55 protein-coding genes (1 of these 55 running past the window's edge) are annotated in these 57,473 nt (G+C 52.5%); 30 read left to right on the top strand and 25 right to left on the bottom strand.

Annotated features, from left to right (window positions below; genetic code table 11):
• The 5 genes from ftsN to rraA all read left to right on the top strand — a co-directional run.
• Nucleotides 1-783: the 3' portion of a cell division protein FtsN gene (gene ftsN, locus ACIPDS_RS20645; protein WP_166517113.1), read on the top strand. 180 nt of this gene lie to the left of the window's left edge; the window shows 783 of its 963 coding nt (coding positions 181-963); its start codon lies beyond the left edge, outside the window; the stop codon is at nucleotides 781-783.
• Between the two features lie 100 nt (nucleotides 784-883).
• Nucleotides 884-1,414 (top strand): ATP-dependent protease subunit HslV, encoded by a 531-nt coding sequence (gene hslV, locus ACIPDS_RS20640; RefSeq protein WP_166517112.1) that lies wholly within the window; start codon nucleotides 884-886, stop codon nucleotides 1,412-1,414.
• Between the two features lie 9 nt (nucleotides 1,415-1,423).
• Nucleotides 1,424-2,755 (top strand): HslU--HslV peptidase ATPase subunit, encoded by a 1,332-nt coding sequence (gene hslU, locus ACIPDS_RS20635; protein WP_166517111.1) that lies wholly within the window; start codon nucleotides 1,424-1,426, stop codon nucleotides 2,753-2,755.
• A 192-nt stretch (nucleotides 2,756-2,947) separates the two neighbouring features.
• A complete protein-coding gene (menA, locus tag ACIPDS_RS20630) occupies nucleotides 2,948-3,874 on the top strand; it encodes a 1,4-dihydroxy-2-naphthoate polyprenyltransferase (RefSeq protein WP_400739938.1) in 927 nt (308 codons plus the stop codon).
• 92 nt (nucleotides 3,875-3,966) lie between these two features.
• Entirely contained in the window at nucleotides 3,967-4,452 is a 486-nt protein-coding gene (rraA, locus tag ACIPDS_RS20625; RefSeq protein ID WP_062776542.1) for a ribonuclease E activity regulator RraA, read from the top strand.
• Nucleotides 4,453-4,521: 69 nt separating this feature from the next.
• Here rraA and ACIPDS_RS20620 read toward each other — a convergent pair whose 3' ends face one another.
• From ACIPDS_RS20620 to cpxP, 4 genes are all read right to left on the bottom strand, one after another.
• Complete coding sequence (locus ACIPDS_RS20620) at nucleotides 4,522-5,307, bottom strand: DNA/RNA non-specific endonuclease (RefSeq protein ID WP_400739933.1); 786 nt, start codon at nucleotides 5,305-5,307, stop codon at nucleotides 4,522-4,524.
• A 203-nt stretch (nucleotides 5,308-5,510) separates the two neighbouring features.
• Nucleotides 5,511-6,473: a 6-phosphofructokinase gene (gene pfkA / locus ACIPDS_RS20615; RefSeq protein WP_166517107.1), complete on the bottom strand. Its 963-nt coding sequence runs from the start codon at nucleotides 6,471-6,473 to the stop codon at nucleotides 5,511-5,513.
• 197 nt (nucleotides 6,474-6,670) lie between these two features.
• Nucleotides 6,671-7,564, bottom strand: coding sequence for a CDF family cation-efflux transporter FieF (fieF, locus tag ACIPDS_RS20610; RefSeq protein ID WP_166517106.1), 894 nt, complete (start codon nucleotides 7,562-7,564; stop codon nucleotides 6,671-6,673).
• 139 nt (nucleotides 7,565-7,703) lie between these two features.
• Nucleotides 7,704-8,204 (bottom strand): cell-envelope stress modulator CpxP, encoded by a 501-nt coding sequence (gene cpxP, locus ACIPDS_RS20605; protein ID WP_166517105.1) that lies wholly within the window; start codon nucleotides 8,202-8,204, stop codon nucleotides 7,704-7,706.
• Between the two features lie 149 nt (nucleotides 8,205-8,353).
• Here cpxP and cpxR point away from each other — a divergent pair, with 149 nt between their 5' ends.
• Together cpxR and cpxA are read left to right on the top strand one after the other, a co-directional pair.
• The gene (gene cpxR / locus ACIPDS_RS20600; RefSeq protein WP_166517104.1) at nucleotides 8,354-9,052 is read left to right on the top strand and encodes an envelope stress response regulator transcription factor CpxR; all 699 of its coding nucleotides are present in this window, start codon (nucleotides 8,354-8,356) and stop codon (nucleotides 9,050-9,052) included.
• Complete coding sequence (cpxA, locus tag ACIPDS_RS20595; RefSeq protein ID WP_400739926.1) at nucleotides 9,049-10,422, top strand: envelope stress sensor histidine kinase CpxA; 1,374 nt, start codon at nucleotides 9,049-9,051, stop codon at nucleotides 10,420-10,422. The genes cpxR and cpxA overlap by 4 nt, the downstream gene beginning before the upstream one ends.
• 125 nt (nucleotides 10,423-10,547) lie before the next feature.
• On the opposite strand, the gene yiiM is transcribed toward cpxA, so the two are convergent.
• Together yiiM and sodA are read right to left on the bottom strand one after the other, a co-directional pair.
• The gene (gene yiiM / locus ACIPDS_RS20590; RefSeq protein WP_400739923.1) at nucleotides 10,548-11,222 is read right to left on the bottom strand and encodes a 6-hydroxyaminopurine reductase; all 675 of its coding nucleotides are present in this window, start codon (nucleotides 11,220-11,222) and stop codon (nucleotides 10,548-10,550) included.
• A 68-nt stretch (nucleotides 11,223-11,290) separates the two neighbouring features.
• The gene (gene sodA / locus ACIPDS_RS20585; protein WP_400739920.1) at nucleotides 11,291-11,911 is read right to left on the bottom strand and encodes a superoxide dismutase [Mn]; all 621 of its coding nucleotides are present in this window, start codon (nucleotides 11,909-11,911) and stop codon (nucleotides 11,291-11,293) included.
• Between the two features lie 290 nt (nucleotides 11,912-12,201).
• Here sodA and rhaT point away from each other — a divergent pair, with 290 nt between their 5' ends.
• A complete protein-coding gene (rhaT, locus tag ACIPDS_RS20580; RefSeq protein ID WP_400739917.1) occupies nucleotides 12,202-13,236 on the top strand; it encodes an L-rhamnose/proton symporter RhaT in 1,035 nt (344 codons plus the stop codon).
• Nucleotides 13,237-13,241: 5 nt separating this feature from the next.
• Here rhaT and rhaR read toward each other — a convergent pair whose 3' ends face one another.
• Together rhaR and rhaS are read right to left on the bottom strand one after the other, a co-directional pair.
• On the bottom strand, nucleotides 13,242-14,090 hold the full coding sequence (rhaR, locus tag ACIPDS_RS20575) for an HTH-type transcriptional activator RhaR (RefSeq protein ID WP_400739915.1): 849 nt from the start codon (nucleotides 14,088-14,090) through the stop codon (nucleotides 13,242-13,244).
• A gap of 71 nt (nucleotides 14,091-14,161) precedes the next feature.
• Nucleotides 14,162-14,998, bottom strand: a complete 837-nt coding sequence (gene rhaS / locus ACIPDS_RS20570; protein WP_166517092.1) for an HTH-type transcriptional activator RhaS — start codon at nucleotides 14,996-14,998, stop codon at nucleotides 14,162-14,164.
• Between the two features lie 303 nt (nucleotides 14,999-15,301).
• On the opposite strand from rhaS, the gene rhaB reads away from it, so the two are divergent.
• The 5 genes from rhaB to rhaM all read left to right on the top strand — a co-directional run bounded on the left by rhaB (nucleotide 15,302) and on the right by rhaM (nucleotide 20,671).
• Entirely contained in the window at nucleotides 15,302-16,771 is a 1,470-nt protein-coding gene (gene rhaB / locus ACIPDS_RS20565; RefSeq protein WP_400739912.1) for a rhamnulokinase, read from the top strand.
• Nucleotides 16,768-18,027 carry an L-rhamnose isomerase gene (gene rhaA, locus ACIPDS_RS20560; RefSeq protein WP_400739909.1) on the top strand — a complete coding sequence of 420 codons (1,260 nt, stop codon included), beginning with the start codon at nucleotides 16,768-16,770 and terminating at the stop codon, nucleotides 18,025-18,027. Before rhaB ends, rhaA begins: the two co-directional genes overlap by 4 nt.
• Before the next feature lie 164 nt (nucleotides 18,028-18,191).
• Entirely contained in the window at nucleotides 18,192-19,022 is an 831-nt protein-coding gene (rhaD, locus tag ACIPDS_RS20555) for a rhamnulose-1-phosphate aldolase (protein ID WP_400739907.1), read from the top strand.
• A 189-nt stretch (nucleotides 19,023-19,211) separates the two neighbouring features.
• Nucleotides 19,212-20,360: a lactaldehyde reductase gene (gene fucO, locus ACIPDS_RS20550; RefSeq protein WP_400739904.1), complete on the top strand. Its 1,149-nt coding sequence runs from the start codon at nucleotides 19,212-19,214 to the stop codon at nucleotides 20,358-20,360.
• Entirely contained in the window at nucleotides 20,357-20,671 is a 315-nt protein-coding gene (rhaM, locus tag ACIPDS_RS20545; protein WP_400739901.1) for an L-rhamnose mutarotase, read from the top strand. Before fucO ends, rhaM begins: the two co-directional genes overlap by 4 nt.
• Before the next feature lie 96 nt (nucleotides 20,672-20,767).
• Here the strand turns inward: rhaM and ACIPDS_RS20540 are convergent, their stop codons facing one another.
• Nucleotides 20,768-22,162 carry a carbohydrate porin gene (locus ACIPDS_RS20540; protein ID WP_400739898.1) on the bottom strand — a complete coding sequence of 465 codons (1,395 nt, stop codon included), beginning with the start codon at nucleotides 22,160-22,162 and terminating at the stop codon, nucleotides 20,768-20,770.
• A gap of 351 nt (nucleotides 22,163-22,513) precedes the next feature.
• Entirely contained in the window at nucleotides 22,514-23,062 is a 549-nt protein-coding gene (locus ACIPDS_RS20535) for an XRE family transcriptional regulator (RefSeq protein ID WP_166517085.1), read from the bottom strand.
• 102 nt (nucleotides 23,063-23,164) lie between these two features.
• Here ACIPDS_RS20535 and ACIPDS_RS20530 point away from each other — a divergent pair, with 102 nt between their 5' ends.
• Both ACIPDS_RS20530 and ACIPDS_RS20525 read left to right on the top strand, forming a co-directional pair.
• Nucleotides 23,165-23,827 carry an AzlC family ABC transporter permease gene (locus ACIPDS_RS20530; RefSeq protein ID WP_400739895.1) on the top strand — a complete coding sequence of 221 codons (663 nt, stop codon included), beginning with the start codon at nucleotides 23,165-23,167 and terminating at the stop codon, nucleotides 23,825-23,827.
• Complete coding sequence (locus tag ACIPDS_RS20525; protein WP_400739892.1) at nucleotides 23,827-24,150, top strand: AzlD domain-containing protein; 324 nt, start codon at nucleotides 23,827-23,829, stop codon at nucleotides 24,148-24,150. Before ACIPDS_RS20530 ends, ACIPDS_RS20525 begins: the two co-directional genes overlap by 1 nt.
• Nucleotides 24,151-24,237: 87 nt before the next feature.
• Here the strand turns inward: ACIPDS_RS20525 and ACIPDS_RS20520 are convergent, their stop codons facing one another.
• Both ACIPDS_RS20520 and fdhD read right to left on the bottom strand, forming a co-directional pair.
• Complete coding sequence (locus ACIPDS_RS20520; RefSeq protein WP_062776506.1) at nucleotides 24,238-24,450, bottom strand: DUF1471 domain-containing protein; 213 nt, start codon at nucleotides 24,448-24,450, stop codon at nucleotides 24,238-24,240.
• A gap of 128 nt (nucleotides 24,451-24,578) precedes the next feature.
• On the bottom strand, nucleotides 24,579-25,373 hold the full coding sequence (fdhD, locus tag ACIPDS_RS20515; RefSeq protein WP_400740022.1) for a formate dehydrogenase accessory sulfurtransferase FdhD: 795 nt from the start codon (nucleotides 25,371-25,373) through the stop codon (nucleotides 24,579-24,581).
• A gap of 457 nt (nucleotides 25,374-25,830) precedes the next feature.
• Here fdhD and fdnG point away from each other — a divergent pair, with 457 nt between their 5' ends.
• The 4 genes from fdnG to fdhE are packed head-to-tail and all read left to right on the top strand — an operon-like array spanning nucleotide 25,831 to nucleotide 31,354.
• Entirely contained in the window at nucleotides 25,831-28,881 is a 3,051-nt protein-coding gene (gene fdnG / locus ACIPDS_RS20510; protein ID WP_400739888.1) for a formate dehydrogenase-N subunit alpha, read from the top strand.
• 12 nt (nucleotides 28,882-28,893) lie between these two features.
• A complete protein-coding gene (fdxH, locus tag ACIPDS_RS20505) occupies nucleotides 28,894-29,796 on the top strand; it encodes a formate dehydrogenase subunit beta (protein ID WP_166517080.1) in 903 nt (300 codons plus the stop codon).
• Nucleotides 29,793-30,428: a formate dehydrogenase cytochrome b556 subunit gene (gene fdoI / locus ACIPDS_RS20500; protein WP_166517079.1), complete on the top strand. Its 636-nt coding sequence runs from the start codon at nucleotides 29,793-29,795 to the stop codon at nucleotides 30,426-30,428. The genes fdxH and fdoI overlap by 4 nt, the downstream gene beginning before the upstream one ends.
• Nucleotides 30,425-31,354, top strand: coding sequence for a formate dehydrogenase accessory protein FdhE (gene fdhE, locus ACIPDS_RS20495; RefSeq protein ID WP_166517078.1), 930 nt, complete (start codon nucleotides 30,425-30,427; stop codon nucleotides 31,352-31,354). The genes fdoI and fdhE overlap by 4 nt, the downstream gene beginning before the upstream one ends.
• A 38-nt stretch (nucleotides 31,355-31,392) precedes the next feature.
• On the opposite strand, the gene ACIPDS_RS20490 is transcribed toward fdhE, so the two are convergent.
• Nucleotides 31,393-31,683, bottom strand: a complete 291-nt coding sequence (locus tag ACIPDS_RS20490; protein ID WP_400739882.1) for a helix-turn-helix domain-containing protein — start codon at nucleotides 31,681-31,683, stop codon at nucleotides 31,393-31,395.
• The gene (locus tag ACIPDS_RS20485) at nucleotides 31,684-31,995 is read right to left on the bottom strand and encodes a type II toxin-antitoxin system RelE/ParE family toxin (RefSeq protein WP_400739879.1); all 312 of its coding nucleotides are present in this window, start codon (nucleotides 31,993-31,995) and stop codon (nucleotides 31,684-31,686) included. It lies immediately after the preceding gene.
• A gap of 220 nt (nucleotides 31,996-32,215) precedes the next feature.
• On the opposite strand from ACIPDS_RS20485, the gene ACIPDS_RS20480 reads away from it, so the two are divergent.
• Nucleotides 32,216-33,133 (top strand): alpha/beta hydrolase, encoded by a 918-nt coding sequence (locus tag ACIPDS_RS20480; RefSeq protein WP_400739876.1) that lies wholly within the window; start codon nucleotides 32,216-32,218, stop codon nucleotides 33,131-33,133.
• 27 nt (nucleotides 33,134-33,160) lie between these two features.
• Here the strand turns inward: ACIPDS_RS20480 and fabY are convergent, their stop codons facing one another.
• The 4 genes from fabY to yihX are packed head-to-tail and all read right to left on the bottom strand — an operon-like array spanning nucleotide 33,161 to nucleotide 36,040.
• Entirely contained in the window at nucleotides 33,161-34,102 is a 942-nt protein-coding gene (gene fabY / locus ACIPDS_RS20475; RefSeq protein WP_166517076.1) for a fatty acid biosynthesis protein FabY, read from the bottom strand.
• A 44-nt stretch (nucleotides 34,103-34,146) separates the two neighbouring features.
• A complete protein-coding gene (dtd, locus tag ACIPDS_RS20470; RefSeq protein WP_166517075.1) occupies nucleotides 34,147-34,584 on the bottom strand; it encodes a D-aminoacyl-tRNA deacylase in 438 nt (145 codons plus the stop codon).
• A 2-nt stretch (nucleotides 34,585-34,586) separates the two neighbouring features.
• Nucleotides 34,587-35,447 (bottom strand): virulence factor BrkB family protein, encoded by an 861-nt coding sequence (locus tag ACIPDS_RS20465; RefSeq protein WP_400739871.1) that lies wholly within the window; start codon nucleotides 35,445-35,447, stop codon nucleotides 34,587-34,589.
• Entirely contained in the window at nucleotides 35,441-36,040 is a 600-nt protein-coding gene (yihX, locus tag ACIPDS_RS20460) for a glucose-1-phosphatase (protein ID WP_166517073.1), read from the bottom strand. The genes ACIPDS_RS20465 and yihX overlap by 7 nt, the downstream gene beginning before the upstream one ends.
• Before the next feature lie 547 nt (nucleotides 36,041-36,587).
• Here yihX and ACIPDS_RS20455 point away from each other — a divergent pair.
• Complete coding sequence (locus ACIPDS_RS20455) at nucleotides 36,588-39,641, top strand: autotransporter outer membrane beta-barrel domain-containing protein (RefSeq protein WP_400739867.1); 3,054 nt, start codon at nucleotides 36,588-36,590, stop codon at nucleotides 39,639-39,641.
• Nucleotides 39,642-39,768: 127 nt separating this feature from the next.
• Here the strand turns inward: ACIPDS_RS20455 and typA are convergent, their stop codons facing one another.
• Nucleotides 39,769-41,592: a ribosome-dependent GTPase TypA gene (gene typA / locus ACIPDS_RS20450; RefSeq protein ID WP_166517071.1), complete on the bottom strand. Its 1,824-nt coding sequence runs from the start codon at nucleotides 41,590-41,592 to the stop codon at nucleotides 39,769-39,771.
• Nucleotides 41,593-41,971: 379 nt separating this feature from the next.
• Here typA and glnA point away from each other — a divergent pair, with 379 nt between their 5' ends.
• The 4 genes from glnA to ACIPDS_RS20430 all read left to right on the top strand — a co-directional run bounded on the left by glnA (nucleotide 41,972) and on the right by ACIPDS_RS20430 (nucleotide 46,280).
• On the top strand, nucleotides 41,972-43,381 hold the full coding sequence (glnA, locus tag ACIPDS_RS20445; protein WP_166517070.1) for a glutamate--ammonia ligase: 1,410 nt from the start codon (nucleotides 41,972-41,974) through the stop codon (nucleotides 43,379-43,381).
• Between the two features lie 206 nt (nucleotides 43,382-43,587).
• Entirely contained in the window at nucleotides 43,588-44,637 is a 1,050-nt protein-coding gene (gene glnL / locus ACIPDS_RS20440; RefSeq protein WP_400739862.1) for a nitrogen regulation protein NR(II), read from the top strand.
• Between the two features lie 9 nt (nucleotides 44,638-44,646).
• Complete coding sequence (glnG, locus tag ACIPDS_RS20435) at nucleotides 44,647-46,059, top strand: nitrogen regulation protein NR(I) (protein ID WP_062776480.1); 1,413 nt, start codon at nucleotides 44,647-44,649, stop codon at nucleotides 46,057-46,059.
• Nucleotides 46,060-46,172: 113 nt separating this feature from the next.
• Nucleotides 46,173-46,280: a YshB family small membrane protein gene (locus tag ACIPDS_RS20430; protein ID WP_166517068.1), complete on the top strand. Its 108-nt coding sequence runs from the start codon at nucleotides 46,173-46,175 to the stop codon at nucleotides 46,278-46,280.
• Between the two features lie 80 nt (nucleotides 46,281-46,360).
• Here ACIPDS_RS20430 and hemN read toward each other — a convergent pair whose 3' ends face one another.
• Nucleotides 46,361-47,734 (bottom strand): oxygen-independent coproporphyrinogen III oxidase, encoded by a 1,374-nt coding sequence (gene hemN, locus ACIPDS_RS20425; RefSeq protein ID WP_400739859.1) that lies wholly within the window; start codon nucleotides 47,732-47,734, stop codon nucleotides 46,361-46,363.
• Between the two features lie 188 nt (nucleotides 47,735-47,922).
• Entirely contained in the window at nucleotides 47,923-48,441 is a 519-nt protein-coding gene (gene yihI, locus ACIPDS_RS20420; protein WP_400739856.1) for a Der GTPase-activating protein YihI, read from the bottom strand.
• A 588-nt stretch (nucleotides 48,442-49,029) separates the two neighbouring features.
• Between yihI and yihA the strand changes: the two genes are divergently transcribed.
• Complete coding sequence (gene yihA / locus ACIPDS_RS20415) at nucleotides 49,030-49,665, top strand: ribosome biogenesis GTP-binding protein YihA/YsxC (RefSeq protein WP_400739854.1); 636 nt, start codon at nucleotides 49,030-49,032, stop codon at nucleotides 49,663-49,665.
• Nucleotides 49,666-50,037: 372 nt separating this feature from the next.
• On the opposite strand, the gene polA is transcribed toward yihA, so the two are convergent.
• Nucleotides 50,038-52,827, bottom strand: coding sequence for a DNA polymerase I (gene polA, locus ACIPDS_RS20410; protein WP_400739851.1), 2,790 nt, complete (start codon nucleotides 52,825-52,827; stop codon nucleotides 50,038-50,040).
• A 395-nt stretch (nucleotides 52,828-53,222) separates the two neighbouring features.
• Here polA and ACIPDS_RS20405 point away from each other — a divergent pair, with 395 nt between their 5' ends.
• Nucleotides 53,223-54,131, top strand: a complete 909-nt coding sequence (locus ACIPDS_RS20405) for an acyltransferase (RefSeq protein ID WP_400739848.1) — start codon at nucleotides 53,223-53,225, stop codon at nucleotides 54,129-54,131.
• A gap of 14 nt (nucleotides 54,132-54,145) precedes the next feature.
• Here ACIPDS_RS20405 and dsbA read toward each other — a convergent pair whose 3' ends face one another.
• The 3 genes from dsbA to ACIPDS_RS20390 form a co-directional block, all read right to left on the bottom strand.
• Nucleotides 54,146-54,769 carry a thiol:disulfide interchange protein DsbA gene (dsbA, locus tag ACIPDS_RS20400; protein WP_166517062.1) on the bottom strand — a complete coding sequence of 208 codons (624 nt, stop codon included), beginning with the start codon at nucleotides 54,767-54,769 and terminating at the stop codon, nucleotides 54,146-54,148.
• A gap of 27 nt (nucleotides 54,770-54,796) precedes the next feature.
• Nucleotides 54,797-55,783, bottom strand: a complete 987-nt coding sequence (locus ACIPDS_RS20395) for a serine/threonine protein kinase (RefSeq protein WP_400739844.1) — start codon at nucleotides 55,781-55,783, stop codon at nucleotides 54,797-54,799.
• A 75-nt stretch (nucleotides 55,784-55,858) separates the two neighbouring features.
• On the bottom strand, nucleotides 55,859-56,128 hold the full coding sequence (locus ACIPDS_RS20390; protein WP_062776468.1) for a YihD family protein: 270 nt from the start codon (nucleotides 56,126-56,128) through the stop codon (nucleotides 55,859-55,861).
• Between the two features lie 69 nt (nucleotides 56,129-56,197).
• Here ACIPDS_RS20390 and mobA point away from each other — a divergent pair, with 69 nt between their 5' ends.
• The 3 genes from mobA to ACIPDS_RS20375 all read left to right on the top strand — a co-directional run.
• Entirely contained in the window at nucleotides 56,198-56,782 is a 585-nt protein-coding gene (gene mobA, locus ACIPDS_RS20385; protein ID WP_400739840.1) for a molybdenum cofactor guanylyltransferase MobA, read from the top strand.
• Nucleotides 56,779-57,297, top strand: coding sequence for a molybdopterin-guanine dinucleotide biosynthesis protein MobB (mobB, locus tag ACIPDS_RS20380; protein ID WP_400739838.1), 519 nt, complete (start codon nucleotides 56,779-56,781; stop codon nucleotides 57,295-57,297). The genes mobA and mobB overlap by 4 nt, the downstream gene beginning before the upstream one ends.
• On the top strand, nucleotides 57,294-57,473 hold a 180-nt coding region (locus ACIPDS_RS20375), incomplete at its 3' end, for a hypothetical protein (protein WP_400739836.1). The genes mobB and ACIPDS_RS20375, both read left to right, overlap by 4 nt.

Here is a 57,473-nt window from a genome sequence, read left to right as displayed (position 1 = left end):
AAAAAAGAAGAGTCTGAATCGCTACAAAGCCGCCAGATGACCGGAAACGGCCTTCCGCCGAAACCTGAAGAGCGCTGGCGTTATATCAAAGAGCTGGAAAGCCGCCAGCCTGGCGTCCGTGCGCCAACGGAACCGTCAGCCGGCGGGGAAGTGATAAACCCCAATCAGCTCACCGACGAACAGCGCCAGCTGTTAGCGCAAATGCAGGCCGATATGCGCCAGCAGCCAACGCAGCTCACCGAAGTGCCGTGGAATGAGCAAACACCTGCTCAGCGTCAGCAAACGCTACAGCGTCAGCGTCTGGCGCAGCAGCAGGTTCAGCAACAGCAGTGGACGCAAACGCAGCCGGTACAGCAGCAGCAACCGCGTGTAACGCAACCTGTTCAACAGCCGCGTCAAACGCAGACCCAGCCGCCAAAATCAACGGCCGCTAACTCTGCGTATCAGGATCTGCTGCAAACGCCTGCACACACCGCGTCTTCACAGCCGAAAACCCAGGCAGCGGCGCCGGTCGTGCGTGAAACCACGCCAGCAAAAGCGACGGAGAAAAAAGATGAGCGCCGCTGGATGGTTCAGTGCGGTTCATTTAAAGGTGCCGAGCAGGCAGAAACCGTGCGCGCGCAGCTGGCCTTTGAAGGTTTTGATTCTAAAATCACCACCAATAACGGCTGGAATCGTGTGGTTATCGGCCCGGTTAAAGGCAAGGATAACGCCGATAGCACCATCACCCGCCTGAAAATGGCCGGTCACGCAAACTGCATTAGGCTCGCCACAGGGGGTTGAAACCCCCAAAATCCCCCCCATCTATAATTACATTCAGCCCCGTACTCGGTACGGGGTCTTTATATCCGTATTCGCAACTTTGCAACAAAGGGGTCTGCTCGTGACAACAATAGTAAGTGTTCGCCGTAACGGCCACGTTGTAATTGCCGGTGATGGCCAGGCCACGCTGGGCAATACCGTCATGAAGGGCAACGTGAAAAAAGTTCGTCGTTTGTATAACGACAAAGTGATCGCCGGTTTTGCGGGCGGCACAGCGGACGCCTTCACGCTGTTCGAACTGTTTGAACGTAAACTGGAAATGCACCAGGGGCATCTGGTGAAAGCCGCCGTTGAGCTGGCGAAAGACTGGCGTACCGACCGTATGCTGCGCAAGCTGGAAGCCCTGCTGGCGGTCGCTGACGAAACCGCTTCACTCATCATCACCGGTAATGGTGACGTGGTGCAGCCAGAAAACGATCTGATTGCCATCGGTTCCGGCGGCCCATATGCCCAGGCCGCAGCCCGTGCCCTGCTGGAAAATACCGAGCTTAGCGCACGCGAAATTGCTGAAAAAGCGTTGAATATTGCAGGCGATATCTGCATTTATACCAACCATTTCCACACCATCGAAGAATTGACCTCCAAGGCGTAAGGATCTCCCATGTCTGAAATGACCCCACGCGAAATTGTCAGCGAGCTGAACAAACACATTATCGGTCAGGACGCGGCTAAGCGCTCCGTGGCTATCGCCTTGCGTAACCGCTGGCGTCGTATGCAGCTCGATGAAGCGCTGCGCCATGAAGTGACGCCGAAAAACATTCTGATGATCGGGCCGACCGGTGTCGGTAAAACCGAAATCGCCCGTCGTCTGGCCAAACTCGCCAACGCGCCGTTCATCAAAGTTGAAGCCACCAAGTTCACCGAAGTGGGCTATGTGGGTAAAGAAGTTGACTCCATCATCCGCGATCTGACCGACTCCGCCATCAAAATGGTGCGCGTTCAGTCAATCGAGAAAAACCGCTATCGCGCGGAAGAAATGGCGGAAGAGCGTATTCTTGATGTGCTGATCCCACCGGCCAAAAACAACTGGGGCCAGTCTGAACAGCCACAGGAACCGTCGGCGGCACGTCAGTCTTTCCGTAAAAAACTGCGTGAAGGCCAGCTGGACGATAAAGAGATTGAAATCGATCTCGCGGCAGCGCCTATGGGCGTTGAAATCATGGCACCTCCAGGCATGGAAGAGATGACCAGCCAGCTGCAATCCATGTTCCAGAATCTGGGCGGGCAGAAGCAGAAACCGCGTAAGCTGAAAATTAAAGACGCCATGAAGCTGCTGATTGAAGAAGAAGCGGCGAAGCTTGTGAACCCGGAAGAGCTTAAGCAAGACGCTATCGACGCGGTTGAGCAGCACGGTATCGTGTTTATCGATGAGATCGATAAAATCTGTAAGCGCGGTGAATCATCGGGCCCAGACGTGTCTCGTGAAGGCGTACAGCGCGACCTGCTGCCGCTGGTGGAAGGCTGCACCGTTTCGACCAAGCACGGTATGGTCAAAACCGACCACATCCTGTTTATCGCTTCTGGCGCGTTCCAGGTTGCGAAGCCGTCTGACCTGATCCCAGAATTGCAGGGTCGTCTGCCGATTCGCGTTGAGCTACAGGCGCTGACCACCAGCGATTTCGAGCGCATCCTTACCGAGCCAGACGCCTCTGTCACCGTACAGTACAAAGCGCTGATGGCAACCGAAGGCGTGAACATCGAGTTCACCGAAGACGGTATCAAGCGTATCGCTCAGGCTGCATGGCAGGTCAACGAAACCACCGAGAACATCGGTGCCCGTCGTCTGCACACCGTTCTTGAGCGTCTGGTAGAAGATATTTCCTATGACGCCAGCGAGATGAACGGTCAGAGCATCACAATTGATGCGGAATACGTGAGTAAACATCTGGATGCATTAGTCGCAGATGAAGATCTGAGCCGTTTTATCCTATAATCGCGGTCACTGCATTTTCATCTTAAATTGATGGGGCTATACACAAAATCATTCAAGTTGCATCAAGGCGGCAAGGGAGCGAATCCCCAGGAGCGTACATAAGTACGTGACTGGGGTGAGTGAGCGCAGCCTTTGCCTCGGCAGCTTGAAGGATGAAGTGTATAAAAGCCCCATTTTTATTGGCTAATTATTATGACAAATACACCTGTAAGCCGCTCTCAGGCCTGGCTGGAAAGTCTGCGACCGAAAACATTACCTCTGGCGTGCGCAGCGATAATCGTCGGTACTGCTCTTGCCTGGTGGCAGGGACATTTTGATCCCATCGTCGCCATACTGTCACTGATTACCGCAAGTCTGCTGCAAATTCTCTCCAACCTTGCCAATGATTACGGTGACGCGGTGAAAGGCAGCGATAAGCCCGATCGCATCGGCCCACTGCGCGGCATGCAAAAAGGGGTGATTACCAAAGAACAGATGAAGCGCGCGCTGTTTATCACCGTTGGGCTTATCTGCATCTCCGGGCTGGCCCTGCTATTTACGGCGTCTCAGACGACCGGCGACTTTATTGGCTTCCTGATCCTGGGGCTGCTGGCGATTATCGCCGCCATTACCTATACCGTCGGCACCCGACCTTATGGCTATATCGGCTTAGGCGACATCTCCGTGCTGATTTTCTTCGGCTGGTTGAGCGTCATTGGTAGCTGGTATTTACAGGCGCACAGTCTGAGCAGCGCGATTATTCTCCCGGCAACGGCGTGTGGGCTGCTGGCAACGGCGGTGCTTAATATCAATAACCTTCGCGATATCGACAGCGACCGTGAAAACGGTAAGAACACGCTAGCGGTGCGTTTAGGGCCGGTTAACGCACGTCGTTATCATGTCTGTTTACTGTTGGGCACGCTGGTCTGTCTGGCGCTGTTTAACCTGCTCTCGCTTCACAGTTTGTGGGGATGGCTGTTCTTGTTGAGCACGCCATTGCTGGTGAAACAGGCTCGCTACGTAATGCACGAACGCTCACCGCAGGCGATGCCGCCAATGCTGGAACGGACGGTAAAAGGGGCGCTATTAACTAACCTATTGTTCGTCATCGGAATTGTGCTCAGCAAGGCATTGGCATAACTGACAAATATCAATTAACAATTGATGATTTTGCAAACAGTGCATAGAGCGCGATATACTAAAATCACTCGCAGCAACTGAGCGTTAATCCTATGAAATACGATACTTCCGAGCTTTGCGACATCTACCAGGAAGATGTCAACGTAGTAGAACCCCTGTTCTCTAACTTTGGCGGACGGTTGTCGTTCGGTGGGCAAATCATCACCGTAAAATGTTTCGAGGATAACGGGTTGCTGTACGATCTGCTCGAACAGAACGGTCGTGGCCGCATCCTGCTGGTCGACGGCGGCGGTTCTGTCCGTCGCGCACTGATTGACGCCGACCTCGCCCGTCTGGCCACCCAGAACGAATGGGAAGGCATTGTGGTGTATGGCGCGGTGCGTCAGGTTGATGATTTAGAAGAACTGGATATCGGCATCCAGGCCATTGCCGCCATTCCAGTAGGTTCCGCAGGTGAAGGCATCGGCGAAAGCGACATCCGCGTTAATTTCGGCGGCGTGACCTTCTTCTCCGGCGACCATCTTTATGCCGATAACACCGGCATTATCCTGTCGGAAGATCCGCTGGATATCGAATAGCCCAGACATATCGATTCGAGGGGGAATTTATTCCCCCTTTTTTAATGGCTTAAGCATCGGCTGCCGCCATCAGTCAGGACACCCCATTTCCTGCGCCAGTTTCCCCTTCCGAGTCTTCAGGCTTTGCACCTTCTGCGCCGGTAGTGCCGACCAAAAAGAGAGCGCCGGATGCGTTCGGCGTTCAATCTCAGCAACCGTGACCAGGGCATCACAGAAATTGGCATTTTTAGGCGTGGTCTGGTCCAGTATAAACGCCGCGTATTCCCCTTCTTCCGGGCTCGCGCCGATAAAAATAATCTTCCAGTAGCCGCTTGGGATCTCGACGCCAGGGGCTGCGGGTAACGTGCCGATATGCCGCTCGAACAGCGGCCCGGTCACCGACCAGACGGCCGCCACGTCTCTGCGTAAGGCCAGCTCCCGCTCTTTATCCTCTAAGCGCTTCCACGCTCCTTGATTGAGCGCGGACGCCTGCGGGGTGATATTGGAGAGATAGTTTAACGCCTTCCAGTCTACGTCAGCGCCCAGCCCGGCAAGCGGCGCCTGATGCCCTCTATCGACCGCCAGCGCAGCACTAGAGCCTTGATAGGCCGCAGGTGCAAGCGTATCCGTGCTGGGTAAATCAGGATCGCGTTTCCAGCTACGCGAGCGTCCGCCAGACTGGCTGGCTTTGGTGATTTTATAGGCCACCCAGTTGGCAAATTTGCGGTCACGGTTGTTGTTGAGCGTATAGACTTCGCGTACCACAGTTTGCGCACTTCCGCCCGTCGGGCAGCCCACTTCACAATTATCGATAATGGATGCGTGCGCCATGCACGGCAGCAATAAAAATAGCGTCAAAAATCGGGATTTCTGCATTTTATCTATCACGTATCAGAAAGACGAAATGCGAGCGTAAGAAGGATCAGCAGGTTGCCGCAGAGCGGAGAATCATGAGGTGTTTAAACATCATCAAGGATGATGTTTATTGAGGGCAAAATGATGGGCAATGCGCGAGCGCGGGTGAAAACAGAGCAAAAAAAATGGGTGCCAAAGGCACCCATCTTGAACTGCAGACGCTGTTAGTACAGTTGCTTAGCGCATTCCAGCCAGTCACCTTTGAACGGACGCTTCATGCTTTCGATAGCGTCGATAATGTCATGGTGAACCAGTTTTTCGTTCTGAATACCTACGCAACGGCCGCCGAAGCCCTGCTGCAACAGCTCAATGGCGTATGCGCCCATACGGGACGCCAGGATGCGGTCGTAAGGAACCGGAGAGCCACCGCGCTGAATGTGACCCAGAACGGTCGCACGAGTTTCACGGCCAGTCTCAGCTTCGATAAACTGCGCCAGCTCGTCGATGTCGCACATATGCTCAGTAATCGCCACGATCGCGTGTTTTTTGCCTTTCGCGATGCCCGCTTTAATTTCAGACACCAGATCGTCACGCTTGAATTCAACTTCCGGCACCACGATAAATTCGCAGCCGCCCGCAATCGCCGCCGCCAGCGTCAGGTCGCCGCAGTAGCGGCCCATCACTTCAACAACGGAAATACGCTGGTGGGAAGAAGAGGTATCACGCAGACGGTCAATCGCTTCAACGACGGTGCTCAGCGCCGTGAAGAAACCGATGGTGTAGTCGGTGCCTTTGATATCGTTATCGATGGTGCCTGGCAGACCGATGCATGGGAAGCCCATTTCGGTCAGACGTACAGCACCCATGTAGGAGCCGTCACCGCCGATAACTACCAGCGCATCGATACCGCGTTTTTTCAGGTTTTCGATAGCCACGGCACGGATGCTTTCGTCACGGAACTCAGGGAAACGCGCAGAACCCAGGAATGTGCCGCCACGGTTGATCATGTCTGACACGCTATAACGGTCTAGCGGAACCATACGGTCTTCATACAGGCCCAGGTAACCATCATAAACGCCCATGACTTCAATACCTTCCGTCAATGCTGCACGTACAACACCACGGATTGCGGCGTTCATACCCGGCGCATCGCCGCCGCTTGTCAACACACCGATTTTCTTAATCATGACTACCTCTGAACTTAGGAATGCTAAAAATTAATTCTTCTGCCCGAAGCGCTCCCAAAAAGACGGGAGAGAACGACTCTATGTAGAGATAGTATATCAAGCGCTTCTTGCTGAATTGATTCAGGTCAGGCTAAACGGCGGTTATTTATACAAATAATGCCGATCCAGCTCACGTTTTGTACAACCACTGCGAAAGTTCAAATTGTTCGGTTTCCCTGCGGGACAACTGAACAGGGATCCTGATGAATAATCACATCGGAGCCCGGGAAACGGTGCAAAATCGCCTGCTCAACCTGATCGGCAACGTAGTGCGCCTGAACCAAAGGCAGGTCATCTTCCATTTCCAGATGGATCTGAATAAAGCGGGTCGGCCCTGACTGCCGCGTTCGGAGATCGTGAGCACCGCTAACGCCCGGCCAGGCGGTGACGATGTCGAAAATTTCCTGGCGCTCGTCATCGGGCAATGCACGATCCAGTAATGACTGAACCGCGTCGTACCCCATGCGTAACGCGCTATATAGAATATAGATGCCAATTCCTAATGCAAACAGCGCATCTGCACGATGCCAGCCGTACCAGGAAAGGCCGAGCGCGACAAGAATCGCACCGTTCATCATAACATCAGACTGATAATGAAGCATATCTGCCCGCACTGCCTGACTTTGTGTTCTTCTCACCACCCAACGCTGAAACGTTACCAGGATTAATGTACTGATAAGCGCAATCACCGTCACCGCCACGCCAATACCGGGCTGGCTCATGGGTGTTGGTCGTGCCAGATGCTGGAACCCGGTTAAAAACAGGAACAGCGCAGATCCAGAAATAAACATACTTTGCGCCAGCGCCGCCAGCGATTCCGCTTTTCCATGACCAAAAGTATGTTCTTCATCTGCCGGTTGCAGCGAGTATCGCACCACCAACAGGTTGGTCAGAGAAGCGGCAATATCGACCAGAGAATCCACCAGCGCCGCGAGAATACTCACTGACCCGGTGTACCACCATGCAATAATTTTAATCACCAGCAACAACGACGCCATCACCGTTGCGGCTATCGCAGCTCGACTCACCAGCCGGCCATAAGATTGATTCATAAACACTCCCACCTTCAGATTTGCGTAGTATAGCGGAATGTCTGTGCGGTGGGCGGTGACGAATTTAAGACAAAAAAAACCCCCACATCATGTGGGGGAAGACAGGGATGGTGTCTATGGCAAGGAAAAACAGGGTTTATTACTGGTTGCTACGGGTATTGCTACTAAACAGGGTCTGAATCGAACCTTGTTGCATCCGTGCAACGTCACGCAGCTGCTCCATACGCTGCTGGTGCTTCTGGTTTAAAGCCGCTTGCTGCTCTGGCGTAAGCAGGCGGTACATCTGATTGCGAACTTTCGCCATTTCAATCTGGCGGTTCACCTGCTCCTCGGCCATTTTCTCGGCCTGGGCTCGCACAGCGGCTTCATCAAATTTATCTGCGGTGACAAGGCGATGCATTGTCTCCACTTCGCTAACATTAACTGGTGGACTTTCGTGTCGTGCCCGTTGCATCAAATCGCGCATTTGCTGGCGTTGATGTTCGGTTAAACTAATACCGTCGAACATATGGCCCTGGCCGCTACTCAGCGGGTCTGCTTCCGCCGGGTGCCAGTTAACGCTGGTGACGACTTCATCGGCCTGGCTTAGTGCACTGAATGCCAGCGTTGAGGCCATGACGGCAGCGATAACATTGCGCATCACATGCTCCCAAAAACTTTTGTGTCGCGAATCAACGAGAGACAGTTTACGATTCAGGCTGCAAACATGCGTCAGGGGGTGTAAAACAACGTAAAGTCATGGATTAGCAAGCCCTGATGACGTAATTTCTGCCTCGGAGGGATTAAAATATGAATAAAATTTTGTTAGTTGATGATGACCGAGAGTTGACATCCTTACTCAAGGAACTTCTTGATATGGAAGGCTTTAATGTTCTGGTTGCCCACGATGGCGAGCAGGCTTTATCGCTGATTGATGACAGCATCGACCTACTTTTACTCGACGTGATGATGCCGAAAAAGAACGGTATCGACACGCTTAAAGAATTACGACAAACACACCAGACACCCGTCATTATGTTAACCGCCCGTGGAAGCGAGCTGGATCGCGTTCTGGGCCTTGAACTGGGCGCAGATGACTATCTGCCTAAGCCATTTAACGATCGCGAGCTGGTAGCGCGTATCCGCGCTATTTTGCGCCGTTCACATTGGAGCGAACAGCAGCAAAATAGCGAGAGCACGTCGCCGACCGTTGAAGTCGACTCCCTGAGCCTGAATCCAGGTCGTCAGGAAGCCAGCTTTGATGGCCAGACTCTGGAGCTGACCGGCACCGAATTCACCCTGCTTTATCTGCTGGCGCAGCATCTGGGTCAGGTCGTTTCACGCGAACATTTAAGCCAGGAAGTGCTGGGCAAACGTCTTACGCCGTTTGACCGCGCGATTGATATGCACATTTCCAACCTGCGCCGTAAACTGCCGGAACGCAAAGACGGTCATCCATGGTTTAAAACGCTACGTGGTCGCGGCTACCTGATGGTCTCCGCTTCATGATAGGAAGTTTAACCGCACGCATCTTCGCCATCTTCTGGCTTACGCTAGCGCTGGTGTTGATGCTGGTGTTGATGCTGCCTAAGCTCGACTCACGCCAGATGACGGAGCTGCTGGAAAGCGAGCAACGCCAGGGCTTGATGATTGAGCAGCACGTCGCAGAAGAGTTAGCCAACGATCCGCCAAACGATTTGATGTGGTGGCGTCGGTTGTTCCGCGCAATTGATAAATGGGCTCCGCCGGGTCAGCGTCTGTTGCTAGTGACGAGCGAAGGCCGCGTGATTGGCGCTGAACGCAACGAGATGCAGATTATCCGTAATTTCATCGGCCAATCTGATAATGCGGATCACCCGCAGAAGAAAAAGTACGGACGCGTAGAGCTGGTGGGGCCATTCTCTATTCGTGACGGTGAAGACAACTACCAGTTGTACCTGATTCGTCCTGCCAGCAGTTCGCAGTCTGACTTTATCAATCTGCTGTTTGATAGACCTTTGTTGCTGCTTATCGTGACCATGCTGGTCAGCGCCCCGCTGCTGTTATGGCTGGCGTGGAGCCTGGCAAAACCGGCGCGTAAGCTGAAAAATGCGGCAGATGAAGTCGCCCAGGGCAACCTGCGTCAGCATCCCGAGCTGGAAGCCGGGCCGCAGGAATTCCTGGCGGCAGGAGCGAGCTTTAACCAGATGGTGATGGCGCTGGAGCAGATGATGACCGCACAGCAGCGGCTGCTCTCCGATATCTCCCACGAACTGCGCACGCCGCTAACCCGTCTGCAACTGGGCACCGCCCTGCTGCGTCGTCGCAGCGGTGAGAGCAAAGAGCTGGAGCGTATCGAAACGGAAGCACAGCGGCTCGATAGCATGATTAACGACATGCTGGTGATGTCGCGTAATCAGCAGAAAAATGCGCTGTTGAGCGAAACGCTAAAAGCGAATCAACTGTGGGGTGAAGTGCTTGATAACGCTGCATTTGAAGCCGAGCAGATGGGCAAGACATTTAGCGTGGATTACCCGCCAGGGCCGTGGCCGCTGTACGGTAACCCGAATGCCCTGGAAAGCGCGCTGGAGAATATCGTTCGCAATGCGCTGCGCTACTCACATACCAAAATTGCCGTGAGCTTCTCGGTGGACAAAGACGGTATTACCGTCAATGTTGATGATGATGGCCCAGGCGTTAGCCCGGACGATCGCGAGCAGATTTTCCGCCCGTTCTACCGTACCGATGAGGCACGTGACCGCGAGTCTGGCGGCACGGGATTAGGGCTGGCGATTGTGGAAAGCGCCATTCAGCAGCATCGTGGTTGGGTGAAAGCCGACGACAGTCCGTTAGGTGGGTTGCGGTTAACGCTGTGGCTCCCGCTTTACAAGCGAACCTAAAAACACAATCGGCCTGCTTATGCAGGCCGATTTTTTTATGCAGATAATGCCCATAGGCCTGATAAGCGTAGCGCCATCAGGCATTGCCGCGCACATTGCCGGATGGCGGCTATGCCTTATCCGGCCTACTTGCCCCACAAACGTCGCGAGTTATCTTCAATCTTGCCGCTTAAACGCCGCTTCTGCATCGTTCGACTCCAGCTGACCGACAGCCCCGCCGCGCTCAGTAAGCGGTGATACTGGTCATCATCAAACGGCATCGACCAGGCAATCACACCGGCTTCATGCACCGACACATCGCTTAAACGTGAAACCAGCTCAAGCGGCGCATCGCTGAACACGTTACCCCCAGCAATCACCCGATACAGCCAGCCGGTTTTGCCGCTGTTTTGCATCAGCGACGCCATATCGCTTATAGCGAAGTGATAATTGAGCTTAAAGCACGGGGAACGCGGCTGGGTGACCTGAATTAACGTCTCACCCCAACGATAAATATCGCCGATAAAGACGTTATGTTCGTTCATCCCTTCCGTTGACAGGTTTTCACCAAATGCGGGGGCATAAAACAGGGAAGCCTGGTCGGGGAAATCACGCGCCCATTCGGCATAGTGTTCGCGAGGATAGTGGCACAGCGCGCGGTCTGGGCCACCGTGAATTTTCTTTTCGGCCTGTTCATCGCCCAGTAATCCGAGCTCGGTAAGCGCAAGCTCGCCATCCACCTGCACTTTAGCAATGGCGCTAGGGCGGCTACCGTCGTAGTCGCGAATTTTTCCTATGAACACATCAACCGGATAATGCATCTGCTGCTCCTTACGCGGATACAAAAAAGCGAGTCATCAGACTCGCTTCTACAGACCGGCAATGCAAATTATTTTTTAGCGGCGAAACGCGCAGCAGCTTCGTCCCAGTTCACCACGTTCCAGAACTCTTTGATGTAGTCCGGGCGGCGGTTCTGGAATTTCAGGTAGTAAGCGTGTTCCCACACGTCCAGACCCACAATTGGGAAACCGGAAGCGCCAGTAACGGCTTCACCCATCAGCGGGGAATCCTGGTTGGCGGTAGAAACCACAGCCAGCTTGTCGCCTTTCAGCACCAGCCACGCCCAGCCGGAGCCAAAGCGGGTTGCCGCTGCTTTTTCAAATTCAGCTTTGAAGTTGTCAACGGAGCCAAAATCACGCTCGATAGCCGCTTTCAGGTCGCCCTGAAGGGTGGTGCCTTTTTTCAGGCCTTTCCAGAAGAAGCTGTGGTTAGCGTGGCCGCCGGCGTTGTTACGCAGAACGGTTTTCTTATCTGCTGGCAGCTGGTCCAGTTTGGCAATCAGCTCTTCTGCAGACAGAGAAGCGAACTCCGGCAGGCTTTCCAGCGCAGCGTTAGCGTTGTTCACGTAAGCCTGGTGGTGTTTGCTGTGGTGGATTTCCATGGTCTGCTTGTCGAAATGTGGTTCCAGAGCATCGTAAGCGTAAGGCAGTGATGGCAGGGTATAGCTCATAATCATCTCCATTATTATCGGACGGCAAACTGTAAACGCCGCGTAATCAGTTGGTTCATTATAGTTAATTAAATGATATTGAAAATGATTATCAATGCCGTAGTTTTAATAAGGTTATAACACATCCGCATAGTCAGCATTTTGTGAGCAAGAACAGCCCATTACCGCCCTCACTGCCACCTTTTCCGCTTCGATGGCACCAGTCTGAAGGTGAAAAAACTGACGAATTTTTACACTCATCCTGTCGAGAGACGATCAATACAACAAAAGTTGGATGAGGATAAAAATAAATGAATCATGCGATTACGATGGGTATTTTTTGGCATTTGATAGGCGCAGCCAGTGCAGCCTGTTTCTATGCTCCGTTCAAAAAAGTACAGCGGTGGTCATGGGAAACCATGTGGTCAATTGGTGGGATCGTCTCGTGGATAATCCTTCCGTGGGCCATCAGCGCCATGCTGCTGCCTGATTTCTGGGCTTACTATCAATCCTTTAGCGCTTCAACGCTTTTACCCGTATTCCTGTTTGGCGCAATGTGGGGGATCGGTAACATCAATTATGGTCTGACAATGCGGTATCTGGGGATGTCGATGGGCATCGGTATTGCCATTGGGATCACGTTGATTGTCGGTACGCTAATGACGCCGATTCTGAACGGTCACTTCGATGTCCTGATGCATACGCAGGGCGGACAAATGACGCTGCTTGGCGTGCTGGTCGCGGTGATTGGCGTGGGTATTGTGACCCGCGCAGGCCAGTTGAAAGAGCGCAAGATGGGCATTAAAGCCGAGGATTTCAACCTGAAAAAAGGGTTGGTGCTGGCCGTGATGTGCGGCATTTTCTCCGCCGGGATGTCTTTTGCGATGAATGCCGCCAAACCCATGCACGAAGCGGCCGCCGCGCTGGGCGTCGATCCACTGTATACCGCCTTACCAAGCTACGTGGTGATCATGGGCGGCGGCGCGCTGGTGAACCTCGGGTTCTGCTTTGTTCGTCTGGCAAAAGTGAAGAGTTTGTCGATAAAAACCGATTTCTCGCTGCCAAAAGCGCTCATCATCAGCAATATTCTGCTGTCGGCATTGGGCGGTTTAATGTGGTATCTGCAGTTCTTCTTCTATGCCTGGGGCCACGCCAGCATTCCCGCGCAATATGACTACATGAGCTGGATGCTGCACATGAGCTTCTATGTGTTGTGCGGTGGATTAGTCGGTCTGGTACTAAAAGAGTGGAAAAACGCCGGGCGTCGTCCGGTCAGCGTCCTGAGCCTCGGGTGTGTAGTGATTATTATCGCTGCCAATATCGTGGGTTTAGGGATGGCGAGCTAAGTCCTTCAGGCGGCAATGCGACTGCGTTGCCGCCACTGCCCCGGCGTCATGCCCACTTCCCGGTTAAAGACCACCGAAAAATAGTTACTGTCCTCAAACCCACACTGCATTGCCACTTCACCAATCAACATTTCCGTGTGTTGCAGAAGATACTGCGCGTGGCAAATCCGCAGCTGACGCAGATAGTGATTCACAGTCATCCCGGTCTGATTACGAAACTGCTGGCGCAGCGTGCGCTCGCTGCATTCGTGCTGTTCGCAAAAGGAATCCAGCGTAAAGGGACGATTGAGACTGCCCGCCAGCACCGTCAGTAAGCGGTCCAGTAACGCCTCGCTCTGGGTCGCCTCCTGATTATCCGTGGCGTAACGGTAGCGTTTGAGGCACACCACCAGCTGAGCAAACAGCAGTTCGGACATCTCGTTTGCCAGCGCGTCGTCTTTACGACTCTCTTGCTCAAGCTGGGTCATAATCTGCCGCGCCTGATTCATGCCCGTGCTACCAATACGCCAGTGCGGCGCCCAGTGTGAACCGTGCAATCCGGGAATATGGGAAACCCAGTCGAGATTGAGCTTTAAGCGCTCAGGGCAGTAGATAATATTTTGTAAAACCAGATCGTTAACCGAGGCGTAGGAGTGCTTATCTTCCGCGCGGATGTAAAAAAGATCGCCTCGGATAATGCGATAGGGACGGTCGTTGAGGATATGTAAGCCATTGCCGCGCCACACCAGCACCAGCTCGCAAAAGTCATGGGTGTGTTCAGCAAAAACGTTCTGCGGATAGCGGTCTGCCACCGCAACGGCCTGCGTGGGGTTGGCAAAAAAATCAGATTTTCGAAGAATTAACTGGCCGGACACGCGGATACCTCTCGACTCACAGCCGATTATTATTCGCCGTTTTCAGCTAAAAAACGGTGATTACCTTCGCGTTACTGAAGCAGCGTGTCGCGTCCCTGGCGAATATCGCGCGGCGACCAGTTAAATTCCCGGCGGAACAAGGTGGAGAAGTGATTGCTATCGCCAAAGCCACAGCGGTAGGCAATATCGGTCACGCTATCATCGCTATGGCGCAGAAGGTGGCGCGCCTTGATAAGACGCAGCCGATTGAGGTAACGCTGCGGCGTCAGGCCAGTGCAGTGCTTGAGCTGACGATGCAAGGTGCGCAGCGACAAGGAGAAATTATCCGCAAGGGCTTCCCAGCACACCTCTTCGGCAAAGTGGTCTTCAAGCCAGGCCATCAGCTGATTGAGCCGCGCATCGTTATCTTCCGCCCCTTGCTCCTGGCTGCCTTTACGCAGCAATACCAGCAGTTGCATAAACAGAATTTCACGGTTAGCCAACGACATCATATCCATGCCGTCCTTCACTTCCTCCATTTGCCCGACGATAGCGCGCACCTGCTGCAACGTGCTCTGGTTTACGCGCCAATGGGAAGGATAGTGACCGTCGAGTTCCTGCGGCAGCAGTTTATTGAGTCCTGACAAAAACTGGAAAGCATCCGGGGCACGATACAACACGTTAGTCAGACACAGGTTATCCGTATGCTCATACAGATGCCGGTCAAAGTCGCGAACGAAGCAAACAGTTCCTCCACAAATAGTATGTGGCTGACCATTGAACACATGAATACCAGACCCCTGCTCAACAATCACAATCTCATTAAAATCATGATGATGCTCAGGAAATTCACCCTGCGGGAGTCGTTGTTCAATAGCCACGGGCAGACGACCTGAAGAGAAGAAATCAACGCTGTGTAATACGGTCATAACGACTCCTGCCAGATGAGAAAAGTTATCAGGATAGTAATATCCGATGAGAGATCTGACCTTGAAATTTTGACAGCAAAGCGCGCAAATCCGGTCGATTTTTCAAGAAATAGCCGGAAAGATCGGGAAATGCGCTCGCCATCACACCCCCGCCACGCAGTGCCATCGTAGGAATTTGTGAACTCTCTCACGTTCACCTTTGCTTTCTTGCCAGCGCCTTATGGCGACTGTCATTAACGAGAAGGTAGTTCCATAGCCCTTTTTTTAGACTCATGGGTAATGACTCTTAGAAGGACTCTTACCATGACTTTTCGCCATTGCGTGGCCGTCGATTTAGGTGCCTCAAGCGGACGTGTAATGCTGGCACGTTTTGATACCGACACACGCTCGCTGTCACTGCGCGAAATCCACCGTTTCGCGAACAACCTGCATAAGCAGGAAGGTTTTGACACCTGGGACATCGATGGTCTGGAAGCCGAGATCCGTATCGGCCTCAACAAAGTTTGCGAAGCAGGCATTCTTATCGACAGTATCGGTATCGATACCTGGGGCGTGGACTATGTGCTGCTGGATAAAAACGGTCAGCGGGTTGGTCTGCCGGTAGCGTATCGCGACAACCGCACCGATGGCGTGATGGCCAACGCCATGGCGCAGTTAGGTAAAGAGAATATTTATCGCCGCAGCGGCATTCAATTTCTGCCGTTTAACACGCTGTATCAGCTGCGCGCCCTGGTGGAGCAACAGCCGGAGCTCGTCTCCCAGGCCGCTCATGCCTTGTTGATGCCTGACTATTTCGGCTACCGGCTCACCGGCAAGATGAACTGGGAATACACCAACGCCACCACCACGCAGCTCGTCAATATCAACAGCGATAACTGGGATGAAGACCTGCTGAACTGGACCGGTGCTCCGGCCTCATGGTTCGGCACGCCAACGCATCCCGGCAATGTTGTCGGTCACTGGATTTGCCCGCTGGGCAATCAAATCCCGGTGGTTGCCGTTGCCAGCCACGATACCGCCAGCGCCGTTATCGCCTCGCCATTAGCGGGGGCTGACGCCGCCTATCTCTCCTCCGGCACCTGGTCATTGATGGGCTTTGAAAGCAAAAAACCTCACACCAGCGAGCAAGCGCAGCGCGCCAACATCACCAACGAAGGTGGTGCGGAAGGCCGCTATCGGGTGCTGAAAAATATTATGGGGCTGTGGCTTCTACAGCGGGTGCTGAAAGAGCAAAACATCAGCTGCCTGGCAACGCTGATTGCCGAGACGGCAGCGCTACCGGCCTGCCATTGCCTGATTAACCCGAACGATGATCGTTTTATCAACCCAGACAACATGAGCGCTGAAATTCAGGCCGCCTGCCGTGAAAGCGCGCAGCCGGTGCCGATGAGCGCAGCCGAACTGGCGCGCTGCATTTTTGACAGCCTGGCGCTGCTGTATGCCGATGTCTTAAACGAGCTGGCGCAACTGCGCGGTAAGCCATTTAGCCAACTGCATATCGTGGGCGGCGGCTGTCAGAACCAGCTGCTAAACCAGCTGTGCGCCGATGCCTGTGGCATCACCGTGGTGGCGGGGCCGATTGAAGCCTCGACCCTCGGCAATATTGGTATCCAATTGATGACGCTGGATGAACTGACCAACGTTGACGATTTCCGCAAGGTCGTGGGCAGCAACTATGGCCTCACAACCTTTACCCCTAATCCAGACCATGAAATTGCCCGCTATGTTGCGCAGTTTCAGCAACAACGACAGACAAAGGAGCTTTGCGCATGACCACTCAACTTGACCAAGCCTGGGAACTCGCGAAACAGCGCTATGCCGCCGTCGGCATCGATGTCGAAGAGGCGTTACGCCAGCTAGACCGTTTACCTGTATCGATGCACTGCTGGCAGGGCGATGACGTTGCGGGTTTTGAAAATCCAGAAGGCGGTTTAACAGGTGGCATTCAGGCAACCGGTAACTATCCGGGCAAAGCGCGTAACGCGACTGAACTGCGCGCCGATCTGGAGCAGGCGCTGAGCCTGATCCCAGGGCCAAAGCGTCTGAATCTGCATGCAATTTATCTCGAGTCTGAGACCCCGGTTGCGCGTGATCAAATCAAACCTGAGCACTTTAAAAACTGGGTTGAGTGGGCAAAAGAACACAAGCTGGGCCTCGATTTTAACCCATCATGCTTCTCGCACCCGCTGAGTGCAGACGGTTTTACCCTGTCTCACGCCGATCCAAAAATCCGTCAGTTCTGGATCGATCACTGCAAAGCCAGCCGCCGTATTTCCGCTTACTTCGGTGAGCAATTGGGTACGCCATCCGTCATGAACATCTGGATCCCAGACGGTATGAAAGACGTCACCATCGACCGCCTGGCGCCACGTCAGCGTCTGGCTGCCGCGCTGGATGAAGTGATTAGCGAGAAATTCGACCCGGCACATCATATCGATGCCGTGGAGAGCAAGCTGTTCGGTATCGGCGCTGAAAGCTACACCGTAGGTTCCAATGAGTTCTATATGGGCTACGCCACCAGCCGCCAGACCGCACTGTGTCTGGATGCCGGTCACTTCCACCCGACTGAAGTGATCTCCGACAAAATTTCCGCCGCCATGCTGTATGTACCGCGCCTGCTGCTGCACGTGAGCCGCCCGGTACGCTGGGACAGCGACCACGTGGTGCTGCTGGACGACGAAACCCAGGCCATCGCCAGCGAAATCATTCGCCACGACCTGTTTGATCGCGTCCACATCGGTCTCGACTTCTTCGATGCCTCTATCAACCGCATCGCCGCCTGGGTTATCGGCACGCGCAACATGAAAAAAGCCCTGCTGCGCGCGCTGCTGGAGCCAACCGCCGAGCTGCGTCAGTTAGAAGAATCCGGCGACTACACCGCCCGTCTGGCGCTGCTGGAAGAACAGAAATGTCTGCCATGGCAGGCGGTGTGGGAAATGTACTGCCAGCGTAACGATACCCCAGCGGGCAGCCAGTGGCTGGAAAGCGTACGCGGCTATGAGAAAGAGATTTTAAGTCAGCGTGGGTGATTGACCCTCACCCCGGCCCTCTCCCTGAGAGGGAGCAAACCGCCCCCCTCGGCCTGGAAAGTGCGGGGGCGAAAACCATGACACCGAACAGTTCCCTCGTCCCTTTGGGGAGAGGGCTAGGGTGAGGGGAAAACACCTCACCAATACAACAGGACAACAAGACTATGCAGACCATTACCGATTCCTGGTTCGTCCAGGGCATGATCAAAGCCACTTCCGACGCCTGGTTAAAAGGCTGGGACGAACGTAACGGCGGCAACCTGACCCTGCGTCTGGACGAAGCGGATATCGCGCCGTTCGCCGCAGACTTCCACGCCAAACCACGCTATATCGCCCTGAGCCAACCTATGCCGATGCTGGCAAACACGCCGTTTATCGTCACCGGTTCCGGCAAATTCTTCCGCAACGTACAGCTCGACCCGGCCGCTAACCTTGGCGTCGTTAAGGTCGATAGCGACGGCGCGGGCTACCACATTCTGTGGGGGCTGACTCATGAAGCTGTCCCAACCTCCGAGCTGCCAGCGCATTTCCTGTCGCACTGCGAGCGTATCAAACTGACCGGCGGTAAAGACCGTGTGATCATGCACTGCCACGCGACCAACCTGATCGCGCTGACCTACGTGCTGGAAAACGACAGCGCGCTAATCACCCGCAAACTGTGGGAAGGCAGCACCGAATGTCTGGTGGTGTTCCCTGACGGCGTGGGCATTCTGCCGTGGATGGTGCCGGGTACTGACGAAATCGGTCAGGCAACCGCGGTGTCCATGCAGCAGCACTCTCTGGTGCTGTGGCCATTCCACGGCGTTTTCGGCAGCGGCCCAACGCTTGACGAAACCTTTGGTCTGATTGATACCGCGGAAAAATCCGCAGAAGTGCTGGTGAAGGTCTACTCAATGGGCGGCATGAAGCAAACCATCTCCCAGCAGGAGTTGATTGCTCTCGGTCAGCGCTTTGGCGTAACCCCGATGGCCAGCGCACTGAATCTGTATAAGTAAGCATACCGCCTGACCTCAGCCATGAGGTCAGGCTTCAGAATGCATCCCATTATCTCAACGCTGAGCTAATGGGATGAGTTCTTAGCCCGCTTGAGGCACAACTCTTACCCATTCTCCCTCCCTGACCATCACCACAAACCAGCCGAGGGAACACAGGATTTCACAAGTTAGGTATCAAGGAGAAACACCATGAGTTTTATGCTAGCACTGCCAAAAATCAGCCTGCACGGCGCGGGCGCCATTGGCGATATGGTCAATCTGGTCGCCGGTAAAAAGTGGGGCAAAGCGCTTATCGTCACCGACGGTCAACTGGTGAAAATGGGCCTGCTGGACAGCCTGTTTGCCGCGCTGGACGACCATAAAATGTCTTATCATCTGTTCGACGAGGTTTTCCCAAACCCAACGGAAGAGCTGGTGCAAAGAGGCTATGCGGCATATCAGGCTGAACAGTGCGACTACATCATCGCCTTTGGCGGCGGTAGCCCAATTGATACCGCAAAAGCGGTGAAGATCCTGACCGCCAACCCTGGCCCTTCCACCGCCTATTCCGGCGTGGGCAAAGTGGCGAACGCGGGCGTGCATCTGGTGGCTATCAACACCACCGCCGGTACCGCAGCCGAGATGACCAGTAACGCGGTGATCATCGATTCCGCCCGCCAGGTGAAAGAAGTCATTATTGATTCCAATATCATCCCGGATATCGCCGTTGATGATGCCAGCGTTATGCTCGATATCCCCGCTTCCGTCACCGCCGCAACCGGGATGGATGCCTTAACCCACGCGGTGGAAGCTTACGTGTCCGTGGGCGCACATCCGTTAACCGACGCTAACGCGCTGGAAGCGATTCGCTTAATCACCCTGTGGTTGCCTAAAGCCGTAGACGACGGTCACAATCTGGAAGCGCGCGAGCAGATGGCGTTTGGCCAGTATCTGGCGGGAATGGCCTTTAACAGCGCCGGTCTCGGTCTGGTGCACGCGTTAGCGCATCAGCCGGGCGCAACGCATAACCTGCCGCACGGCGTCTGCAACGCCATTTTGCTGCCGGTGATTGAGAACTTTAACCGCCCGAATGCGGTTGCACGTTTTGCGCGCGTGGCGCAGGCGATGGGCGTCGATACCCGCAATATGAGCGATGAAACGGCGAGCATGGAAGCCATCAACGCTATTCGTCAGCTCAGCGCTCGCGTGGGTATTCCACAGGGATTCAGTCAACTGGGCGTGACGAAAGACGACATTGAAGGATGGCTGGATAAAGCGCTGGCCGATCCCTGCGCGCCATGTAATCCACGTACCGCCAGCCGCGATGAAGTTCGCGAGCTGTATCTGGAGGCATTATGATCCGCAAAGCCTTTGTGATGCAGGTTAACGCCAATGCACATGAAGAGTACCAGCGCCGCCACAGCCCAATCTGGCCGGAGCTGGAAGCCGTACTGAAATCACACGGTGCGCACCACTACGCGATTTATCTCGATAAAGAACGCAACCTGCTGTTCGCGACCGTTGAGATTGAATCTGAGGAGCGCTGGAACGCCGTTGCCAGTACGGAAGTCTGCCAACGCTGGTGGAAGCATATGACTGACGTGATGCCGTCTAACCCGGACAACAGCCCGGTGAGCGCAGAGCTTAAAGAAGTGTTTTATCTGGCGTAGTGATACTTCATGCCCGATGGCGCTTTGCTTATCGGGCCTACGCGCTACCATCAGTAAAAAAGGCCTCTGTTTACAGAGGCCTTAGTTTTTCCAGATTTAGAAGAAGTATTTGAAGCGAACGCGCGCGCCGTAGCGGTCGTCGTCGGAAGAGATTTTCTGGTCGCTTTGAACTTTAGAGTAATACGTACCCAGATAAATATTAAAGTTCTGCATATTCATGACATTCGGAATTAAATATGATGCATGAATGGTATGAATATCGTAAGTACCTTCATCCTGAATAATACAGTCGTTGTAGCAGACTACATTAGCAAAGTCGTTAATTTCGTTATGCGCGTAAATATAGCCAAGCTCAAAGTTCTTCCACAGAATGTTGGTTGCTGCGGTAAAGTCATCTTCATTATTGGCATCCAGATAGGCGGTGTTCAGGTTAAATACCACACCATTTTCCGGGTCGGTTTTCAGACCGTTCCACGTCATGGTTAAACCATAACCGGTACGATCGGACTGGTCGACAAATTCACCTTTTCTATTGGTGTAGCCATACGCATTGTTAACAACGTTGGTTTCCATTGCCGCCGAGAAGGAAAGCTCGGTCATTGGCGACCAGGAAATAACCGGGCGCATATAGACAACGTTTTTCTGCTGTTCGACTTCACGCCCGTGATACGTGCGACCGCCAGGGACATTATCGCCATCCGCAAACAGCGTGGTGCCGTCTTCAACCAGCGAGTTCAATTCAAAGTACCAGTCATCAATCTGCTTACTCATCAGGAAGTTGCCGCCAGAATCAGAACGTCCGCGACCTTCTTTCATCATGTAGATATAACCCTGCCCATCGGTGTACAGATCGTTGGCGGTATTCCCGGAGTGCTCAACGAAGGTATCCTGGTTAAGCGGGAACATATCGAAGGCTTCAAAGCGACCCACTTTGATTTTCCAGTCATCCTTCTGACCGAAGTGGAAGTACGCATCATCAAGATTCATGGAACCGGTCATGTCAGCTAACGGCTGGATAGAGAAACCAGCATACTGACCGTTCTCCAGGGTGCGCGTTCCATCAACACCCAGCAGAATACGACCGTTCAAATCCCAACGTTCGTTTGAGTTATCATGGCTGAGGGTTGTCAGCGTGCCACGACGGCTTTCACCATCCATGTTGAATTCCACATCACCATAGATTTTCAGATCGCCATAGCCGGTCAGGAGCAGATTAGACGTGGACGCATTTTTTTGCGTTTCTGTAGCGGGGGTCTGCCCGTTCACAGGGGTATTACCCTGAGCTTCCTTAATTTCTTTAATTTCAGCAGCCTGCTGAACCTGCAAATCCTGTACTTTACGTTCCGCCTGAATGGCGCGACTTTCCGCAGCTTCCAGACGTGACTCAAGCTGTTGCAGCCGCTGCTCTAACGTCATGCTCGTTGTTTTCGCAACGCTGGTATTGGCCACTAACAATAATCCAATCGCAATAGCTAATGTCGATTTCTTCATTATTCGCTTTCCTTGAAATAAAGAATAACCGGGAAATCCCAGAGAGATCTCACGCGCACTTATTTTTATGATGAATATTTCTTTATAATTTATTCACCAGATGAAATGGGCTTTAAAATTAACCCCTTCCATTGCAGGCACGAGAACACTAGCTAATAAACTTTAGCCCGTAAATGCTACATTTTGGAATATCGTGAGCGAGATAACACTGAAGAGAGATAAAATACAAAACAGCAGAATAAATATAAATGCGGTTTATTTATAGAGATTAATCATAGATAACTAATATTACGTTAAGGATATAAAAATGAATTAAATACGCGGTTATTTATATATTACCGCGTATTTCGCTTAATTTTGTTCAGCCACCAGCAACGCCATGGTATCCGGCTCCAGGGCTTTAAACAGATGCTCCTCATCAGCGGGATAACAAATATAGTCGCCCGCGTGCAGCTCCTCCGGCGCGGCAGTTAGCCCCACCAGCGCCCGTCCCTGCGTAATGATGATATGTTCCACCGACCCTGGCGGATGGGGATGCGAAATGCGATCCGCTCCCGGCTGGGTCGCCAGCAGATAAATATCACGTCGCGCGCCCGGCGGGCAGGCTGCAAGCAACGTCGCCTGATAGTTTGCCTGCTCGGCAACCACCCTGGTGCCCTCGCCTCGGCGAATGACCTGCGTTTTATTGGGCTGCGGTTCCAGCAGCCGAGCAAACGGGATGCCTAATGCCACGCAGAGCGCCCATAAAGTTTCCAGACTCGGGTTGCCGTTCCCGGCCTCAAGCTGAGAAAGCGTGGATTTCGCAATGCCAGCACGGCGCGCAATTTCGGCCAGAGACAGACCCGTCCTCGCTCGCTCACGCACCAGGCTTTTCGCAATCACGCTGATTGGCTGTGTCATACACAACTCCATCGTTTTATATACCGAACGAAACGTTCGACTTGAACTACCATATCGATTCGTTCATTATAATGGATATCTCGTTCGTTATGGTAAATTTTGATGTCTCAGAACCTGTTCTCCTGCCTGAAAGGCGATACGATTAAAGCCATTTTCCTTGTGGGTCTCGCCGTGGGTATCGTGGGTGTCTCCTACGGCTCACTGGCGATGGCATACGGTTTTCCACTGTGGGTGCCGCTGCTGCTCTCAGTTTCCGTGCTCGCGGGCGCATCTGAATTCATGTTTATTGGCATAGTCGCCAGCGGCGGCAATCCACTGGCTGCGGCGGCGGCAGGTTTACTGGTCAATGCCCGACATATCCCTTTCGGCGTGACCGTGCGCGATCTTGTCGGTCGTCGTGCCGCAAGCTTTATTGGCTGCCATATCATGAACGATGAGAGCGTCGTTTTTGGTCTTTCTCAGCCGACGCCTGAACAGCGGAAAGCGGCTTTCTGGCTGTGTGGAATGGTCGTCGCGATTATCTGGCCGCTCGGAGCGCTGCTGGGTGCCGCAGTCGGTAAGTTACTGCCCGCCCCCGAAACCATCGGCCTGGACGCGGTTTTCCCCGCCATCTTACTTGCGTTAGTGATCCCTGCGTTTAAGAGCCGCACCACGCTCATTCGCGCCTTTAGCGGCGCGGCACTTTCACTGGCAAGCGTACCTTTCGCCCCCGTTGGGCTGCCGGTTCTGCTGTCACTGTTTGGTCTACTCGCGAGGAAAAAATAATGGGCAATATGACGCTGATAATCGCCGGTATCGCCATTTTATCGGTCGGCACTTATTTAATGCGGCTTGGCGGGGCGAAGCTGGGTAACCGGCTAGCATTCTCTGAACGCTCTCAGGCGCTGCTCTCTGATGCCGCTACGGTACTGCTTTTTTCTGTCGCACTGGCCACAACCTTTTATGAGGGCGAACATTTCTCTGGGATGGCGCGCGTGCTGGGGGTGGGTTTTGCGGTGTTCCTGGCCTGGCGTAAAGCGCCGTTAATCGTGGTTATCCTGGCGGCAGCTATCGTCACCGCACTGCTGCGGGTGGCAGGTATCAACTAAAACATGCCGGATGGCGCGTCGCTTATCCGGCCTACCACAAAACGAAAAAAGCGCCCTGAGGGCGCTCTTTCGACAGTAGCTTTTCGCTTATTTGTTCAGTTCTGCGGTCATGTGCACGCGGTTACCGCTGTATGCCTGGGTAATTTTGTAAGAGCTTGCACCAGCCTGTTCAGCCTGAGCGGCAATTTTAGCTTCGGCACCATCAAGGGTAGAGGCGCTGGCAGTGACAGTTTGTGCTGCGAATGAACCGAAAGAAGTAGCGAGAGCGATAACTGCGACAAAAGTTTTGATGCTTTTCATGAGATAAACCCTTTAAGTTGGTTGTTTGTGTAAGGCATGTTGCCTTGATGTGATAAATGATAGGTCACATCTCAATCAACTAAAAGCGGAGTTATTTGTCGGTATTATTCAAAATAACTGAACATAAATCAGCCACCCGTTAATCGCTGCGGGTGGGTATAAATTGTCGCACGACCCGGCTTACAAAAGCCCACCAGCGTCAGATTACAGCGCTCAGCGACTTCGACGGCCAGCGTGGTTGCGGCAGACACGGCAAACAGGATCTCAACGCCGCACATGGCCGATTTCTGCACCATCTCATAGCTGGCGCGGCTGGAGACCAGGGCTGCGCCTTTCAACCACAACGCACCCTCTTTGGCACGATGCCCTAGCAGCTTATCAAGCGCCACGTGACGGCCAACATCTTCATGCCCGCCCACCAATTCACCGGAAGGCATCACCCAGGCAGCAGCGTGGGTGCAGCCCGTTTCACGGCCCACAGGTTGCACATCATCTAAATGGCGGAGCGCATAATCGAGATGGGCGAGATCGAAGGTCTGAGTAAACGGCAGCGGCTGGATAGGTTTACCGATATCGTTAAGTTGCTCAACGCCACACACGCCACAACCTGTACGCCCGGCCAGCGCGCGGCGACGTTCTTTTAACCCCATGAAGCGACGGCTGGACAGCTCAATTCTGACCTCCATACCGTTACACGCCGGGGCGACATCCATTCCAAAAATTTCCCGGGGATGCTCGATAATCCCTTCCGACAAGGAGAAGCCCATTGCGAAGGCTTCGAGATCTTTGGGCGTTGCCATCATCACTACGTGAGAGATGCCGTTGTAGACCAACGCAACGGGAACTTCTTCTGCAAGAATATCCTGAGTGGGTTGCATAATCTGTGGCCTTCTGAAGACAGAACGCTCGGCTGCGCCAATCAGCTGCAACGAGGGTTTGACTTCATCTTTAAAATTAAACACGGCAAATACTCTGAACAACGTCAACAATACGGGGCGTCTATTCCACCACAACCAGGGGGAATTGAGGCTTATTATGGATCAAGTTTGTGGTGCAATAACGCACAACTGCACTTATTACCGCTCATTATGCAAAAACTGCCCCGGTCGGTACATCTAATCCCTTGTAGTTACTGCCGTTAATTATCCCGGCATTCCGTTCCGCATTCCGTTCAATTTGTGATCTACACCACAATTCAATGTTAATACGTGCAAATTCTATTCACCGGCCATTAACCGTATCGGAACAAGCCTACCGATAATGTGGTATTCTGATGGAAAGCCCTCCAGGACCTGAGGGCATCGCATTTTTCAGCACCTTCGTCGTGCTACGGCGAGGAAAAACTACAAGCAATGACAATGTCGAAACAAGGAGCAATCCATGCAGGTCAGCAGAAGACAGTTCTTTAAGATCTGCGCTGGCGGTATGGCAGGAACCACGGCAGCGGCGCTGGGCTTTGCCCCGGGCCTCGCACTCGCGGAAACACGGCAGTACAAATTGCTGCGCACCCGTGAGACTCGTAACACCTGCACTTACTGCTCTGTCGGTTGTGGGCTATTGATGTATAGCCTCGGCGACGGCGCAAAAAACGCAAAAGCCTCGATTTTCCATATCGAAGGGGACCCGGATCACCCGGTCAACCGTGGCGCACTGTGCCCGAAAGGCGCAGGTCTGGTGGACTTCATCCACTCAGAAAGCCGTCTGAAGTATCCTGAATATCGCGCCCCAGGCTCCGATAAGTGGCAGAAAATCAGTTGGGATGAAGCGTTTGACCGCATTGCCAAACTGATGAAGGCTGACCGTGACGCCAACTTTATTGAAAAGAACGATGCCGGGACTACCGTCAACCGTTGGCTCACCACCGGCATGCTTTGCGCATCGGCATCCAGTAACGAAACCGGATTTTTAACCCAGAAATTTACTCGCGCGCTCGGTATGCTCGCGGTCGACAACCAGGCACGCGTCTGACACGGACCAACGGTAGCAAGTCTTGCTCCAACATTTGGTCGCGGTGCGATGACCAACCACTGGGTCGACATCAAAAACGCCAACCTCATCGTGGTGATGGGCGGTAATGCCGCTGAAGCACACCCGGTCGGGTTCCGCTGGGCGATGGAAGCCAAAATACACAACGGCGCGAAGCTGATTGTTATCGATCCCCGCTTTACGCGTACCGCGTCGGTGGCGGATTTCTACGCCCCTATTCGCTCAGGCACTGACATCACTTTCCTGTCAGGCGTCATGCTGTACCTGTTGAACAACGAAAAATTCAACCGTGAGTACACCGAAGCCTACACCAACGCCAGCCTTATCGTACGCGAAGACTTTAGCTTCAACGACGGCCTGTTCAGCGGCTACGACGCCGAAGCGCGTAAGTACGATAAAACGTCGTGGAACTACGAGCTTGATGAGAACGGTTACGCCAAACGCGATACCACCCTCACCCATCCGCGCTGCGTCTGGAATCTGCTGAAACAGCATATTTCCCGCTATACGCCGGAGATGGTGGAGAACATTTGCGGTACGCCAAAAGCCGACTTCCTCAAAGTCTGTGAGTACATTGCAGAAACCAGCGCGCACGATAAAACCGCCTCGTTCCTGTATGCACTGGGCTGGACGCAGCACTCCATCGGTTCGCAGAACATCCGTACCATGGCGATGATTCAGCTGCTGCTTGGCAACATGGGTATGGCTGGCGGCGGCGTAAACGCCCTGCGCGGTCACTCCAACATCCAGGGTCTGACCGACTTAGGATTGCTGTCACAGAGCCTGCCAGGCTACATGACGCTGCCAAACGAAAAGCAGCCTGATCTGCAAACCTACCTCACCGCCAACACGCCGAAACCGCTGCTGGAAGGTCAGGTGAACTACTGGGGCAACTACCCGAAATTCTTCGTCTCGATGATGAAGACCTTCTACGGCGACAAAGCCACGGCGGAAAATAGCTGGGGCTATGACTGGTTGCCGAAGTGGGACAAAGGGTACGACGTGCTGCAGTACTTCGAGATGATGAAAGAGGGTAAGGTCAACGGCTATCTGTGCCAGGGCTTTAACCCGGTTGCTTCATTCCCGAACAAAAACAAAACGGTCGCAGCGCTTTCAAAACTGAAATATCTGGTGACCATCGATCCGCTCAACACCGAAACGTCAACGTTCTGGCAGAACCACGGCGAGTCAAACGATGTTGATCCGTCGAAAATCCAGACCGAAGTGTTCCGCCTGCCATCAACTTGCTTTGCCGAAGAGAACGGTTCTATCGTTAACTCCGGTCGCTGGTTGCAGTGGCACTGGAAAGGCGCTGACGGCCCGGGAGAGGCGGTCACCGACGGTCAGATCCTCGCCGGTATCTTCTTGCGCTTGCGTAAGATGTACGCCGAAGAAGGCGGCCCGGTACCTGAGCAGGTGCTGAACATGAGCTGGAACTACTCAACGCCGGAAGAACCAGCGTCTGAGGAAGTGGCGATGGAGAACAACGGGAAAGCGCTGGCCGATATTATCGACCCGGCCACCGGTGCGGTTCTCGTCAAAAAAGGCCAGCAGCTTAGCTCCTTTGCCCAACTGCGCGATGACGGCACTACCGCCAGCGGCTGTTGGATCTTCGCCGGCAGCTGGACGCCGGAAGGCAACCAGATGGCGCGTCGTGACAACGCCGACCCATCCGGCCTTGGCAACACGCTGGGCTGGGCCTGGGCGTGGCCGCTCAACCGCCGTATTCTGTATAACCGTGCTTCCGCTGATCCGCAGGGTAACCCGTGGGATCCGAAGCGTCAGCTCCTGAAATGGGACGGCGCGAAATGGGGCGGCGTGGATATTGCTGACTACAGTGCAGCAGCACCGGGCAGTAATGTCGGGCCGTTTATCATGCAGCCGGAAGGGATGGGACGTCTTTTTGCCCTCGATAAGATGGCGGAAGGTCCGTTCCCGGAACACTACGAGCCGTTTGAAACACCGCTGGGCACCAACCCACTGCACCCGAACGTTATCTCTAACCCTGCCGCCCGTATCTTCAAAGGCGACAAGGAAGCGTTGGGTAAAGCGGACAAGTTCCCGTACGTCGGCACCACCTATCGTCTGACCGAGCACTTCCACTACTGGACCAAGCATGCGTTGCTTAACGCCATCGCCCAGCCGGAACAGTTTGTGGAAATCGGTGAAAAGCTGGCGAACAAGCTCAACATTGCTCACGGTGATACCGTTAAAGTCTCCTCCAACCGTGGCTATATCAAAGCCAAGGCAGTGGTGACTAAGCGTATTCGTACGCTGAAGGTTGACGGTAAGGATATCGATACCATCGGTATTCCTATCCACTGGGGTTATGAAGGCGTGGCGAAGAAAGGGTTTATTGCCAATACCCTGACACCGTCCGTCGGTGATGCGAACTCACAGACGCCAGAGTTTAAGTCCTTCCTCGTGAACGTGGAAAAGGTGTAACGGAGACGACCTATGGCTTATCAATCACAAGATATTATTCGTCGTTCCGCCACTAACGGTTTCACTCCCGCGCCTCACGCGCGGGATCACCAGGAAGAGGTGGCGAAGCTTATCGACGTCACCACCTGTATAGGCTGTAAAGCCTGTCAGGTGGCCTGTTCTGAGTGGAACGACATCCGCGATGAAATCGGCAGCAACGTCGGGGTGTACGACAACCCCGCAGACCTGACCGCCAAATCCTGGACGGTCATGCGCTTCTCGGAAGTGGAGCAGAACGACAAACTCGAGTGGCTTATCCGTAAGGATGGCTGTATGCACTGCGCCGATCCGGGCTGCCTGAAGGCGTGTCCGGCGGAAGGGGCAATCATTCAGTATGCCAACGGCATCGTCGACTTCCAGTCAGAGCAGTGCATCGGTTGCGGCTACTGCATCGCGGGCTGTCCGTTCAACGTTCCGCGCCTGAACCCGGAAGACAACCGCGTGTACAAATGTACGCTGTGCGTCGACCGCGTAAACGTCGGGCAAGAACCGGCATGCGTAAAAACCTGCCCAACCGGCGCTATCCACTTTGGTTCTAAAGAGGATATGAAAGTGCTGGCGGGCGAGCGCGTCACCGAGTTGAAAACCCGTGGTTACGACAATGCAGGTCTGTACGATCCGGCAGGCGTTGGCGGCACGCACGTGATGTACGTACTGCACCACGCCGACAAGCCAAATCTGTATCACGGTTTGCCGGAGAACCCGGAAATCAGCGCCACCGTTAAGTTCTGGAAAGGTATCTGGAAACCGCTGGCCGCGGTCGGTTTTGCTGCCACGTTTGCCGCGAGCATCTTCCACTACGTCGGTGTCGGTCCGAACCGCGCAGAAGATGAAGAAGACAATCTGCATGAAGATAACGATGAGGTGCGCAAATGAAAAAACGTGACACCATCGTGCGCTACACGGCGCCGGAACGTATCAACCACTGGGTCACCGCCTTCTGTTTCATTCTGGCGGCGGTGAGCGGATTGGGATTTTTCTTCCCATCCTTCAACTGGTTAATGCAAATCATGGGCACACCACAGCTGGCGCGAATTCTGCACCCGTTCGTCGGCGTTATCATGTTTGCGTCGTTTATCATCATGTTTTTCCGCTATTGGCACCACAATCTAATCAATCGGGATGATATCTTTTGGGCGAAGAATATTCGTAAGATCGTCGTCAACGAGGAAGTAGGTGACACCGGACGCTATAACTTCGGCCAGAAATGCGTATTCTGGGCGGCGATTATCTTCCTGGTGCTGCTGCTGGTGAGCGGGGTGATTATCTGGCGTCCGTACTTTGCGCCTGCTTTCTCAATCCCGGTGATCCGATTTGCGTTAATGCTGCATTCATTTGCCGCAGTGGCGCTAATTGTGGTTATCATGGTGCATATTTACGCCGCCCTTTGGGTGAAAGGCACCATTACCGCGATGGTGGAAGGATGGGTTACCCGTTCATGGGCGAAGAAACATCACCCACGCTGGTACCGTGAAGTCCGCCAGAAACAGGAAAAGTCATCTGAATGAGTATTCGCATAATCCCGCAAGATGAGCTGGGTTCGAGCGAGAAACGTACGGCGGAAGCAATTCCGCCGTTACTATTCCCCAGACTCAAAAATCTCTATAACCGCCGCGCCGAACGTCTGCGCGAGCTGGCTGAGAATAACCCGCTGGGTGATTACCTGCGCTTTGCCGCGCTTATCGCCCACGCTCAGGAAGTGGTGCTTTACGACCATCCGCTGCGGATGGATCTCACCGCGCGTCTGAAAGAAGCGAATGACCAGGGCAAGCCGCCGCTGGATATTCACGTTCTGCCGCGTGACAAGCACTGGCACACCCTGCTGCAATCGATGATTGCCGAGCTGAAGCCCGAGATGAGTGGCCCGGCGCTGGCGGTTATTGAAAACCTCGAAAAAGCCTCCGAGCAGGAACTGGAGAATATGGCAAGCGCGCTGTTTGAATCCGACTTCGCTTCGGTAAGCAGCGATAAAGCGCCATTTATCTGGGCTGCGCTGTCGCTTTACTGGGCGCAAATGGCTAGCCTCATTCCAGGCAAAGCCCGTGCGGAATACGGCGAACAGCGCCAGTTCTGCCCGGTGTGCGGTTCCATGCCGGTGTCCAGCATCGTACAAATTGGCTCGACGCAGGGTCTGCGGTATCTGCACTGCAATCTGTGTGAAACCGAATGGCACGTAGTGCGCGTGAAGTGCAGCAACTGTGAACAGAGCCGCGACCTGCACTACTGGTCACTGGACAATGAGCAGTCCGCAATTAAAGCTGAAAGCTGCGGTGACTGCGGCACTTACCTGAAGATTTTGTATCAGGAAAAAGACCCGAAAGTCGAAGCCGTCGCGGACGACCTGGCCTCGCTGGTGCTGGACGCAAGAATGGAGCAGGAAGGGTTCGCCCGTAGCTCTATTAACCCGTTCTTGTTCCCGGGCGAAGGGGAGTAGGTTTACCTGACAACCCGGCTATCTGCCGGGTTGTTCATTCAGGTTCGCAGTGCCTGAATAACATTTCTGGGATCGTTCGCAATCGCGCGCAGTAATGCTTTTGCAGGCCCCGTTGGTGAACGTCTTCCCTGTTCCCAATTTCTTAACGTATCCACGTTTACCGATATCAGCTCAGCAAACTTAGATTGTGATAGTCCAGATGACTGACGAATCTCTTTAATTTTCATGGCATCAATATGAAAAGTACGTGAAGGCTGACGGGTTCCCGCAATTATTTCATTCATTTGAGCCATGCTTTGAGTTAACTGCTCAAATAGCGCCTTATCCATTTACCACCCCTCAATTAATTTGCGAAGCACCGTCTTTTCCTGCGCCGTCATATCATCTTTAATCCCTTTTTGATAAATCAGCAGCATGCGGATCTCAAAGCAATGGCTGTGATAAAAATAGATAACCCTCACTCCACCGCGTTTCCCTTTCCCTCGCGATCCCCAACGAACTTTCCTTAAACCACCAGATTCCTGGATGAGCTCGCCGCAATCCGGGTTAAGAGCCATATAGACCTGTAACCCTGCGTATTCATCATCATTCAGTAGCTTAGTGACTTCTTGCGTAAAGATTTCCGTTTCTATGAATATCATATTCAGTACGCCATTGGCTTATAGTAGACCTAAATAACTATACGTCAATGGCGTATAGTGGTTATGTCTCAAAATAACGTGAAAAAAAACCACTGACCAACCGCGACCTTCCTTTTGCGAGCCGCTTTCCGAAATCGAACATCTTGCCCAATCCCCTATTTTCATTCGTCACGAACCAGGCTATAACACTGTATAAATAAACAGCCAATGGGAGCAGGTGATGGCACTGGAAAATGGAATTGCGGAGCTGGTTGCAGAATTTATTACGGCAGGTCGTCCCTCTTCAAGACGGCAGAGTATTGATGACCGGAGGGCGGGTTATATTGCCAGTACGTCGCTTGCCGGTGAGAAAGAGATACGGGTTAAATCAGAAGATATTGTGCTTGAAGGCATGACGTTTCGCGTAATATCGCCGCTAAATGCGGCACGTTCACTCCCCTGCGTCGTTTACTACCACGGCGGCTGTTTTGTTAGCGGCGGCTTTATGACGCACGATAATCAGCTACGCCAGTTAGCCTACAACAGCGGGTGTCGGGTGATTGCCGTGCGGTATCGCCTTGCGCCAGAGCACACCTTCCCCGCAGCTCATGACGATGCGGAACGGGGAGCGAATCTCGTGCATAAATACGCCGGTCAGCTTGGTATCAATGCCCACCGCATTACGCTTGCCGGAGATAGCGCGGGCGGGCATCTGGCGCTGGTGACTGCGCTACGTTTAAAAAAATCCGCGCAATGGTCGCCTGCCGCCTTAGTCCTGATTTACCCCATGCTCGACGCGACCGCCAGCTTTGCCAGCTACCTCAGCAATGGTCAGGATTACATTATCACCCGCGATACATTGCTCTCCGGTTATGAAATGTATCTCCAGCAGACCGATACTCAGCATCCTGAAGCAAGCCCACTTTGGCGCAACGATTTTAGCGGCTTACCGCCGGTGCATATCCTTACCGCTGAATTTGATCCGTTACGGGATGAAGGAGAGGCACTACAACAAAGATTAACGCGACAGGGAGTTGCCTGTACCGGCCAGCGTTATCTCGGCGTGATACATGGTTTCTTCCAGCTTGGGGGCGTCAGTGAAACGGCGCGAGGAGCCATGCAGGATGTGGCCCGGCGAATAGCCAGGGCCGGTGAGTGAGAGGTCAATTTCAGTAGGGGCACGCCCCTACTCTTCCTCGTTACCGCCCTCTTCATAGGCGCCAAACGGTTTGGCAGGCAGCACGATGTAGGTACCTTCAAACACCACACCCGGAGAATCATCACCGAAGAGCTCAACCTGCATCTGGACTCGCGCTTTACGACCACGGGCCAGACGGTCTAGATCGCCGCTCAGGGAGCCTAAATCGGCAATCGCGGTAGGTCTTCCGGTGATCGGTCTGCTGTAACGAATATGGGCATCGGCAAGGATAATCGTGCCGCCCAGATGGCGTTCACGCAGCATCAACCAGATGAGTCCCCAGCCGGTTAATGTCGCCAGTGAAAACAGGCTTCCAGCAAACAGCGTGTGGTGCGGATTCTGATTGCCAGTTTCCGGCATGGTAGTAATAAATTTTTGCCCGGTGTACTGCTGAATGCGCACGCCCATTTTTTCGCTGAGAGGAATATGATCGTACCAGGCCTGCTGTAATTGTGCGCACCAGTCACCGCGATGCAGAATGTCGTCAAGCGAAGCGACCGGTTTTATCATCAGGAAGTGGCGAACCGGAGTGGTCTGCGGCGTGGTGATCTCGCCGTGGCTCACAAAGCCCAGTTTGGCGAAGAATGCCATCGCGTCCTCACGTGCGCTACAGGTCACACGTTTTACGCCTTCCTGGCGCGCCACGGACTCCAGGGTCATCGCAATGAGCGTGCCAAGGCCTTTGTTCTGAACATCGGGATGAACCGCCATAAAGCGGATAGAGGCTTCGCTGTCGGCGTTAATGTAAAGACGACCGACGGCGACAAGCTTTCCCTCTTCATCAACCACCATCTGGTGATGCGCTAGTGCATCCCACGCATCGCGCTCGGATCCTTTGGGTTGATGAAGGGGTTTACGCAGCATTTCCCAGCGAAACTGATAATACTGTTCTAACTCTTCTGCCGTTTGCGGTACTCGGAGATGATACATAGTGGCACTCTCTTTTGTCCCCCGCGTTCTACCGGGAAGTGGGTTCATACCTGCAACCAGAACGTGACCGGGCCATCATTGACCAGCGACACCTGCATATCCGCAGCAAATCGTCCTGTTTGGGTGTTCATTTCCTGTTGGCGGCAACGCTCAACAAAATATTCATAAAGCGCTTCGGCACGGTCTGGCGCAGCACCTTTAGAAAAGCCCGGACGCATTCCACGTTCGGTATCTGCGGCAAGGGTAAACTGCGACACCACCAGCACGCTGCCACCGGCCTGCTTAACGTTCAGGTTCATTTTATCATCAGCATCACTGAAAATTCGGTAACCCAGTACGCGTTCACACAGGCGGTTGGCTTTTTGTTCGTCGTCGTCTCTCTCAACGCCCAGGAGCACCAGTAGCCCTGGCCCTATTTCTCCGGTGATTTCATCCGCCACGCTTACGCTGGCACGGGTCACCCGCTGAATTAATGCAATCATGGTTATTCGTCTTCTTGTGGCTCTGTTTTTAATTTTCGGTATTCACCGAGAGTGACAGTTATTTCCGCACCAAGCAAGACGATACACCATGTCCAATAGACCCAGACAAACAGGATGGGGATCACCGCCAGCACGCCATAAATGAGCTGATATGACGGAAACATGGTGATATAAAGCGCAAAACCTTTCTTTCCTGCTTCGAACAAGACAGCAGCAACAAATGCACCGGTTATCGCATCGCGATTAGGTACGCGGGTGATTGGCACGACGCTGTAGAGCAACCAGAATGAGAGCCAGGAGAGCACCAGCGGAAAAATTCTCAGCACGTTATCAATGACGGTATTGAGATCGCTGGCCCAGCGCAGCGAGAGCAGATAAGAGCTGATTGCCAGACTGGCGCCGGCCAACAGCGGCCCAAGCGTTAAAATCATCCAGTAAACGGCAAAAGAGTAAACTTTTGGCCGGGTGCGTTTGCTGCGCCAGATGGTATTTAACGCACTGTCGATGGCATACATCAGCAGCAGCGCCGTAACAATCAATCCACATGCGCCAACCGCCGTCATTTTGTTGGAGTTAGCGACAAATTGTTCGATATAACGCTGAATGACATCCCCGGTCGCCGGGATAAAGTTGGCAAAGATAAAATGACGCAGTTGTACACTGACGTCAGAAAACATCGGAAACGCCGCGAAAAGTGCAAAAATAACGGCAATCAACGGCACCAGCGAGAGCAATGAGACATAGGCAAGGTTTCCCGCCAACGTCGTCATATTGTCCTCATCAATACGCTTCCACAGCAACTTCAACCAGGCCCAAATAGGACGAGTATGGTGCCTGGTTTTTTGATGAACGGTTTTTAACATAATAACTTCGCGAAATAATCAGGAATGGTCGTTTTATCGGTCACCATAATACTGGTGATCCCCAGACGGCGAGCTCCTTCTATATTCTCGGCATTGTCATCGAAGAAGACCGTCTCCTGCGCTGAAAAGCCTTCCGCCTGCAAAACATGTTGGTAAATACGGGCCTCGGGCTTACGCATTCCCAGCTCTTGCGACAGATAGATGTGATCGGCAGCCTGCTGTATCTCTGGATACTCTTGAGGCCAGAACGTTGTGTGTAAACGGTTAGTGTTCGACAAAACCACCACGCGATGTCCCTGTTCGCGGAGTTTTTGCATCACCGCAACAACCTCCGGGCGCAGCGCCACAAAAACAGCCTGCCAGCCGTGTGAAAATTGTTCGTAGCTCAGCGGCAACGCCAACTCGTGACAAATCGCGTCTGCAAATGCCTCGTCCGTTATTTCACCCCGCTCATGCTGCTGAAAAGCCTCTCCCATCGTAAAATTCTGCTTTAGCGAGGCCAGCGGTACACGGCTCAGGTCACTCCATGCCCCTAGCACACGGTTGAAGTCGATATCGACAATCACATTACCTAAATCAAAGATATAGAGCATGACCTTCTCCTTGTAAGCCGTGGAAGAATAACTGTAGCGGGAAAGCCGAAGTTTGACTACCGACGACGGTCAGACCTGGTAACTTTAGCTAATAGTGCTATTCCTTCAGAGATAAAATATCCTAACTTCCGCACACCTTTCCGATCTCAAGTAGTAAAAATCCTGGTACATAGCGAAATATAATGCATTTGCGCATCGTTAATTATTTGAAGTTGGATTTTCCCCAGGAATAATCAGTTAAAGTCATTCAGTATCGTTATTAAATCAATAATATGTAATTTTCATTAGCATTGACACATTTACTTACAGGTGAAATATTTAAAGTGTAGCTAATGGAAAGGGATCGCTGAAGATAGCGGAATATTATTTACGGGTGTAACCCTACACTCAAATACCCTGATCATAATAAACCAGCGTAATTAAGTTATAGATAAAGAAACTACGTTTTATTTTTAATAAAGCCGCCCGGCATTTATTAACGTATTCACCTGTTTCATATAAATATTTAAATGTCGTTATAAATCAGGCCTAAAGGAAGGAGGCTATTATGTTACATCAGAATAGATATTCTCGAATTGCATTGGCGGTCTCAGCCGCTTTAGCTTCTTTCACACTCCCGGCGCAAGCAGCCTTGATTGACTTTGAAAGCTTACCCTCAAGCGGCTTGGTTTCCGAGCTGCCGGCTGAGCTACGAGCACTCATCCCTGCAACGGCAAACACCAACTATCAAAAAAATGGCAGTAATCCTAACTATATTTATCAATATGATCCGGGCAGTATCCAAATTTACGGAAATAACGTGACCTTAAATGGTCCCGGTGGAGAAGCTTTTGAGCATTCTCTAATGGTTCTTCGTAACTCGCAATCGGGAAGCGCGGGCGTTATTTTGGGCGATGACCTGACTATCTACACCAAATCAAAAGTTTCAACTAACGATGGTAAAGATGTTGATGGCATCCGTACTCATGGTACTAACACCCCGGACAACCCAATATTTATCATCACGGGCGATCGCACGAAAATTTACGTTAATGGGTACAGCGGAGACGGCATTAACGCGGGGTACAGTAGTTTTAGCCAGGGTTATCTTGGTTCAGCCAATATTTATGTTGGCGATGAATTATATATTGAAACTACGGGTTTTCAGGGCCGCGGAATTACCGCTAACGCCATGAAAAATTCCTCACTGGTTAAAAACAATATTATTGTTGGCGATAAAGCTCACATTGTCACACGCGGTAATAGTGCCGAAGGTGTACGCACAAGCCAGGACGGCTCTTATGTGCGCCTCGGTGATAACACGACCATTGAAACCTATGGAACGAGTTCATACGGGCTTTATGCTGGCAGTCTTTCAACGATTGATGTTGGAAAATATACAACTATCACAACCGACGAGAGCCGGGCCTACGGAATGTATGCCTCCAATGGCACCGTAAACCTTGACGAGCACGCCTCCATCACAACCAACGGCGCTGATGGTCACGGCATTTATTCCTATGGGGCAACCGGGGTGGCGAACGTGGGCGAAAATGCCTCTATTGTCACCCAGGGCAACGGTGCTCACGGTGTATACGCCTATAGCTCTGGCACGGTAAACCTCGGCAATAACATCAACATAGCGGCCAACAGCGCGGAAAAATCCGCTACGAAAGCCCCAGCCGGTTTATATGCGATTTCACGCGGCAAGATAAATTTGGCCGGTAACGCGACTGTCAACATGGCTGGCGATAATGACAGCCAAAGCTACGCAATCCTCGCGGAAAGTGGCGGGATGATTGATGGTTCAGCGGGTGGACAGCTTAATATAAAAGGCGATTTACTGGCCGCCGGTGCGATTGCGAGCACCAGCTCACTGCCTTTGCAACAAAGCACTATTACGTTGAACATGACCAATCAATCGTTATGGGATGGCGCTTCATATATCACCGACACGGCGGCCGGAACGGGCAACATTTCCGTATCGATGAGCGATGCAACCTGGAATATGAGCAACAGCTCAACCCTGACTAACCTGACGCTAAATTCCGGCAGTACCGTCAATTTCCAGCACGCGGATCCCGATAGCTGGCAGACCCTGACGATCCAGGAAGATTTTACGGGTAATGGCGGTAAGCTGGTCTTTAATACCGTGCTTAATGATGATGATTCGGATACCGATAAGCTTATTGTTAACGGTAATACCTCAGGGAATGCTCTGGTTGCCGTGACGAATATTGGTGGCACGGGTGCTGAAACCGTTGAAGGGATTGAAATCATCACCGTTGGAGGTCTGTCCAACGGGTTATTTGAAAAAGACGGACGTATCGTCGCAGGCGGATACGACTATAACGTTGTCCAGAAAGGGAATAATTGGTATCTGACAAGCCTTCTCACCCCGGTTGACCCACCGCCGCCAGATCCGGTTGACCCACCGCCGCCAGACCCGGTTGACCCACCGCCGCCAGACCCGGTCGACCCACCGCCGCCAGATCCGGTCGACCCACCGCCGCCAGATCCGGTCGCCCCACCGCCGCCAGATCCGGTTGACCCACCGCCGCCAGATCCGGTCGACCCACCGCCGCCAGATCCGATTGACCCACCGGACCCGGTTTCACCACCATTGGTGCCACCAGCACCTCCAGGGGAGCATCAGTATCGCCCTGAGTATGGTAGCTATATGGCGAACAATTATGCCGCGAATACGATGTTCCTCACCCGTCTTCACGACCGTCTGGGTGAAACACAGTACACCGACCTGCTCACCGGCGAGAAAAAGGTGACAAGCCTGTGGCTGCGTAATGTCGGGGGGCATACGCGCTTTAAAGATGCCTCTGGGCAGCTCAGTACACAAAGTAATCGTTACGTAGTACAGCTGGGTGGCGATATTGCCCAGTGGAGCTCAGATGGCCTGGATCGTTGGCACATTGGCGCCATGGCCGGCTACGGCAACAGCCGCAGCAGAACCGAGTCCAACCTGACCCACTATCGCTCACGTGGACAGGTGACGGGTTACAGCGTCGGTCTGTACGGCACCTGGTATGCCAACGAGGCGAATAAAACCGGTACCTATGTCGATACCTGGGCATTGTATAGCTGGTTTGATAACAAAGTGATGGGTGAAAAACTGGCCACGGAGAAATATAAATCCAGCGGCATTACGGCATCCATCGAGGCGGGCTATAGCTTCAAAGTGTCGGAAAATGAACGTAACAGCTACTGGATCCAACCAAAAGTGCAGGTAATCTGGATGGATGTCCAGGCCGATAACCACCGTGAAGCCAACGGCACACGGGTGAAAGATAAAACCGACGGTAATTTGATGACACGTCTCGGCGTGAAGGCTTATATCCACGGGCATCACCCGATTGATGATGGAAAATCACGTGAGTTCCAGCCGTTCATTGAAGCCAACTGGATCCACAACACTCAGACCACGCGGGTGAAAATGGACGACATTAGTAATGAAATGCGCGGTACGAAGAATATCGGTGAACTGAAGCTGGGCGTTGAAGGGCAGATTACGCCACGCCTGACCATGTGGGGGAACGTTGCCCAGCAGATTGGCGATAAAGGCTACAGTGATACGCAAGGGATGCTAGGCGTGAAGTACAGCTTCTGATTTGCAACCTAAGTGACTGACAACGCCTGACGGATACCGTCAGGCGTTTTTTTTCACCCTTTCAGCACTATTCCGGGCAAAAAAAAGCCGCTGATGATCAGCGGCTTTTCACAATCAAAGACGATAATTAGTCTTCTTTAGGACCACGATTCGCGCGTTTACGATCGTTTTCAGTCAGGTGACGTTTACGGATACGGATAGAAATTGGAGTCACTTCTACCAGTTCGTCGTCATCGATGAATTCCAGAGCCTGTTCCAGCGTCATTTTCTGAGCAGGAACCAGCGTGGTCGCTTCATCAGTACCGGAAGCACGCATGTTGGTCAGTTTTTTACCGGTCAGGCAGTTTACAGTCAGGTCGTTAGAACGACTGTGAATACCGATGATCTGGCCTTCATAAACTTCTGCACCGTGACCCAGGAACAGCTTACCGCGGTCCTGCAGGCTGAACAGTGCGAACGCAACTGCTTTACCCTGGCCGTTGGAGATCAGTACGCCGTTCTGACGCTGACCCACTTCACCCGGACGAACGTCGTCGTAGTGGCTGAAGGTGGAGTACAGCAGACCGGTACCGGAGGTCATGGTCATGAACTCTGAACGGAAGCCGATAAGGCCTCGGCTTGGGATCACGTAGTCAAGACGTACGCGGCCTTTGCCGTCTGGATTCATGTTTTTCAGGTCGCCTTTACGCTCGCCCAGTGCCTGCATAACAGAACCCTGGTGCTGCTCTTCGACGTCCAGCGTTACGTTTTCGAATGGCTCTTGTTTACGGCCATCGATTTCGCGGAAGATAACTTTCGGACGGGAAACCGCCATCTCGAAACCTTCACGACGCATGTTTTCAATCAGAACGGACAGGTGCAGCTCACCACGACCAGAAACGCGGAATGCGTCAGCATCCGGGGTTTCTTCAACGCGCAGCGCAACGTTGTGTACCAGTTCTTTCTTCAGACGGTCAAGAATCTGACGAGAAGTAACGTACTTACCTTCTTTACCACAGAATGGAGAAGTGTTGACGTTAAAGAACATGGTTACGGTTGGTTCATCAACAGACAGCGCTGGCAGCGCTTCAACATTCTGCGGATCGCAGATGGTGTCGGAGATGTTCAGCTCGCCCAGACCGGTGATCGCGATGATATCGCCAGCTTCCGCCAGGTCGCTATCGATACGTTCCAGACCCAGGTGGGTCAGGACTTTACCGACTTTACCGTTACGGGTTTTGCCTTCGCTATCAATGATAGTGATCTGCTGGTTTGGTTTCACTTTACCGCGTTTGATACGGCCGATACCGATAACGCCAACGTAGTTGTTGTAGTCCAGCTGGGAGATTTGCATCTGCAGTGGGCCATCCAGGTCTACGTCTGGAGCTGGTACATGGTCAACAATCGCCTGGTACAGCGGGGTCATGTCTGGCGCCATATCTTCATGGTCAACGCCAGCAATACCATTCAGCGCAGAGGCGTAAATGATAGGGAAGTCCAGCTGTTCGTCGGTCGCGTCGAGGTTAACGAACAGGTCGAATACCTGGTCAACAACCCAATCAGGACGTGCGCCTGGACGGTCAACTTTGTTGATAACAACGATTGGCTTCAAGCCGTGAGCAAATGCTTTTTTGGTCACGAAGCGCGTCTGCGGCATCGGGCCATCCATTGCATCAACAACCAGCAGCACGGAGTCTACCATGGACATGACGCGCTCAACTTCACCACCGAAGTCGGCGTGCCCTGGGGTATCAACGATGTTGATACGGTAATCATTCCATTTGATTGCGGTGTTTTTCGCGAGGATGGTAATCCCACGCTCTTTCTCCAAATCGTTGGAGTCCATCACACGCTCTTGTGTTTCAGCACGCGCATCAAACGTACCGGATTGCTGGAGCAGCTTATCAACCAGGGTAGTCTTACCATGGTCAACGTGCGCGATGATGGCGATATTACGCAAATTTTCGATCACAACTTTGCCTCGGGCATTAGAAATAGCGCGTTATTGTACACGGATTAATCGCACTACAAAACAGGATCACAGAGATCCTCCGCAAACAAGTATTGCAGAGTTTCTTTGTGATCGCTTTCACGGAGCATAAAAAGGGCACCTAATCGCAATTTGCACCAATATGGTGCTCAACAATCACAGATAAGCACTATAATGGTGCAAACAAGCTATCGTGGTGCAGCCCTTTTGCACTATGGTGCGCATGATAACGCCTTTTGGGGGTAATTTAAAAGTTGGCACAGATTTCGCTTTATATTTTTTAGGGCAACAACGCCACTTTATGCAGTGATAGAAGACCTCGTTACCACGACGACAATGAAAATTCCGGGAGATGTTAAGTATGTCCGCTGAACACGTTTTGACGATGCTGAATGAGCACGAAGTGAAGTTTGTCGATTTGCGCTTCACCGATACCAAAGGTAAAGAACAGCACGTTACGATCCCTGCTCATCAGGTAAATGCCGAATTCTTTGAAGAAGGCAAAATGTTTGACGGCTCCTCAATCGGCGGCTGGAAAGGCATTAACGAATCCGACATGGTGCTGATGCCTGACGCATCGACTGCTCTCATCGACCCGTTCTATGAAGAATCTACCCTGATTATTCGTTGTGACATCCTGGAACCAGGCACCCTGCAGGGCTACGACCGTGACCCGCGCTCCATCGCGAAACGCGCTGAAGAATACCTGCGTTCTACCGGTATCGCGGACACCGTACTGTTCGGGCCAGAGCCAGAATTCTTCCTGTTTGATGACATTCGTTTCGGCGCATCTATCTCCGGTTCTCACGTCGCTATCGATGATATCGAAGGCGCATGGAACTCCTCCACCAAATACGAAGGTGGTAACAAAGGTCACCGTCCAGGCGTGAAAGGCGGTTACTTCCCGGTTCCTCCGGTCGATTCTTCTCAGGACATCCGTTCTACCATGTGTCTTATCATGGAAGAGATGGGTCTGGTTGTAGAAGCGCATCACCACGAAGTGGCGACTGCTGGCCAGAACGAAATCGCTACCCGCTTTAACACCATGACCAAAAAAGCGGATGAGATTCAGATCTACAAATATGTGGTGCACAACGTTGCTCACCGCTTCGGTAAAACCGCGACCTTCATGCCAAAACCAATGTTTGGCGATAACGGTTCCGGTATGCACTGCCACATGTCCCTGTCCAAGAACGGCGTAAACCTGTTCTCCGGTGACAAATATGCGGGTCTGTCCGAGCAGGCGCTGTTCTACATCGGTGGTGTTATTAAGCACGCTAAAGCGATCAACGCCCTGGCGAACCCAACCACCAACTCTTACAAGCGTCTGGTCCCAGGTTATGAAGCCCCGGTTATGCTGGCCTACTCTGCCCGTAACCGTTCTGCCTCTATCCGTATCCCAGTGGTCGCCTCTCCGAAAGCACGTCGTATCGAAGTGCGTTTCCCGGATCCAGCGGCTAACCCATACCTGTGCTTCGCAGCGCTGCTGATGGCCGGTCTTGATGGTATCAAGAACAAAATCCACCCAGGCGAAGCGATGGACAAAAACCTGTACGATCTGCCTCCAGAAGAAGCGAAAGAGATCCCACAGGTTGCAGGCTCTCTGGAAGAAGCACTGAATGCGCTGGACGCAGACCGTGAATTCCTGACCGCGGGCGGCGTGTTCACTAACGAAGCTATCGACGCTTACATTGGTCTGCGTATCGAAGAGAACGACCGTGTACGCATGACGCCACACCCAGTAGAGTTCGAACTTTACTACAGCGTGTAATTGTTTTGAGTTGTTCAATCCAGCTAACGTTGCGTCATGACAAACTCGTCCTGACGTAACATCCTGGATGTTTCGTTGCCGTGGAAGCTTTCAGCCCATCTCTGGATGGGCTTTTTTCTCCACCAACCACCTGAACTTTCGCGCTTTTTAACCGTAAAAAGCTATAATGCACTAAAACAGTGCAAGCCTTTTCAGGAGACTGCTAAATGGCAACAGGCGCACTGCCCGATGCTGGGCAGATCCTCAATTCGTTAATCAACAGCATTTTATTAGTCGATGACGACCTTGCCGTTCATTATGCGAACCCCGCCGCCCAGCAACTGCTGGCGCAGAGCGCGCGTAAACTTTTCGGCACGCCGTTACCTGAGCTACTGAGCTATTTTTCGCTAAACATTGGCTTGATGCAGGAAAGTCTGCAAACCGGTCAGGGGTTTACGGATAACGAAGTCACCTTAGTCATCGACAGTCGTTCTCATATTCTTTCGCTTACGGCTCAACGTCTGCCCGATGGATTTATCCTGCTGGAAATGGCGCCGATGGACAATCAACGCCGCCTGAGCCAGGAGCAGCTCCAGCACGCTCAGCAAATCGCTGCACGCGATCTGGTGCGAGGGCTTGCCCATGAGATAAAAAACCCTCTGGGTGGCTTACGCGGCGCTGCACAGCTATTGAGTAAAGCCCTGCCCGATCCGGCATTGACTGAATATACCAATGTGATTATCGAACAGGCTGACCGTCTGCGTAATCTGGTGGACCGTCTGCTGGGGCCACAGCGCCCGGGTACTCACGTTAACGAGAGCATCCATAAAGTGGCAGAGCGGGTGGTGAAGCTGGTCTCAATGGAGCTACCGGATAACGTCACGCTGGTACGCGATTACGATCCCAGTTTGCCTGAACTGCCGCACGATCCCGACCAGATTGAGCAAGTTCTCCTTAATATCGTGCGTAATGCCCTTCAGGCATTAGGGTCAGAGGGCGGCGAAATTGTCCTGCGTACGCGAACCGCGTTTCAACTCACGCTACACGGCGTGCGCTATCGCCTGGCCGCCAGAATTGATGTGCAGGATAACGGCCCCGGCATTCCATCGCACTTACAGGACACATTGTTCTATCCGATGGTCAGCGGCCGTGAAGGCGGCACCGGGCTGGGTCTATCGATTGCTCGCAGCCTTATCGATCAGCACTCCGGCAAAATTGAATTTACCAGTTGGCCGGGCCATACCGAGTTTTCGGTTTACCTGCCAATTAAAAAATAAGGTGTGTTTATGCAACGAGGGATAGTCTGGGTCGTAGATGACGATAGCTCCATCCGTTGGGTGCTTGAACGCGCACTCTCTGGGGCGGGGCTAACCTGTACGACATTTGAGGGTGGAAAAGAGGTGCTTGATGCACTGGCGACTAAAACGCCAGACGTATTGATGTCCGATATCCGCATGCCGGGTATGGACGGTCTGGCGCTGTTAACGCAAATAAAACAGCGTCACCCGATGCTTCCGGTCATCATAATGACGGCACACTCCGATCTGGATGCCGCGGTGAGCGCCTATCAGCAAGGGGCATTTGATTATCTGCCAAAACCGTTCGATATCGATGAAGCGGTTGCCCTGGTTGAACGCGCCATCAGCCACTATCAAGAACAGCAGCAGCCGCGTAATGTGCAGGTAAACGACCCTACCACCGATATCATCGGTGAAGCGCCAGCGATGCAGGATGTATTCCGTATTATTGGTCGCCTGTCGCGTTCCTCAATCAGCGTGCTGATTAACGGGGAGTCCGGCACCGGTAAAGAACTGGTTGCACATGCGTTGCATCGCCACAGTCCACGCGTCAAAGCACCGTTTATCGCGTTGAATATGGCGGCAATCCCGAAAGACCTGATTGAGTCAGAGCTATTTGGCCACGAGAAAGGCGCCTTTACCGGCGCGAATACCGTACGCCAGGGGCGTTTTGAGCAGGCCGACGGCGGCACCCTGTTTCTCGATGAGATAGGCGACATGCCAATGGATGTTCAGACTCGTCTGCTGCGCGTGTTGGCCGATGGGCAGTTCTATCGCGTCGGGGGGTATGCGCCGGTGAAGGTGGATGTGCGCATCATTGCGGCGACTCACCAGAATCTCGAACAGCGCGTTCAGGAAGGGAAGTTCCGCGAGGATTTATTCCACCGTCTGAACGTCATTCGTGTCCATCTGCCACCGCTGCGTGAGCGTCGGGAAGACATTCCACGTCTGGCGCACCATTTCTTGCAGGTGGCCGCGCGTGAACTGGGCGTTGAAGCCAAATTACTGCACCCGGAAACTGAAGCTGCGTTAACGCGCCTGGCCTGGCCTGGCAACGTGCGTCAGCTTGAGAACACCTGTCGCTGGTTAACGGTGATGGCTGCCGGACAAGAAGTCTTAATTCAGGATCTGCCTGGCGAACTGTTTGAAGCCAGTATGCCGGATAGCCCCGCAGCCGCTTCGCTGCCGGACAGTTGGGCCACGTTGTTGGCGCAGTGGGCTGACCGTGCGCTACGATCCGGTCATCAAAACCTATTGTCTGAAGCCCAGCCGGAAATGGAACGCACGCTGCTGACCACCGCGCTCCGGCATACTCAAGGACACAAGCAGGAAGCGGCTCGACTGTTAGGCTGGGGGCGTAATACGCTTACCCGCAAGCTTAAAGAGCTGGGGATGGAGTAATCCGCAGATAAAGTGTAAATATTGCTCGATTCGCGCAAGTTGCTGCAATTTTGTACTTTACTGTCACGATGAGTTAAGTATTATTCAGCCCGGAAATTTGAGGGGGGACAATAATGTTTGAATCATTGATTAATGTGGTATCGAGCGGTGCCGCCAGTCATTCGCCACAAACCGCAGCTGCGGCCGTGCTGTGCGCTGCGCTGGTTGGGCTTTTTAGCTAAGCCGGATGGCGCTTGCGCTTATCCGGCCTACAGTCGATTTGTAGGCCCGGTAAGCGTAGCGCCACCGGGCAATATCATCGCTAAATCACCCGCGAGAACTGCTGCATCCGCGCTTTCTGACGCAAATAAGCATCAAAGCACATGCAAATATTACGGATCAGCAAACGACCTTTAGGCGTCACCTGAATCCCTTCCTCATTCACCTCCACCAGCCCATCTTTCGCCAGCGGTGCCAAAAGCTCCAGATCCTGCGCAAAGTAGTCGCGGAACGTCAAATCCCACTCTTTTTCTACCGCCGCAAAGTCGAGGCTGAAGTTGCAGATAAGCGCCTTTATCACATCACGACGAATACAATCATCACGCGTTAAGGCGATACCACGCCACAGCGCATTCCCCTTGTCGGCAACCTGCTGATAGTAAAGCTTCAGTTCTTTCTGGTTCTGGGCATAACAGTCGCCAATCATACTGATGGCGGAAACCCCCATGCCTAACAGATCGGTATCACCCTGGGTGGTGTATCCCTGGAAGTTGCGATGCAACACGCCTTCGCGCTGGGCCACCGCCAGTTCATTATCCGGTCGAGCAAAGTGATCCATCCCGATGAACTGGTAGCCCGATTGCGTCAGTGAACCGATGGTTTCCTGCAATATATCCAGTTTCTGCTGCGCAGAAGGGAGATCGTCATCTTTGATTTTACGCTGGGCGGCGAAAAGCGTTGGCAGGTGCGCGTAGTTAAATACGCTCAAACGGTCGGGATTGAGTTCTGCGACCCGCTTTAAGGTAAACGCAAAGCTCTCCGGCGTTTGCTTTGGCAGGCCGTAAATCAAATCGATATTCGTCGATGTGAAACCCATTTCGCGGGCGCGATGAAGCAAGGCGAAGATAAACTCTTCATCCTGCTCGCGGTTAACCAACCGCTGCACTTCTTTATTGAAGTCCTGTACGCCCATGCTGAGACGGTTAAAGCCTTCGCTGCGCAGGTGATCAATCACGTCCAGTTCGATTTCGCGCGGGTCGACTTCAATCGATATCTCAGCGTCGTCATCAAACTGGAAGTTCTCGCGCAGAAGCGCCATCAAACGCGTTATTTGCGCTTTATTGAGATAGGTTGGCGTACCGCCGCCCCAATGCAGTTGGCTAACGTGGCGACCGGCAAACAGCGGCGCCCGCTGGCGGATTTCCTGCTCGAGGACGTCAAGATATTGATCGGCTTTATGCTGCTGACGGGTAACGATTTTATTGCAGCCGCAGAAATAACAAAGCTTGTGGCAGAACGGGATATGCACGTACAGCGACAGCGGCCTTTCAGGATAACGCGCAACGGCGTTCACAAACTCGGATTCGCCAAAGGCGTCCGAGAATTCCAGCGCGGTGGGATACGAGGTATAGCGCGGCCCGGAATAGTTATATTTCTGGATAAGGGCCAGGTCCCAGTCGATTAACTGCAAAGACATGCTCACTCCTTCCGATGGTGTCGAGAACGACGACGGCTTGCCGGCATCACCGTATTACGGTGAAATTGCCGGTTGCGCAGCCATCTTTGACGCCGCGACAACCGTCGTAGTTTAACGAATAACCACACCAGATAACATACAACCAAAAGGGTTATAAGCAGGACTGGCAAGCCAATCGGGTGCAAACCTTAGTTTCCGCCTCTCAGCAGACGCATCATGTCTTCCTTGCCTTCTTCTTCCTCTTCCTCGTCTTCTTCGTCATCATAAGAGAGGCCGAGTTTTTGCATCAGCTCGTCAATTCTATCCAGCTTGGCGTCAACCCACTTCTGCTCTTCAGCGGTCAGGGTTTCGTCGTTTTCCAGACGTTCCAGCAGCGCATCCAGGCGCTCATCACTCTCCAGCATATCCAGCTCAGCCTGCGGTGAAAGCATAGGTTTCTCGCTCTTCGGTTTGTGCTGTTTTGCGACTGGCGCGTCAGTGACGCCCAGCGCTATCGGTTTTTTACTACCAATACGAGGGTCTTGCTGCTGCTTTTGTTTGTTTGAGCCGGAGGCACCGCCAGAGCCTGACGCACGGCTACCTGCCGCATTGCCACGGTGTTTTTTGTCGTTTTTACGATCGCGAGCTTCCAGGTTCAGTTCTTCGCGGGTTTTACGACGCGGTTTGCCCGGAGCTTTACTGCGCGGTGCAGAGGTTGGTTTTTTCATGATGTCAGTCTTTGAGCCGTTTTATTCAGTATAGAATTGAGCCGGAATCTAGCAGAAAGCAAACAAAGAAAAAAGGCGACAGAGTAATCTGTCGCCTTTTTTCCTGACTCACAACCCATTACGGGTTCTACATTCCGTGTTGGCTTACAACGCGCCCTGTTTATCCGTTAGCTTTATAACAGTCCCTGTTATTGTTCCCTATCCCTGCGTCACGTCTCCAGACGTTTGTCATCCTGACAAATTCCGTTGGTCTTCGCCTCCTGGCGTTCCTGACCCCTCGTCCTGAGTCTAAATCCTTCTGGCGCCCTTGCCGATGGGTGCTACTTTACCGTGTTGCGTTAAACTAACAAGCAACGAAACTGAGAAAATCGCTAAATCAGAATTTTAAACATATTTAAGTTATTGATTTATATCATTTCGAATAATTTATCATCTACGATTTCACTTAGATTTCTCATAGTAACAATGGCAAATGTCTTACAAGCGGACAGCCATTGGCTTACAGCAAATGAGCGTTGAGGAAAATCAGCCTTTTTCTACCGATCGGGTATAATCGCCCCCATTGCTGATTTAACGGAGATAACCGTTTTGACTAACCTGAACTATCAACAGACGCACTTTGTGACAAGTGCGCCTGATATCCGTCACTTACCGTCCGATACCGGAATCGAAGTGGCTTTTGCTGGCCGTTCTAATGCCGGTAAATCCAGCGCCCTGAATACGCTGACCAATCAGAAAGGCCTGGCGCGTACCTCAAAAACACCGGGACGTACGCAGCTTATCAACCTGTTTGAAGTGGTTGAAGGCAAGCGCCTTGTCGACCTGCCAGGCTATGGCTTCGCGCAGGTTCCAGAAGAGATGAAGATCAAATGGCAAAAGGCGCTGGGTGAATACCTGGAAAAACGTCTGTGTCTGAAAGGATTAGTCGTACTGATGGATATCCGCCATCCGCTGAAGGATCTCGACCAGCAGATGATCGAGTGGGCCGTCGCGAGCGAAATCCAGGTTCTGGTACTGCTGACCAAGGCAGATAAGCTTGCAAGCGGTGCCCGTAAAGCGCAGTTAAACCAGGTGCGCGAAGCGGTTCTTGCCTTTAACGGTGATGTGCAGGTTGAAGCATTTTCTTCATTGAAAAAGCTGGGCGTAGACAAACTTCGTCAGAAGCTTGATAGCTGGTACAACGATATTCCTCCGCAGGAAGCACCAGAAATCGCCGAAGAGTAATTCCCGCCATAATCCCGGATAGCGGCGCATGGCGCCCTGTTCCGGGCTCGCACTCTCCCCCTGTTTGACCCCACATTGCCCAAAGTGACTGATGCGAAAACTTTTCTTTCGCCCAATAAAAAACGCCCCAGTCATTACTGACTGGGGCGGCTAAAATATTCAGCCAAATCCGATTACGTGAAGTAAAAGGTCTGAAAGATAGAACATCTTACCTCTGTACCCTACGAGATTAACTCTACTCTTTTTTACAGTTCACAGAAAGCATTTTTTGTAGTTTTTTTTCATTTGTTACATAACGAATTCTAATGTTCATCACAAAATTAGATAAGTTATGTTGCTTACTTACATAAACTAGAGTTTTTCATCGAACATTTAATGAGCTTGATCCCAGTTTTCGCCACTGCCCACTTCCACCAGCAGCGGCACATCCAGCTTAGTGCTGTTCTCCATCAATTCATGTACCTTTTTGGTCACCGCATCCACGTCGTCTTTATGGACTTCAAAGACCAATTCATCGTGTACCTGCATAATCATACGAACGCGCGGTTTTTCACCTTCCAGCCAGCTATCCACGGCAATCATTGCCCGCTTGATGACATCGGCGGCAGTACCCTGCATGGGGGCGTTAATCGCCGCACGCTCGGCACCGGCACGACGCGCGCCATTGCTGGATTTGATGTCCGGTAAATACAAGCGACGACCATCCAGGGTGGCAACAAAGCCCTGCTCTTTCGCCTGCGCACGGGTGCGTTCCATGTAATCCAGTACGCCAGGATAACGCTCAAAGTAGAGATCCATATACTTCTGCGCTTCCTTACGCGGGATGTTCAGCTGACGCGCCAGCCCGAAAGCACTCATGCCGTAAATCAGACCGAAGTTGATCGCCTTCGCGCTACGACGCTGTTCACCGGTTACGCTCTCAAGCGGCATACCAAATACTTCAGCAGCGGTGGCGCGGTGAATATCCTGGCCTTCTGCAAATGCCTTCAACAGGCCCTCATCTCGCGAAAGATGCGCCATGATACGCAGCTCAATTTGCGAGTAGTCAGCGGAGACGATGACGTAATCTTCCGGCGCAATAAACGCCTGACGAATACGGCGTCCTTCTTCGCTGCGTACCGGAATATTTTGCAAGTTAGGATCGGTTGACGACAGACGCCCGGTAGCGGTCACCGCCTGATGATAGGAGGTATGTACGCGGCCGGTTTTCGGGTTAATCATCAACGGTAGTTTGTCGGTATAGGTCGACTTCAGCTTCGCCAGCCCGCGATATTGAAGGATAACTTTTGGTAGCGGATAATCCAGCGCCAGCTCTTCCAGCACCTCTTCCGACGTCGACGGCGCGCCGCCCGGGGTTTTCTTCAGCGGCTTAATACCCTGCTTTTCAAACAAGATGGTTTGCAGCTGTTTTGGTGAGGAGAGGTTAAATTCTTCGCCGGCAATCTCGTAGGCTTTCTGTTCCAGCTCAACCAGACGTTTGGCGATTTCCTGCGAGTGCGCATGCAATACGGCAGGATTGATTTTCACGCCGTTGCGTTCGATGCGAGATAATACGGGCACCAGCGGCATTTCAATCTCATTGAAGATGCGCAGCGGCCCTTCTGTCTGCTGGAGTTTCGGCCACATTTTAAGATGCAGTTGTAGCGTGACATCCGCGTCTTCCGCCGCGTAGCGTCCAGCCTCTTCCAGCGCAATCTGGTTAAAGGTCAGCTGATTTTTGCCTTTACCAGCAATCTCTTCAAACGTGATGGTTTTGTGTTTCAACCAGCGGTCGGAGAGGCTATCCATATCGTGACGACCGGCCACGCTGTCCAGCGTATAGGATTCCAGCATGGTATCAAAAGCGATGCCGCGCAGCTCAACGCCGTAGTTGGCGAGAATACCGCGATCGAACTTCAGGTTCTGGCCCACTTTTAGCAGGTTAGCATCTTCCAGTAGCGGCTTGAGCAATTCCAGCACACGTTCGCGAGAGATCTGCTCCGGCGCATCAAGATAGTCATGGGCAACCGGCACATAGGCGGCAACACCGGGTTCCGTGGCAAATGACAAGCCGACCATGTTTGCCGAGATATTATCGAGACTGTCGGTTTCCGTGTCGAAGGCAAACAGCGGCGCATTTTTCAGCTTGTCGATCCACGTCATCAACGTTTCTTCATCGAGAATGGTGACGTAATTTTCTGATGACAGAGCGACTGCCGTCTCTTCTTCAGGCTCAGGGGAGACAGCGGCGGCTTTCGCCGGTTTTGCTGCGGGTTTAGCGCCTTTGGCCTGCATCCAGGTGCCGGACTCAACGTCGGTTATCCAGCGTTTGAATTCATACTTCTTAAACAGTTCCAGCAGCTCATCCACTGACGGGGCGGAGACGAGCAGCTCTTCGCATCCCAATTCCAGCTCGACATCCGTTTTGATGGTGGCGAGCTTGTAGGAGAGATAGGCGAGATCTTTATTCTGCTCGAGCTTCGCCGCCATGGTCTTCGCGCCACGGAAGGTGAGCCCGGCAATTTTTTCTGGTTCGCCATACAGCGCATCCAGGCCACCTAAACCTTGCAGCAAGGCTTGTGCCGTTTTCTCGCCAACTCCCGGGACGCCAGGAATGTTATCTGAAGAATCGCCCATCAGTGCGAGGAAATCGATAATCAGATCCGGTGGGACACCGTATTTAGTAACAACCTCTTCTGGGCCGAGAATGGTGTTGGTCATGGTGTTGATAAGCGTAATGCCCGGCGTCACCAGCTGTGCCATATCTTTATCACCGGTGCTAATCAGCACCGGGCGACCCATTTTTTCCGCTTCACGCGCTAGCGTACCGATAACGTCGTCCGCTTCTACGCCAGCGACCGCCATCAGCGGCAGCCCCATCGCTTTCACCATACTATGCAGCGGCTCAATCTGCGCACGCAGATCGTCCGGCATCGGTGGACGATGAGACTTGTAGTCTTCAAACAGTTCATCACGGAAGGTTTTGCCCTTCGCATCGAAAACCACCACCGCATGTGTCGGCTTATATTGCAGGATCAAGCTGCGCAGCATGTTCAACACGCCATACATCGCGCCAGTCGGCTCGCCAGCAGAGTTAGTCAGCGGTGGGAATGCGTGATATGCCCGGTAAAGATAAGAGGAGCCATCAACGAGGATAAGAGGGTTTTCAGGGATCTGAACCATAATTTCCGTGCCTGTTTATCAGATTATGGGTAAAGGATGCCACAGACAGCATGAAAACATGAGTTTTTCACAAAAATAACGCGAAAAGATTTAGAGATCTTCGCGATCGCGCGTAAAACAAAATGTGGATAACTTTGTGAATAGTTTTATTTTAATAATAAAAAAGTGTCTGTTACGCAGGGTTAATGGATAAATAGACTATTACTTTCAACACCTTACAACACGATCGCGCTCTTAAAATTGGATCTGGTGATAATTCGCCCAATGTGGATAGACATGCTGAACCTTTTTGGATTTCGCTAAGACCCATAATTTGGCGCGTTTTCTGTTAAAATCAGCGTCTTGTGCCCTTTTTCAGCGCACGTTTAATAACTAACTATCTGAATAAACAAACTATGTCGAGATTACTCGCTGCGATAACCCTGCCCTTGAGTATCGCACTCACCATTTTACTCACGGTATTGTGCTCCATACCCATCATCTTAGCCGGGATCGTTAAGCTGCTTTTTCCTCTGCCGGTGATATGGCGTTCAGTCTCGATATTTTGTAATTTCATGATGTACTGCTGGTGCTGCGGGCTGGCTGGATTGCTGCATCTGAATCCCCGGCTTAAGTGGGATATCCAGGGGCTGGAAACGCTAAATAAAAAGAACTGGTACCTGCTTATCTGTAATCACCATAGCTGGGCAGATATCGTGGTGCTGTGCGTGATTTTTCGTAACCATATCCCCATGAATAAGTATTTTCTCAAGCACCAGCTGGCCTGGGTACCGTTTATGGGGCTGGCATGCTGGGCACTGGATATGCCTTTTATGCGCCGCTATTCCCGTAGCTATCTACTTCGTCATCCTGAGCGTCGCGGTAAAGACGTTGAAACGACCCGCCGCTCTTGTGAGAAATTCCGCTCGCATCCAACCACTATCGTTAACTTCGTGGAAGGTTCACGCTTTACACCCGAAAAGCGCCAGCAAACGCGTTCACCGTATAAGAATCTGCTGCCACCCAAGGCTGCCGGTATTGCCATGACATTAAGCGTATTGGGTTCTCAGTTTGATAAGCTGCTCGATGTCACGCTGTGTTATCCCGAAAATGATAAAACGCCATTTTTCGATATGTTAAGTGGGAAATTGACGCGCATTGTCGTGAACGTCAACCTACGGCAGGTCGACCCAGCGCTACACGGGGATTATGTTGGCGATAAGAGCTTCAAGCGGCGCTTCCAGCAATGGCTGAACGCATTGTGGGAAGAGAAAGATAAGCTAATAGATACCCTAAAAACGCAATACAAAAACGCCGGTCATTGACCGGCGTTTTCTTTTTATTTTTTCTCAACAAGCTGCTTAACGGTATCAGCGTACTGAGCGACAAAGACATCCATATTGCTGGTGTCCATGCCCTGTGGGTTCAGCTGGTATTTACCGTTAACAAACATGGCAGGAACGCCCTGCAGCTGAAGATCGGCTGCGGCTTTTTCCTGTTGAGCGACCATCGATTTCACCACAAAGCTGTTCCATGCAGCATCGTAGTCTTCGCCTTTCACACCCGCGTTGACAAAGACCGTGCGGATATCAGCAACGGTTTGAACGGTTTGCGTTTTCTGCACCGCTTCAAACATTGGTACGGTCACCTTGTCTTCCACGCCCAGAGCCATCGCCACCGCCCACGCTTGAGTCAGGTCCTTGCCCAGTGGGCCCAGGAACTCAACGTGGTATTTCGTCATTTTTACGCCTTCTGGAAGCTTTTTCTTCACGTTATCAGAAACGTGCAGAACTTCTTCGAACTGATAGCAATGTGGGCAGTAGAAGGAGAAGAACTCCAGCACCTGCGGCTCACCTGCAACCGGCTTATCGATAGTAATGTATTGTTTGCCTTCAGTGATCTGGGCAGCAGATGCGCTGAATGCCAGAATCATACCTGCCAGCGCAAGCCAAACCTTTTTCATAACTCACTCTCTCCTGACTGTGTCGAATTAATACATTGGCGTTAGCTGTAGAGGGGGTTCTTGTAGAACCTTCACCTGCTCAATGAAAGTAGCAATCTGCCGATGCCAGAAATCTTCCCCGGTTAACCAGGGAAAATTTTTCGGAAATGCAGGGTCATCCCAGCGTCTGATAATCCAGGCCAGATAATAAACCAACCGCATTGCACGTAAAGGCTCAATTAGCGCCAATTCATCTGAATTAAAGCTGCTGAATTCTTCATAAGCCTCTACGATCATTTCAAGTTGCATGCGTCTTTCGGCGAGAGAGCCGTTCAGTAGCATCCAGAGATCCTGTATGGCAGGGCCGTTTCGCGCATCATCAAGATCGACAAACATGGGGCCATCACGCCAGAGAATATTCCCGGCATGGCAATCACCGTGCAGACGCAGCGAATCAAAGCGCCCGTGCCATTGGCCCATAACGGCATCGATGAGTTCATCGGTCGCTTTCAGGAAACGGTCTTTTAAGCCAGCGGGTATCAACGTGGAGCGTTCAAACACCGCGCGAGGTTCAATAAGGTATTCTTTGACGCCGATGTCGGGACGCGCCACAAAGCGCGATTTACGGCCGGTCTGATGCATACGGCCCAGGTAACGGCCAACCCACTCCATTTGATCCAGATTATCGGACTCAAACTGGCGGCCACCCACGCTTGGGAATACAGTGAAGTAAAAACCGTCGTGAGTTAACAGGGTTTGATCGTTAAAGGCGAGCGGTGCGGCTACCGGCACATCATCCTGAACCAACTCCAGCGCAAACTGATGTTCTTCAAGGATCTGCGCGGCCGACCAGCGTTCTGGGCGATAGAATTTCACCACCATACGGCGGCGGTCTTCATCCTGGAACTGGTATACCCGGTTCTCATAGCTGTTAAGAGGGGTGAGACCAGAATCAACCCGGATACCCTGCTCAAACAGGGCATCAATAATGGTATCCGGGTGAAGAGTCTGGAATGTGAAAGCCTTGTCGTTCATCCTGACATCCGATAACGATACGAATGAGTCAGGATATCATTTCGTAGCAGTTTGAGCGGCACTGCTTACAACCTTTTACTCTTTAATCACCCCACGGGCGCGGAGTAGAGCGGTTTTGAAGTCTTCTTCATAATCTTTCTGAATACCAGGGATCACGGCATCCTTTGCCGAGTCGCGCATTTTCAGATGGTAGATCAGAATATCGTCCGTTAAATCGGCCAATTCGCCGTCATAACCTGACTCCTGTGCCAGTTTCTGCAAAAATTGCATTAAATTCAGCTCAGGCTCCTTTTGCCAGGCTGGCTGGAGGAGTTCAATAACTTCGTTAAGACGTTTACATTTCATGGTCATGCTCCTTACGCTTGATAAAGATACGGTAGCAGGGTAATCCCTACAATAAAAGAGGCGATAACGGTGAATGCAAAGAGCCGGGTGACGGGCGTGGTACTCGCAGGCGGGAGAGCCAGCAGAATGGGAGGGCAGGATAAGGGACTGATGCTGCTGGATGGCAAGCCGCTATGGCAACACGTTTCTGACAGTCTGTGTCCGCAGGTCAGCTCAGTTGTGATTAGCGCGAACAGAAACCTGGATATCTATCAGCAAAGTGGCCTACCCGTCATCAGCGATACGCTATCAGACTTTCCCGGACCTCTGGCCGGTATGTTATCGGTCATGCAGCAAGTCGCAGATGAGTGGTTTTTGTTTTGCCCCTGCGACACGCCTTTTATTCCAGCCGATCTGTTTGCGCGTCTGGACGTTAAACGCCTTCAGGCACCTGTTGTTTGGGTTCATGACGGCGATAGAGATCATCCCGCCATTGCACTGGCCCATAGGAGCCTGGCATCGAAAATTTCAGATTATCTCGCGCGCGGGGAGCGACGCGTTATGATGTTTATGCGCGAAGTTGGCGGCCATTGCGTCGATTTTAGCGACGTAAAGCCGGCATTTCGCAATATCAATACGCTTGAAGATTTGCAAAAAAATCAGGGGGAGAAATGATCCCGTTATTAGCGATTGCCGCCTGGAGTGGGACGGGAAAAACCACCCTGTTGAAAAAGTTGATCCCTGAACTTTGCCTTCTCGGCATTCGGCCAGGCTTGATTAAGCATACTCACCACAATATGGATGTCGATAAACCCGGTAAAGATAGCTATGAGCTGCGTAAAGCGGGTGCCGCGCAGACATTAGTTGCCAGCCAACAACGTTGGGCGTTAATGACGGAAACACCGGAAGAAAATGAGCTCGATCTTGCCTGGCTGGTAAGTCGAATGGATGCATCAAAGCTCGATTTGGTATTGGTTGAAGGCTTTAAGCACGAGGCCGTTGATAAGATTTTGCTGTTTCGTGAAGCGGCCGGACATGCGGTTGATGAGCTGGTTATTGACGAGCATACGATCGCCGTGGCCAGCGATATTGCATTAAATATTGATGTACCGGTTCTGGATTTGAACGATCTCAATGCGATAGTGCAACTTATTGTGGGTTGGTTGGGAGCTTCCCCGGAGTCGGCGTGAACGCCTCGTCCGGGCTACCTTCCGCACCGCATTGTAGCCCGGGCGAACGCAGTGACCCCGGGATGTCCACCGGTTATCCACTTCGCACAGACGCAAAAAAGCCCATCCGTCAGGATGGGCTTCTTCACTTGTTTGATGCCTGGCAGTTCCCTACTCTCGCATGGGGAGACCCCACA

Origin of the sequence: Kluyvera sp. NPDC087067 (genome assembly GCF_044745165.1) — a bacterium.
Lineage (GTDB): Bacteria > Pseudomonadota > Gammaproteobacteria > Enterobacterales > Enterobacteriaceae > Kluyvera.
The sequence above is the reverse complement of the archived record's forward strand: the minus strand, read 5'-3'. Positions and strand labels throughout refer to the sequence as shown.

Bases quoted from the DNA above. Each gene is read 5' to 3' on its own strand.
- fdhE (WP_166517078.1), top strand. From the start codon at position 30,425: ATGAGTATTCGCATAATCCCGCAAGATGAGCTGGGTTCGAGCGAGAAA.
- sodA (WP_400739920.1), bottom strand. From the start codon at position 11,911: ATGAGCTATACCCTGCCATCACTGCCTTACGCTTACGATGCTCTGGAA.
- ACIPDS_RS20540 (WP_400739898.1), bottom strand. From the start codon at position 22,162: ATGAAGAAATCGACATTAGCTATTGCGATTGGATTATTGTTAGTGGCC.
- fieF (WP_166517106.1), bottom strand. From the start codon at position 7,564: ATGAATCAATCTTATGGCCGGCTGGTGAGTCGAGCTGCGATAGCCGCA.
- ACIPDS_RS20620 (WP_400739933.1), bottom strand. From the start codon at position 5,307: ATGCAGAAATCCCGATTTTTGACGCTATTTTTATTGCTGCCGTGCATG.
- rraA (WP_062776542.1), top strand. From the start codon at position 3,967: ATGAAATACGATACTTCCGAGCTTTGCGACATCTACCAGGAAGATGTC.
- ACIPDS_RS20490 (WP_400739882.1), bottom strand. From the start codon at position 31,683: ATGGATAAGGCGCTATTTGAGCAGTTAACTCAAAGCATGGCTCAAATG.
- rhaM (WP_400739901.1), top strand. From the start codon at position 20,357: ATGATCCGCAAAGCCTTTGTGATGCAGGTTAACGCCAATGCACATGAA.
- dsbA (WP_166517062.1), bottom strand. From the start codon at position 54,769: ATGAAAAAGGTTTGGCTTGCGCTGGCAGGTATGATTCTGGCATTCAGC.
- cpxP (WP_166517105.1), bottom strand. From the start codon at position 8,204: ATGCGCAATGTTATCGCTGCCGTCATGGCCTCAACGCTGGCATTCAGT.
- mobB (WP_400739838.1), top strand. From the start codon at position 56,779: ATGATCCCGTTATTAGCGATTGCCGCCTGGAGTGGGACGGGAAAAACC.
- glnL (WP_400739862.1), top strand. From the start codon at position 43,588: ATGGCAACAGGCGCACTGCCCGATGCTGGGCAGATCCTCAATTCGTTA.
- ACIPDS_RS20455 (WP_400739867.1), top strand. From the start codon at position 36,588: ATGTTACATCAGAATAGATATTCTCGAATTGCATTGGCGGTCTCAGCC.
- yiiM (WP_400739923.1), bottom strand. From the start codon at position 11,222: ATGCATTATCCGGTTGATGTGTTCATAGGAAAAATTCGCGACTACGAC.
- hslU (WP_166517111.1), top strand. From the start codon at position 1,424: ATGTCTGAAATGACCCCACGCGAAATTGTCAGCGAGCTGAACAAACAC.
- fdxH (WP_166517080.1), top strand. From the start codon at position 28,894: ATGGCTTATCAATCACAAGATATTATTCGTCGTTCCGCCACTAACGGT.
- ACIPDS_RS20395 (WP_400739844.1), bottom strand. From the start codon at position 55,783: ATGAACGACAAGGCTTTCACATTCCAGACTCTTCACCCGGATACCATT.
- glnA (WP_166517070.1), top strand. From the start codon at position 41,972: ATGTCCGCTGAACACGTTTTGACGATGCTGAATGAGCACGAAGTGAAG.
- rhaS (WP_166517092.1), bottom strand. From the start codon at position 14,998: ATGACCGTATTACACAGCGTTGATTTCTTCTCTTCAGGTCGTCTGCCC.
- ACIPDS_RS20485 (WP_400739879.1), bottom strand. From the start codon at position 31,995: ATGATATTCATAGAAACGGAAATCTTTACGCAAGAAGTCACTAAGCTA.
- ACIPDS_RS20390 (WP_062776468.1), bottom strand. From the start codon at position 56,128: ATGAAATGTAAACGTCTTAACGAAGTTATTGAACTCCTCCAGCCAGCC.
- ACIPDS_RS20430 (WP_166517068.1), top strand. From the start codon at position 46,173: ATGTTTGAATCATTGATTAATGTGGTATCGAGCGGTGCCGCCAGTCAT.
- ACIPDS_RS20525 (WP_400739892.1), top strand. From the start codon at position 23,827: ATGGGCAATATGACGCTGATAATCGCCGGTATCGCCATTTTATCGGTC.
- hemN (WP_400739859.1), bottom strand. From the start codon at position 47,734: ATGTCTTTGCAGTTAATCGACTGGGACCTGGCCCTTATCCAGAAATAT.
- fdoI (WP_166517079.1), top strand. From the start codon at position 29,793: ATGAAAAAACGTGACACCATCGTGCGCTACACGGCGCCGGAACGTATC.
- rhaD (WP_400739907.1), top strand. From the start codon at position 18,192: ATGCAGACCATTACCGATTCCTGGTTCGTCCAGGGCATGATCAAAGCC.
- ACIPDS_RS20465 (WP_400739871.1), bottom strand. From the start codon at position 35,447: ATGTTAAAAACCGTTCATCAAAAAACCAGGCACCATACTCGTCCTATT.
- ACIPDS_RS20535 (WP_166517085.1), bottom strand. From the start codon at position 23,062: ATGACACAGCCAATCAGCGTGATTGCGAAAAGCCTGGTGCGTGAGCGA.
- pfkA (WP_166517107.1), bottom strand. From the start codon at position 6,473: ATGATTAAGAAAATCGGTGTGTTGACAAGCGGCGGCGATGCGCCGGGT.
- yihX (WP_166517073.1), bottom strand. From the start codon at position 36,040: ATGCTCTATATCTTTGATTTAGGTAATGTGATTGTCGATATCGACTTC.
- rhaT (WP_400739917.1), top strand. From the start codon at position 12,202: ATGAATCATGCGATTACGATGGGTATTTTTTGGCATTTGATAGGCGCA.
- fabY (WP_166517076.1), bottom strand. From the start codon at position 34,102: ATGTATCATCTCCGAGTACCGCAAACGGCAGAAGAGTTAGAACAGTAT.
- rhaB (WP_400739912.1), top strand. From the start codon at position 15,302: ATGACTTTTCGCCATTGCGTGGCCGTCGATTTAGGTGCCTCAAGCGGA.
- ACIPDS_RS20520 (WP_062776506.1), bottom strand. From the start codon at position 24,450: ATGAAAAGCATCAAAACTTTTGTCGCAGTTATCGCTCTCGCTACTTCT.
- fucO (WP_400739904.1), top strand. From the start codon at position 19,212: ATGAGTTTTATGCTAGCACTGCCAAAAATCAGCCTGCACGGCGCGGGC.
- cpxR (WP_166517104.1), top strand. From the start codon at position 8,354: ATGAATAAAATTTTGTTAGTTGATGATGACCGAGAGTTGACATCCTTA.
- ACIPDS_RS20530 (WP_400739895.1), top strand. From the start codon at position 23,165: ATGTCTCAGAACCTGTTCTCCTGCCTGAAAGGCGATACGATTAAAGCC.
- glnG (WP_062776480.1), top strand. From the start codon at position 44,647: ATGCAACGAGGGATAGTCTGGGTCGTAGATGACGATAGCTCCATCCGT.
- cpxA (WP_400739926.1), top strand. From the start codon at position 9,049: ATGATAGGAAGTTTAACCGCACGCATCTTCGCCATCTTCTGGCTTACG.
- ACIPDS_RS20405 (WP_400739848.1), top strand. From the start codon at position 53,223: ATGTCGAGATTACTCGCTGCGATAACCCTGCCCTTGAGTATCGCACTC.
- ACIPDS_RS20480 (WP_400739876.1), top strand. From the start codon at position 32,216: ATGGCACTGGAAAATGGAATTGCGGAGCTGGTTGCAGAATTTATTACG.
- menA (WP_400739938.1), top strand. From the start codon at position 2,948: ATGACAAATACACCTGTAAGCCGCTCTCAGGCCTGGCTGGAAAGTCTG.
- dtd (WP_166517075.1), bottom strand. From the start codon at position 34,584: ATGATTGCATTAATTCAGCGGGTGACCCGTGCCAGCGTAAGCGTGGCG.
- yihI (WP_400739856.1), bottom strand. From the start codon at position 48,441: ATGAAAAAACCAACCTCTGCACCGCGCAGTAAAGCTCCGGGCAAACCG.
- polA (WP_400739851.1), bottom strand. From the start codon at position 52,827: ATGGTTCAGATCCCTGAAAACCCTCTTATCCTCGTTGATGGCTCCTCT.
- rhaA (WP_400739909.1), top strand. From the start codon at position 16,768: ATGACCACTCAACTTGACCAAGCCTGGGAACTCGCGAAACAGCGCTAT.